The organism is Pseudomonas sp. Os17 (assembly GCF_001547895.1).
Taxonomy (GTDB): domain Bacteria; phylum Pseudomonadota; class Gammaproteobacteria; order Pseudomonadales; family Pseudomonadaceae; genus Aquipseudomonas.
Genome location: NZ_AP014627.1, coordinates 6,842,632 through 6,885,464, shown reverse-complemented (window position 1 = coordinate 6,885,464; position 42,833 = coordinate 6,842,632). Strand labels below are relative to the sequence as shown.

The window sequence follows — 42,833 nt, the reverse complement described above, 5'->3', positions numbered from 1 at the left end:
GAATCAACGTCTTACCCCGAATAAACACGACCAGCGGTATGTGCATAAGCTCTGTGGATAACCCCACTTGAGGTCGTTGCACAACTCGGGTCGAAACGCTGTGGGTAAGTCGCCTGTGGATAACTGCTCGTTCCACGCACAGGTTTTCCGATAGCGCAGCACAGGGAGGACACCGTTTCTCAACCGTGTTGTCATTCTCTGTACAGTACGGAATAGAAGGGCTGAAGCCAGTTATCCACAGAAGGTGCCGTCCCTAGCCTTTATAAGCTTTACAGAAAAGCTTTAAATACTTTCCTTCTTTATTTTTATATCTACCTGACCCTGGCTCACAACCCCGTCCCCGGACATACATAGATAAAGGAAAAGCTGGTTGGAAATTGACCTAGAGGCTTGCTTTCTCTAGAATCGCCGATCTCTTAAAACGGGGGCCATTCCGGCCCGTTGTGGACGAACCAGGTAACACGACATGAAACGTACTTTCCAACCAAGCACTATCAAACGCGCTCGTACCCACGGTTTCCGTGCTCGCATGGCTACCAAGAACGGTCGTGCCGTCCTGTCGCGTCGTCGCGCCAAAGGTCGTGCGCGTCTGGCAGTTTGATAATCCGGCACTGGAGGTGAGTCAGGACTTCAGTCGGGAAAAGCGTCTGCTTACACCCCGGCACTTCAAGGCGGTCTTTGACTCCCCTACCGGCAAGGTTCCGGGGAAAAATCTCCTGCTCCTTGCGCGCAACAACGACCTGGATCATCCCCGTCTGGGGCTCGTGATCGGGAAAAAGAGCGTAAAGCTCTCCGTTGAGCGCAATCGCCTCAAGCGTCTGATGCGCGAATCGTTTCGTCTCCACCAGGATTCACTGGTCGGATGGGATATCGTTATCGTCGCGCGCAAAGGTTTGGGCGATGTAGAAAACCCCGAATTGATTCAGCATTTCGGCAAGCTCTGGAAACGTCTGGCACGCAACAAGCCGGAACCAGCAGTCAAATCCGAAACTGTAGGGGTAGACAGTCCTGATGCGTAAACTGGCACTCGTTCCGATCCAGTTTTACCGCTATGCCATTAGTCCTCTGATGGCCAATCACTGTCGTTTCTACCCCAGTTGTTCCTGCTACGCGTTAGAAGCCATCGAAAATCATGGCCTTCTGCGCGGTGGCTGGCTGACCTTTCGTCGTTTAGGTCGCTGTCATCCGTGGAATCCCGGTGGTTATGACCCGGTTCCACCTATCCCTACCTCCCGTTCTTCTTCGATGGCCGAGTAATCATGGATATCAAACGCACGATCCTGATCGTCGCCCTGGCAATCGTGTCCTATGTCATGGTTCTTAAATGGAACCAGGATTATGGCCAGGCTGCCCTGCCGACTCAGAATGTTGCTTCCAGCACGACCACTCCGGGCTTGCCGGACACGCCAAATGGCACTTCCGCTGCCAACGACGATATTCCGCGCGCAGCAAGCGACACCACTGCACCGGCTGAAGCGCCCGTTGCTGCAAGCAAAGATCTCATTCAGATCAAAACGGATGTGCTCGACCTGGCTGTCGATCCACAAGGTGGGGATATCGCGCAACTGCGTCTGCCACTGTATCCACGTCGTCAAGACCACCCGGAAATCCCGTTCCAGCTGTTCGATAACGGCAACGAGCGGACTTACCTGGCGCAGAGCGGCCTGATTGGCAGCAGCGGCCCGGATGCCAACCCGGCCGGTCGCCCGATCTACTCGGCAGAAAAGAAAAGTTATCAACTGGCTGACGGTCAGGACCAATTGGTGGTCGACCTGAAGTTCAGCAAGGACGGCGTCCACTACATCAAGCGTTTCACCCTGAAACGTGGCCTGTATGACATCACCGTTTCCTACCTGATCGACAACGAAAGCGCACAACCTTGGACCGGTGCAATGTTTGCCCAGCTCAAGCGTGACGCCAGTTCCGATCCATCCTCCAGCACCGCCACCGGCACCGCGACTTACCTGGGCGCCGCCCTGTGGACAAGTTCCGAGCCGTACAAAAAAGTGTCCATGAAAGACATGGACAAGGTGAACGAGGATAAAACCAAGGCCCCGATCACTGAAAATGTTCAGGGTGGCTGGGTCGCTTGGCTGCAACACTACTTCGTGACCGCCTGGATTCCACCTAAGGGCGAAAACAACCAGGTTCTGGCGCGCAAGGACAGCAAAGGCAACTACATCATCGGCTACACCGGCCCTTCGATGACCGTTGCTCCAGGCGCCAAGGCCGAAACCAGCGCCATTCTGTACGCCGGTCCGAAAAGCCAGGCCGTGCTGAAAGAGTTGTCCCCAGGTCTGGAACTGACTGTCGACTACGGCTTCCTGTGGTTCATCGCCCAGCCGATCTTCTGGCTGCTGCAACATATCCACAGCCTGGTGGGTAACTGGGGCTGGTCGATCATCTTCCTGACCATGCTGATCAAGGGGATCTTCTTCCCACTGTCGGCTGCCAGCTACAAGTCGATGGCGCGCATGCGTGCCGTGGCTCCGAAACTGGCCGCGCTGAAGGAAAAATTCGGCGACGATCGTCAGAAAATGTCCCAGGCGATGATGGAGCTGTACAAGAAAGAGAAGATCAATCCGCTGGGCGGCTGCTTGCCGATCCTGGTGCAGATGCCGGTCTTCCTGTCCTTGTACTGGGTTCTCCTGGAAAGCGTGGAAATGCGCCAGGCGCCGTTCATGCTGTGGATTACCGACCTGTCGATCAAGGATCCGTTCTTCATCCTGCCGATCATCATGGGCGCCACCATGTTCATCCAGCAGCAGTTGAACCCGACACCTCCGGATCCGATGCAGGCCAAGGTGATGAAAATGATGCCAATCATCTTCACCTTCTTCTTCCTGTGGTTCCCGGCCGGTCTGGTGCTGTACTGGGTAGTGAACAACTGCCTGTCGATCGCTCAACAGTGGTACATCACTCGTAAGATCGAAGCGGCCACCAAGAAAGCGGCTGCCTGACCTACGCTGTGGATAACCACACAAGACGCCCCCTAGTGGGGCGTTTTGCTATCTGTCACTTTTGTCTGGATGTCGGGTTATGAATGTCCCTCGTGAAACCATCGCCGCCATCGCCACCGCCCAAGGCCGCGGCGGCGTGGGTATCGTAAGGATTTCCGGCCCCCTGGCGGGCATGGCGGCCAAGGCCATCAGCGGCCGTGAACTCAAGCCGCGGTTTGCCCATTACGGTCCGTTTCTCAGTGCTGGGGAAGAAGTTCTGGACGAGGGCATCGCCCTGTATTTTCCGGGGCCGAACTCCTTCACCGGGGAAGACGTCCTGGAACTGCAGGGCCATGGCGGCCCGATTGTTCTCGACATGCTGCTGCAGCGTTGCCTGGAACTGGGCTGCCGCCTGGCCCGGCCGGGAGAATTCAGTGAACGTGCATTCCTCAACGACAAGCTCGACCTGGCCCAGGCCGAAGCCATTGCCGACCTGATCGAAGCCAGTTCGGCACAGGCTGCGCGCAACGCCTTGCGTTCGTTGCAGGGGGCTTTCTCCCAGCGTGTGCATAACTTGACCGAGCAGCTGATCGCTTTGCGGATCTATGTCGAAGCGGCGATTGATTTTCCCGAGGAGGAAATCGATTTCCTCGCCGATGGCCATGTGTTGAGCATGCTCGATGCGGTGCGCGATGAGTTATCCACAGTACTGCGTGAAGCCGGGCAGGGCGCCTTGCTGCGTGACGGCATGACCGTGGTCATCGCCGGTCGTCCCAATGCCGGCAAATCCAGCCTGCTCAATGCCCTGGCCGGACGCGAGGCGGCAATCGTCACCGATATCGCCGGCACCACCCGGGACATCCTGCGCGAACATATCCACATCGATGGCATGCCACTGCATGTGGTGGATACTGCCGGCCTGCGGGATACCGAGGACCAGGTGGAAAAGATCGGTGTCGAACGGGCACTCAAGGCCATCAGCGAGGCCGACCGGGTGTTGCTGGTGGTGGACGCCACTGCGGCGGAAGCGGCGGACCCCTTCGCCCTGTGGCCGGAGTTTCTCGAGCAGCGGCCAGACCCGGCCAAGGTCACCCTGATTCGCAACAAGGCCGATCTGACCGGAGAACCCATCGCCCTGGAAACCTGTGATGACGGCCACGTCACCATCAGCCTCAGTGCCATGGCTGCCGGTAGCGGGCTCGAGCTGCTGCGCGACCACCTGAAAGCCTGCATGGGTTATGAACAGACGTCCGAAAGCAGTTTCAGCGCACGCCGTCGGCACCTGGAGGCACTGCGCTACGCCAGTGCCGCCCTGGAACATGGCCGGGCACAGCTGACCCTGGCCGGTGCCGGCGAACTGCTGGCCGAGGACCTGCGCCAGGCTCAGCAATCGCTGGGGGAAATCACCGGTGCCTTCAGTTCCGATGACCTGCTGGGGCGAATCTTCTCCAGTTTCTGCATCGGCAAGTAGAGACCCCCGCAAAGGGCTCCGGCAGAGGTTATCCACAGCCCTGCCGGTAGCGCTCGGATTTACTCCACTGACAGGTAGATTCGTGTCTGCAGCTGTGCGGGCGGGGTGGTGCGCGGATCGTTTACGTACTCTTCGAACATCGGAAAATTCCCCGGCGTCAGGCCACTGTCCGGCAGCCACTCGGAGAACATCCAGGCATAGGCTTTGCCCATCTCGTTGTAGGGGCCAACGTAATTCAGGATGGCGTAGCGCCCTTGAGGGATTTCGAACCTTTCCAGCGTTTCACCCAGATCGGCATCAGGCGCGACACAAACTCCGGCCAAGGAACGCAATTGCTCGGTCGGAACCTGCTCGGGATCGTTGAAATACACACCGAACCCGCAGGCTGTCGGGTGCATGAGCCCCTGGCTGGCGGCCAACATGAACACACGGGCGAACACCGGACCGATTTCCTGATAGGAACCCTGATGAGGCAATGCCGCCAGGACAACGCCGGGGAAATGTTCAACGGTAATGGGGTACATAGTTGACTCCTTGGGGTCGAAAGGACGGGAACGGGTTGCGCGATAACGCCCTGGTGGCAACCCGAAAATGCCAGAGAATGCCCGGTTGAAGGCTGCTCCCGATTCGTACCCGGCACGCAAGGCCACCTCGGCCAGGTCCTCTTGGGTACCTGCCAGCGCCGCGGCGGCCAGATGCATGCGCATCCGTTGCACCGTGGCGTTCAGCGTTTCTCCCATCATCGCGCGGTAAATGCGGTGAAAGTGGTAAGCCGACATACAGGCCAGGTCCGCCAGGTGGTACAGGTCCGGATCGCTGTTTGGATGGCTTGCCAGCCAACGCAGCACCGGCTCCATGCGCTGGCCGTAATGGATTCGGGTTGCAGGTTTCATAAGGCCTCCTTGGCACTCCACTGTAGCGACGGCAGATTTGCAGATTTTGCGATTTTTACCGACTCAGGGGAGAGCGACGTTACCTTTACCCCCCTCCCGCGCGTCAGCTGACCAAGCTGCGGTCTTGAGTAACAACCCTCTTGCGAAGATGGGGCATTTTTCCTTGTTTTTCTGCAAAAAACGGTCTTTTTTCCGTTTTTTAGTGAGTTTCCCAAGTGGTACCTGATTTGCATCCTGGTGGATGGACAGGTTTGTACACCAGAGGAAACGGTCCGGCATTCAAGGAATAGAAATGGCTAACGCGAATTCTGCATTGCACCGTGGCTTGAGTACCCGGCATATCCGCTTCATTGCGTTGGGTTCTGCCATCGGCACGGGCCTGTTCTACGGTTCGGCGGCGGCGATCCAACGGGCCGGCCCTTCGGTTCTGCTGGCCTACCTGATTGGCGGAGCGGCCATCTACCTGACCATGCGCGCCCTGGGCGAAATGGCGGTGAGGACACCGGTTTCCGGCTCCTTCGGACAATACGCCAGCACCTACCTGGGGCGTTTCCCGGGTTTCCTGACCGGCTGGAGCTACGCCTTCTCGATGCTCATGGTGTGCCTGGCGGATGTCACCGCCTTTGGCGTCTACATGGGCCTGTGGTTTCCCGAAACCCCCAGGTGGATCTGGGTACTGAGCATCGTCCTGGGGATCGGCGCCTTGAACCTGTGCAGCGTCCGGGTGTTCGGCGAGCTGGAGTTCTGGCTGTCGATGCTCAAGGTGGGCGCTATCGTGGCCATGATCGTCGGCGGTTTTACCCTGCTGTTCTTCGGCATCCAGCTCGGAGGCGAACAAAGCCGTGGGGGGCTGGGCAATCTCTGGGAATACGGCGGTTTTTTCCCGAATGGCGTCGAGGGCATGATCGCCTCCTTCACCATTGTCATGTTCGCTTTTGGCGGAATCGAAGTCATAGGCATCACTGCCGGCGAGGCCAAGGATCCGCAACGCATGATTCCCAAGGCCATCAACTCGGTGCCATTGCGGATCCTGATCTTCTACGTGCTCACCTTGCTGATCCTGTTGACGCTGGCCCCCTGGTCGAGCATCGGCAGCCATGGCAGCCCGTTCGTGCAGATCTTCAGCAGCCTGGGGATAGATTCGGCGGCCACGGTGCTGAACATCGTGGTGATTTCGGCGGTGGTGTCGGCCATCAACAGCGATATCTTCAGTGCCGGCCGCATGATGTACGGCATGGCCGCCATCGGTCAGGCGCCGGCGGTATTTGCCAAAACCTCACGCTTCGGCGTGCCCTGGATGACGGTGCTGGTGATGTCGATGGCGCTGCTGCTGGGAGTGCTCCTCAATTACTGGGTGCCGGAGCGACTGTTCCTGATCTTTGCTTCCCTGGTGACGTTTTCCGTGGTCTGGGTCTGGTTGATGATCCTGCTGTCGCAGATTGCCATGCGCCGGAGCCTGACAACCCGGGAAGTCCGCGAGCTGCAGTTTCCGGTGCCCCTGGGAATCGCCGGCCAGGCCTGCGCCGTGGTTTTCATGCTGTTCATCTTTGTCGTGCTGGGGGCTTTTGCCGACACACGCCTGGCGCTGTATGTGGGAGTGGGCTGGCTGGCACTGCTGTCGCTGGCCTACTGGATCTGGATCAGACCGGTCGCTGTGCACGGGGTTGTGACCGAGCCTGGCCTTGAAACTCATCAATAGGGACATGTCCATGCGAACATTCGAGTTGCCGCCTGCCACTGTGGAAGCCTTCCAGCGTGATGGGGCGGTGTGCATTCGCCAGTTGTTCAGCGCAGATGAAGTGGCGCTGTTGGAGCGGGGTATCGAACACAATCTGGCGCAACCCAGCGAGCGGGCCAAGGTCGCCAGCCAGCCCGACGATCCCGGCTGGTTTTTCGAGGACTTCTGCAACTGGCAAGAGAATCCCGATTATCGACGCTTCATCTTCGACAGCCGGGTTGGCCATGTGGCCGCGCAGTTGATGGGTTGTCCACAGGCTCGGCTGTATCACGACCATCTGCTGGTCAAGGAACCCAATACCCGGCAGCGCACTCCCTGGCATCAGGACCAGCCCTACTACAACGTCGAGGGGCGACAGAACTGCAGCATGTGGATGCCTGTGGACCCGGTTGCGCGGGAGTCGACCCTGGAGTTTGTCGCCGGTTCGCACCTGGGGCCCTGGCTGATGCCCCGAACCTTCCTGGATAACCAGGCCAAGTGGTTCCCCGAAGGCAGCCTCGCGGATCTTCCGGACATCGAGGCCAATCGAGGCGCATGGAACATTCTTGGCTGGGACCTGCAGCCCGGGGATGCGGTGTTTTTCCACATGCTGACCTTGCATGCTGCCGGTGGTGTCGGTGGCGATCGGCGACGACGTGCCTTCTCCCTGCGCTTTCTGGGGGAGGACATGCGACACGCCCCCAGGCCCTGGCGCACGTCACCGGAGTTTCCTGGGCTGGCCTCGCAACTGCCGGCCGGGGCGCCGATGGAACATGAACTCTTTCCTTGCCTATGGACGGAGCGGTCGGGGTTTTAAGCCGTTGTGGCCCGCGGCAGAATCGGAATCAGCTGATAGGCATACAACCAAACCCCGACCAGCATGCGCGATCGCTGCCTCAAATGGATGGAAGGTGTTTATGCGCTTTTTTAGCTATCTCGCGGTACTCGGTCTGAGCCTTGTCTGCCAAGGCACCTGGGCTCAGCTTTCTTCGAATCAGGCCCCTGCGCCAGAACAGGTGGCCACGTCTGTCACCGCAGAAACTGAAGTCGCCCCTCTCGACGATGGAAGAGTGGCTGGGCCGTCTGCATCCGCCGATAGAGCAGTGGACGCGCCGGTGAGCGAAGCGACCCCAAGCGGCACCAGGCAGTATTGGGCACTGCTGGTGGTTGTGCTGCTGGGATTGAGCTGGTGGGTCCAGGGGCGCTTGGTCAAACGGCCCGAGTAATACCGCTTATCCACAGACAGGCTCCTGCGGCCTGTCTGTTTCTGCTCCCTCTCTGATAACCATTGAATGCGCTGCAAGCCAGAGCCGTGTCCAGATGACCCCGGGCACGGCTTTTTTCTGTGGATTAAGCCCTGTGAATAACTGCCCTCCAGCTCGGTTGATAACCGGGCTTCAAAACTGAGGAAAAACCGCTCTGTGGATAACCACCCCATTCATCCACAGGTTTAAACCGCTTATCCAAGGGCCTCCTGGCCACCTAACCACAGAGTTTAAAACCTCTGTACATATTGAATATGAAGGGCTGTAGCGATCTATCCACAGAAAGGCATGTGCATAAGAATAAACATAAAAACAAGGATTTAATAAATTTCTCTCTTTTAATTTCTATTGACCGTGATTCATCCACAGCTGGTTAAATTTTGTGCAAAGGGTTCTTTAGGAAGGGCTAAGTCCCTATACTTGCCGCCTTGGTCCAAAAACCAACCCGACAACTACTCCTAATTACTCCTACTTGAAGCAGGCACGAGGTGCGTGGTGGATTTCCCTTCCCGTTTTGAAGTGATCGTCATCGGCGGCGGTCATGCCGGTACCGAGGCAGCACTTGCATCAGCACGCATGGGGGCCAAAACCCTGTTGCTGACGCATAACGTGGAAACCCTCGGAGCAATGAGCTGCAACCCCGCGATTGGCGGGATCGGCAAAAGCCATCTGGTCAAGGAGATCGATGCCCTCGGCGGCGCGATGGCCATGGCTACCGATAAAGGTGGTATTCAGTTTCGTGTGTTGAACAGCCGCAAAGGCCCAGCCGTGCGCGCAACCCGCGCCCAGGCCGACCGCGTTCTGTACAAGGCCGCGGTGCGCGAGATTCTCGAGAACCAGCCCAACCTGTGGATATTTCAACAAGCCGCTGATGACCTGATCGTGGAACAGGATCAGGTGCGGGGCGTGGTCACCCAGATGGGACTGCGCTTCTTCGCCGAGTCCGTGGTACTGACCACCGGAACCTTCCTCGGCGGACTTATCCACATTGGCATGCAGAACTACTCCGGCGGCCGGGCGGGTGATCCGCCCTCTATCGCCCTCGCACAACGTCTGCGGGAGTTGCCACTGCGGGTCGGCCGCTTGAAAACCGGTACTCCGCCACGCATCGATGGCCGATCTGTGGATTTCTCGGTCATGACCGAACAGCCTGGGGATACACCGATTCCGGTGATGTCGTTCCTCGGCTCGAAAGAACAGCATCCGCAACAGGTCAGTTGCTGGATTACCCACACCAACGCCCGCACCCACGAGATCATCGCCTCGAACCTCGATCGTTCGCCGATGTACTCCGGCGTGATCGAAGGCATTGGCCCGCGTTACTGCCCGTCGATCGAAGACAAGATCCATCGTTTTGCCGACAAGGAAAGCCATCAGGTGTTTATCGAACCTGAAGGCCTGACCACTCATGAGCTGTACCCGAACGGGATATCCACATCCCTGCCGTTCGACGTGCAGTTGCAGATCGTGCAATCGATCCGCGGCATGGAAAATGCCCATATCGTGCGTCCCGGCTATGCCATCGAATACGACTACTTCGATCCCCGCGACCTCAAGTACAGCCTGGAAACCAAGGTGATCGGCGGTCTGTTCTTCGCCGGCCAGATCAACGGCACCACCGGTTATGAAGAGGCCGGTGCCCAAGGTCTGCTGGCCGGGGCCAACGCCGCCTTGCGCGCCAAGGGCAAAGACAGCTGGTGCCCGCGTCGCGATGAGGCCTACATCGGTGTGCTGGTCGATGACCTGATTACCCTGGGTACCCAGGAACCGTACCGGATGTTCACTTCCCGGGCCGAATACCGCTTGATTCTGCGGGAAGACAACGCCGATCTGCGCCTGACCGAGAAGGGCCGCGAACTGGGGCTGGTGGATGACGTGCGCTGGGCGGCGTTCTGCAAGAAACGCGAAGGCATTGCCCAGGAAGAGCAACGCCTGAAGTCCACTTGGGTCCGTCCGGGCACCGAACAGGGCGATGCGATCGCCCAGAAATTCGGCACGCCGCTGACTCATGAGTACAACCTGTTGAATCTGCTGAGCCGTCCGGAAATCGACTACGCTGGTCTGGTCGAAGTGACCGGGCAGGGCGCTGAAGATCCACAAGTGGCCGAACAGGTCGAAATCAAGACCAAGTACGCCGGCTACATCGATCGTCAGCAGGACGAAATTGCCCGTCTGCGCGCCAGTGAAGACACCAAACTGCCTGTGGATATCGATTACACCGGCATTTCCGGACTGTCGAAGGAAATCCAGAGCAAGCTCGGCGCGACCCGTCCGGAAACCCTGGGCCAGGCGTCGCGGATCCCGGGCGTTACCCCGGCGGCCATTTCCCTGTTGATGATTCACCTGAAAAAACGCGGCGCCGGCCGTCAGTTGGAGCAAAGCGCTTGAGTTCAATGGTCACCTCGCAACACGCGGACGAGTTATCCACAGGTGCACGCCAGCTCGGTGTCAATCTGAGCGCAACCCAGCACGAACTGCTGCTGGGTTACCTGGCCCTGTTGATCAAGTGGAACAAGGCTTACAACCTGACCGCGGTACGCGATCCCGACGAAATGGTCTCTCGTCACTTGCTCGATAGCCTGAGCGTGATGTCGTTCATCGAAAACGGTCGCTGGCTGGATGTCGGTAGCGGCGGCGGGATGCCCGGTATCCCTCTGGCGATCCTGTTTCCCGAGTCGCAAGTCACCTGTCTGGACAGCAACGGCAAGAAAACCCGCTTTCTGACTCAGGTCAAACTCGAACTCAAGCTGGATAACCTGCAAGTTATCCACAGCCGGGTCGAAGCCTTCACCCCTGAATTGCCGTTCAACGGGATCATTTCCCGGGCATTCAGCAGCATGGAGAACTTCACCAGCTGGACCCGCCACCTGGGCGACCGCGATACACGCTGGCTGGCAATGAAGGGCGTCCATCCCTCTGATGAGCTGTTAGCATTGCCGGCAGACTTCCACCTCGATAGCGAACACGCCTTGGCCGTACCCGGTTGCCAAGGCCAACGCCATCTGCTGATACTGCGCCGCACGGCATGATTGGGAACACAAGCAAGAATGGCTAAGGTATTCGCGATAGCGAACCAGAAAGGTGGCGTGGGCAAGACCACCACCTGCATCAACCTCGCAGCATCCCTGGTAGCGACCAAGCGCCGGGTGCTGTTGATCGATCTTGATCCACAGGGCAACGCCACCATGGGTAGCGGTGTGGATAAACATGGTTTGGAAAACTCGGTCTATGACCTGCTGATCGGCGAATGCGACCTGGCCCAGGCCATGCACTTCTCCGAGCACGGCGGTTATCAACTGCTGCCGGCCAACCGCGACCTGACCGCGGCGGAAGTGGTTCTGCTGGAAATGCAGATGAAGGAAAGCCGTCTGCGCAGCGCCCTGGCGCCGATCCGCGAGAACTACGACTACATTCTGATCGACTGCCCGCCGTCGCTGTCGATGCTAACCCTCAACGCGCTGGTGGCCGCCGATGGGGTCATTATCCCCATGCAGTGCGAGTACTACGCGCTGGAAGGCTTGAGCGACCTTGTGGATAACATCAAGCGCATCGCTGAACTGCTCAATCCGCAACTCAAGATCGAAGGCTTGCTGCGGACCATGTTCGATCCGCGGCTGAGCCTGATGAACGATGTTTCCGCACAGCTCAAGGAACACTTCGGTGATCAGCTGTACGACACCGTGATTCCGCGCAACATCCGTTTGGCCGAGGCGCCGAGCTACGGCATGCCGGCATTGGCGTACGACAAACAATCCCGTGGCGCGCTGGCCTATCTGGCCCTGGCGGGCGAGATGGTTCGCCGGCAACGTAAACAATCCCGCGCCGCAGCCGCCCAGCCAACTTAAGGAATCCCCATGGCCGTCAAGAAACGTGGTCTCGGACGTGGACTGGATGCACTGTTGAGTGGTCCGACTGTCAGCGCCCTTGAAGAACAAGCGGTGCAGGCCGACCAGCGCGAGTTGCAGCACCTGCCCCTGGACCTGATCCAGCGCGGCAAGTACCAGCCGCGCCGGGACATGGATCCTCAGGCGCTGGAAGAACTGGCGAACTCCATCAGGACCCAGGGCGTGATGCAGCCGATCGTGGTGCGCCCTATCGGTGGTGGTCGTTTCGAGATCATCGCCGGCGAACGCCGCTGGCGTGCCAGCCAGCAGGCTGGCCAGGAAACCATCCCGGCGATGGTTCGCGATGTGCCGGATGAAACCGCCATCGCCATGGCGTTGATCGAGAACATCCAGCGCGAAGACCTCAATCCCATCGAGGAAGCGGTGGCCCTGCAGCGTCTGCAGCAGGAGTTCCAACTGACCCAGCAGCAGGTCGCCGAGGCCGTGGGCAAGTCCCGCGTCAGCGTGGCCAACCTGCTGCGCCTGATTGCCTTGCCTGAGGTGATCAAGACCATGCTGTCCCACGGCGACCTGGAAATGGGTCATGCCCGGGCCTTGCTCGGATTGCCGGAAAATCAACAGGTTGAAGGGGCGCGACACGTTGTCGCACGAGGCCTCACCGTACGCCAGACCGAAGCCCTGGTTCGCCAGTGGCTGAGTGGAAAACAGGAGCCTGCTGAACCGGTCAAGCCAGACCCGGATATCGCCCGTCTCGAGCAACGCCTGGCCGAGCGCCTAGGCTCTGCGGTGCAGATCCGCCACGGAAAGAAGGGCAAGGGACAGTTGGTGATCGGCTACAACTCCCTGGACGAGCTGCAAGGTGTCCTTGCCCACATCCGCTGAAACATTTCCTTATGTAGCGTGCAGTCGGAAATCACTACCCGGCAGTTGAATAGGGGCTGAACCGCCCCTATACTCTGCGCGCATTTTGTCGGCACAAATTATGCCAAGTTATTGAATTCTGGCAGCCGACCCTTGAGGAGCAAGAGCGATGGAAACCCGCACGCCAAACCGCTTGCCGTTTCATCGCTTGGCGGTTTTTCCGGTGTTACTGGCTCAGTTGGTCATTCTACTGATAGCCGCTCTGGCGCTCTGGCAATGGCGTGGAGTCGTAGCCGGATACTCAGGCCTTTGCGGAGGACTGATAGCCTTGCTACCCAATGTGTATTTCGCTCACAGGGCATTTCGGTTTTCCGGCGCCCGAGCGGCCCAAGCCATCGTCCGGTCTTTTTATGCCGGTGAGGCGGGCAAACTGATTTTGACGGCTGTGCTGTTTGCACTGACGTTCGCAGGTGTGAAGCCATTGGCGCCGCTGGCTGTATTCGGCGTCTTCGTGCTGACCCAACTGGTCAGCTGGTTCGCTCCCCTGCTAATGAGAACAAGACTTTCGAGACCTTAGGGCGTTTGAGGCAACCATGTCAGCAGAAACAACCGCTTCGGGCTATATCCAGCACCACTTGCAGAACCTGACCTTCGGTCAGCTACCCAATGGGAGCTGGGGCTTTGCCCACTCCGCAGCAGAAGCCAAGCAAATGGGCTTCTGGGCATTCCACGTCGATACCCTCGGCTGGTCTGTCGCACTGGGTGTGATCTTCATTCTTCTGTTCCGCATGGCGGCCAAGAAGGCGACTTCCGGCGTGCCGGGCGCTTTGCAGAACTTCGTAGAAGTCATGGTTGGCTTCGTCGATGGCAGCGTGAAGGACAGTTTCCATGGTCGCAGCCCGGTGATCGCACCGCTGGCACTGACCATTTTCGTCTGGGTGTTCCTGATGAACGCCATCGACCTGGTACCGGTGGACTGGATTCCACAACTGGCCATGTTGATCTCGGGCGATCCGCACATTCCATTCCGTGCTGTGTCCACCACTGACCCGAACGCCACCCTGGGCATGGCCCTGTCGGTGTTCGCGCTGATCATTTTCTACAGCATCAAGGTCAAGGGTTTCGGCGGCTTCATCGGCGAACTGACCCTGCATCCGTTCGGCAGCAAGAACATCCTGGTTCAGGCGCTGCTGATTCCGGTGAACTTCCTGCTGGAGTTCGTGACCCTGGTAGCCAAGCCTATCTCTCTGGCACTGCGTCTGTTCGGCAACATGTATGCCGGCGAACTGGTGTTCATCCTGATCGCTGTGATGTTCGGCAGCGGCCTGCTGTGGCTCAGCGGCATGGGTGTGGTTCTGCAATGGGCGTGGGCTGTGTTCCACATCCTGATCATCACCCTGCAGGCCTTTATCTTCATGATGCTGACCATCGTCTACCTGTCGATGGCACACGAAGAGAACCATTAAGACCAGTCTCGACTAGTCTGATGTCCCTCTCGTTGCGGCGAGAGGGGGCCCTTCTCGGGCTTGATGAAACGATTTGTTTTACCGCTTTAATCTAAAAAACCTAAACCATACGACGTAAAAGTCGGGAGGAAAGATGGAAACTGTAGTTGGTCTAACCGCTATCGCTGTTGCACTGTTGATCGGCCTGGGCGCACTGGGTACCGCAATTGGTTTCGGCCTGCTGGGCGGCAAGTTCCTGGAAGGCGCTGCGCGTCAACCAGAAATGGTTCCAATGCTGCAAGTTAAAATGTTCATCGTTGCCGGTCTGCTCGACGCCGTAACCATGATCGGTGTTGGTATCGCTCTGTTCTTCACCTTCGCAAACCCCTTCGTTGGTCAACTCGCTGGCTAATCACTCGAGTATTCGAGTTGATTGGTGTGACGGACAACGAACGAGCGAGGTGTTGGCGTGAACATTAATGCAACCCTGATTGGCCAGTCCGTTGCGTTCTTAATTTTTGTATTGTTCTGCATGAAGTTCATTTGGCCTCCGGTCATTGCTGCTTTGCACGAACGTCAAAAGAAGATCGCGGATGGACTGGACGCTGCCAGCCGAGCAGCTCGTGACCTGGAACTGGCCCAAGACAAAGCGGGTCAGCAACTGCGCGAAGCTAAAGCTCAGGCAGCTGAAATCATTGAGCAAGCCAAGAAGCGCGGTTCTCAGATCGTCGACGAAGCCCGTGAACAGGCTCGTGTCGAAGCTGAACGTGTGAAGGCTCAGGCTCAGGCCGAGATCGAACAGGAACTGAACGGTGTCAAAGACGCGCTGCGTGCCCAATTGGGTAGCCTGGCAGTCAACGGCGCAGAGAAGATCCTGGGTGCCACAATCGATCAAAACGCGCACGCAGAGCTGGTTAACAAACTGGCTGCTGAAATTTAAGCGAGGGCGATCATGGCAGAACTGACCACGTTGGCCCGACCTTACGCTAAGGCGGCCTTCGAGCACGCTCAGGCCCACCAGCAGCTGGCCTCTTGGTCAGCCATGCTCGGCCTGGCTGCAGCGGTGTCACAAGATGACACCATGCAGCGCGTGCTTAAGGCCCCGCGACTGACGAGCGCAGAAAAGGCCAACACTTTTATCGAAGTGTGTGGCGACAAGTTTGATGCACAGGCACAGAATTTCATTCATGTTGCCGCCGAAAACGACCGTCTCCTGCTGTTGCCGGAGATTTCCGCTCTGTTCGACCTGTACAAGGCCGAGCAAGAGAAATCGGTGGATGTGGATGTGACCAGTGCGTTCGCATTGAACCAAGAACAGCAAGACAAACTCGCCAAGGTTCTCAGTGCACGGCTCGGCCGGGAAGTGCGACTGCACGCTGCGGAGGATGCCAGCCTTATTGGTGGTGTCGTAATCCGCGCCGGCGACCTGGTTATCGATGGCTCGATTCGCGGCAAACTCGCGAACCTTGCCGAAGCATTGAAATCTTGAGTTTGAAGGGGCAGCAGAGCAATGCAGCAACTCAATCCTTCCGAAATAAGTGAAATTATCAAGGGCCGCATCGACAAGCTCGATGTGACCTCCCAAGCCCGTAACGAAGGCACTGTCGTCAGCGTATCTGACGGCATCGTGCGGATTCACGGTCTGGCCGACGTTATGTACGGCGAGATGATCGAGTTTCCGGGCGGCGTCTACGGTATGGCCCTCAACCTTGAGCAAGATTCTGTAGGTGCCGTAGTACTGGGCGCATACACCACTCTGGCTGAAGGCATGAGCGCCAAGTGCACCGGCCGCATCCTCGAAGTTCCGGTTGGTAAGGAACTGCTGGGTCGCGTAGTCGACGCACTGGGTAACCCAGTTGACGGCAAAGGTCCGCTGAACAACACCGAGACCGACGCGGTCGAGAAAGTTGCTCCAGGCGTGATCTGGCGTAAGTCGGTAGACCAGCCTGTACAGACTGGCTACAAGGCTGTCGATGCCATGATCCCAGTCGGCCGTGGCCAGCGTGAGCTGATCATCGGTGACCGTCAGATCGGTAAGACCGCTCTGGCGATCGACGCGATCATCAACCAGAAAGACAGCGGCATTTTCTGCGTATACGTAGCGATCGGTCAGAAGCAATCGACCATCGCCAACGTGGTTCGCAAGCTGGAAGAAAACGGCGCTCTGGCCAACACCATCATCGTGGCGGCCAGTGCTTCGGAATCGGCTGCACTGCAATTCCTGGCACCGTACTCCGGTTGCACCATGGGCGAATACTTCCGCGACCGCGGTGAAGACGCGCTGATCGTTTATGACGATCTGTCCAAGCAAGCAGTGGCTTACCGCCAGATTTCCCTGCTGCTGCGCCGTCCACCAGGCCGTGAAGCCTACCCAGGTGACGTGTTCTATCTCCACTCCCGTCTGCTGGAGCGCGCATCCCGCGTTTCCGAAGAGTACGTAGAGAAGTTCACCAACGGCGCAGTGACTGGCAAGACCGGTTCCCTGACCGCTCTGCCGATCATCGAAACCCAGGCTGGCGACGTTTCCGCGTTCGTTCCGACCAACGTGATCTCCATCACCGACGGTCAGATCTTCCTGGAATCGGCCATGTTCAACTCGGGCATCCGTCCTGCTGTGAACGCCGGTGTTTCGGTATCCCGTGTGGGTGGTGCCGCTCAGACCAAGATCATCAAGAAGCTGTCCGGTGGTATCCGTACCGCTCTGGCTCAGTACCGTGAACTGGCGGCATTCGCCCAGTTCGCTTCTGACCTGGACGAAGCGACCCGTAAGCAACTTGAGCATGGTCAGCGCGTTACCGAGCTGATGAAGCAGAAGCAATATGCGCCGATGTCCATCGCCGACATGTCCTTGTCCCTGTACGCCGCTGAACGTGGCTTCCTGACGGACGTCGAGATTGCCAAAGTTGGTAGCTTCGAACAGGCCATGATTGCTTACTTCAACCGCGATCACGCCGACCTGATGGCGAAGATCAACGTGAAGGGTGACTTCAACGACGAAATCGACGCTGGCCTGAAAGCCGGTATCGAGAAGTTCAAAGCCACCCAAACCTGGTAAGCCGCAGCGGGAGCCGCAAGGCTCCCGCTTGCTAACCTGATAGGTGTTACATGGCAGGCGCAAAAGAGATTCGCAGTAAGATTGCGAGCATCAAAAGCACGCAAAAAATTACCAGCGCCATGGAAAAAGTGGCGGTCAGCAAAATGCGCAAGGCACAAATGCGCATGGCTGCTAGCCGTCCTTATGCGGAGCGCATCCGCCAGGTTATTGGTCATCTGGCCAACGCCAACCCGGAATATCGTCACCCGTTCATGATCGACCGTGCTATCAAGCGCGTCGGTTATATCGTGGTGAGCAGTGACCGTGGTCTGTGTGGTGGCTTGAACACCAACCTGTTCAAGGCCCTGGTCAAGGACATGGCGGTAAACCGCGAACAAGGCGTCGAGATCGATCTGTGTGTGGTCGGTAGCAAGGGTGCGGCCTTCTTCCGCAACTTCGGCGGTAACGTCGTTGCAGCTATCAGCCATCTGGGTGAAGAGCCGTCGATCAACGATCTGATCGGCAGCGTCAAGGTGATGCTGGATGCGTACCTGGAAGGCCGGATTGACCGCCTGTCCGTGGTATCCAACAAGTTCATCAACACCATGACTCAGCAGCCGACCGTGGAGCAGTTGATTCCACTGGAGGCAACCCCGGATCAAGAACTCAAGCACCACTGGGACTATCTCTACGAACCGGATGCCAAGGAGCTGCTGGACGGCTTGATGGTCCGTTACGTGGAGTCGCAGGTCTACCAGGCGGTGGTCGAGAACAACGCAGCTGAACAAGCCGCGCGGATGATCGCAATGAAGAACGCTACCGACAACGCCGGTGACTTGATCAGCGATTTGCAGCTGATCTACAACAAGGCGCGTCAGGCTGCGATCACCCAAGAGATCTCGGAAATCGTCGGCGGCGCTGCCGCGGTTTAACGGTTCAAATATTCAGAGGATCCAGCTATGAGTAGCGGACGTATCGTTCAAATCATCGGCGCCGTTATCGACGTGGAATTTCCACGCGACAGCGTACCGAGCATCTACGACGCCTTGAAGGTTCAAGGCGCCGAAACCACTCTGGAAGTTCAGCAACAGCTGGGCGACGGCGTGGTGCGTACCATTGCGATGGGCTCCACCGAAGGCTTGAAGCGCGGTCTGGACGTCAACAACACTGGCGCAGCCATCTCCGTACCGGTCGGTAAAGCGACCCTGGGCCGGATCATGGACGTACTGGGCAACCCAATCGACGAAGCCGGTCCTATCGGTGAAGAAGAGCGTTGGGGCATCCACCGTCCAGCTCCTTCCTTCGCAGAACAGGCAGGCGGCAACGACCTGCTGGAAACCGGGATCAAGGTAATTGACCTGGTTTGCCCGTTCGCCAAGGGCGGTAAAGTGGGTCTGTTCGGTGGTGCCGGTGTGGGCAAGACCGTAAACATGATGGAACTGATCCGTAACATCGCCATCGAGCACAGCGGTTATTCCGTGTTCGCCGGTGTGGGTGAGCGTACTCGTGAGGGTAACGACTTCTACCACGAGATGAAGGATTCCAACGTTCTGGACAAGGTTGCTCTGGTCTACGGCCAGATGAACGAGCCACCAGGAAACCGTCTGCGCGTAGCGCTGACCGGCCTGACCATGGCCGAGAAGTTCCGTGACGAAGGTAACGACGTTCTGCTGTTCGTCGACAACATCTATCGTTACACCCTGGCCGGTACCGAAGTATCCGCACTGCTGGGCCGTATGCCTTCCGCAGTAGGCTACCAGCCGACCCTGGCTGAAGAGATGGGCGTTCTGCAAGAACGTATCACTTCGACCAAGCAAGGCTCGATCACCTCGATCCAAGCGGTATACGTACCTGCGGACGACTTGACCGACCCGTCGCCAGCGACCACCTTCGCCCACTTGGACGCCACCGTCGTTCTGTCCCGTGACATCGCTTCCCTGGGTATCTACCCAGCGGTAGACCCACTGGACTCGACTTCCCGTCAGCTGGACCCGAACGTGATCGGCAACGAACACTACGAGACCGCTCGCGGCGTTCAGTACGTACTGCAGCGTTACAAAGAGCTGAAGGACATCATCGCGATCCTGGGTATGGACGAGCTGTCGGAAGCCGACAAGCAGTTGGTATCCCGTGCTCGTAAGATCCAGCGCTTCTTGTCGCAGCCGTTCTTCGTGGCTGAAGTCTTCACTGGTTCTCCAGGCAAATACGTTTCCCTGAAAGACACCATCGCTGGCTTCAAAGGCATCCTCAACGGTGACTACGACCACCTGCCAGAACAAGCGTTCTACATGGTCGGCGGCATCGAAGAAGCGATCGAGAAAGCCAAGAAACTGTAATCCCGGCGCCCGGCAACGGGCGCTAATTTAGGTTGAGGCAAGCAGATGGCTATGACAGTCCATTGCGATATCGTCAGCGCGGAAGGGGAAATCTTCTCCGGTCTGGTGGAGATGGTGGTTGCGCACGGTGAGCTGGGTGATCTTGGTATCGCTCTGGGTCACGCACCGCTGATCACCAACCTGAAGCCAGGTCCGATCCGCTTGATCAAGCAGGGCGGGGAAACCGAGGTGTTCTACATCTCCGGTGGTTTCCTCGAGGTTCAGCCGAACATGGTCAAGGTTCTTGCCGACACCGTGCAACGTGCTGCCGACCTGGACGAAGCCTCCGCTCAGGAAGCCGTCAAGGCTGCTGAGAAGGCCCTGAATGAAAAAGGCGCAGATTTCGACTACGGTTCTGCTGCTGCACGTCTGGCCGAGGCCGCAGCTCAGCTGCGTACCGTCCAGCAGATCCGCAAGAAGTTCGGCGGCTAAGTCGCAGGCTTTCTGTGTGATTGCTTAAAAAGGGTAGCCTCGGCTACCCTTTTTATTTTCCGCCATTCACCCCCCTTGGTCGCAGTCGCCGACCCCCCAGGATTGGTAGCCAGTCATGTCTCTCGAAATCGTTATCCTCGCCGCGGGTCAAGGCACTCGCATGCGTTCGGCGCTGCCCAAGGTGCTGCACCCGGTCGCCGGCAACTCCATGCTCGGGCATGTTATCCACAGCGCCCGGCAACTCGATCCACAGCGCATCCACGTGGTGATCGGCCACGGTGCGGATGCGGTGCGCGAGCGCCTGGCGGCCGATGATCTGAATTTCGTGCTGCAGGACAAGCAGCTGGGCACCGGCCACGCCGTGGCCCAGGCCGTACCGTTCATCACGGCCGACACGGTGCTGATCCTCTACGGCGATGTTCCACTGATCGAAGTCGAGACCCTGCAGCGCCTGCTCAAGCAAGCGGGGCCGGAGCAACTGGGCCTGCTCACCGTCGAGCTGGATGACCCGACCGGCTACGGGCGCATCGTCCGTGACGCCAGTGGCAAGGTCACCGCCATCGTCGAGCAGAAGGATGCCGACGAGGCCCAACGCGCGATCACCGAGGGCAACACCGGGATTCTTGCGGTCCCCGGCCAACGCCTCGGTGACTGGACCGGCCGTCTGTCCAACAACAACGCCCAGGGCGAGTACTACCTCACCGACGTGATCGCCATGGCGGTCAGCGATGGCCTGATCGTTGCCACCGAACAGCCCCACGACGCCATGGAAGTGCAGGGCGCCAACGACCGCAAGCAACTGGCCGAGCTGGAGCGCCACTATCAGCTGCGCGCCGCGCGCCGGTTGATGGCCCAGGGCGTGACCCTGCGTGACCCCGCGCGTTTCGACGTGCGTGGCGAAGTCACGGTCGGCCGCGACGTGCTGATCGATATCAACGTGATTCTCGAAGGCCGGGTGGTGATCGAGGACGACGTGGTGATCGGCCCCAACTGCGTGATCAAGGACAGCACCCTGCGCAAGGGCGTGGTGATCAAGGCCAACAGCCACCTGGATGGCGCGGTACTGGGCGAGGGCAGCGATGCCGGCCCGTTCGCTCGCCTGCGTCCCGGCACCGTGCTGGAGGCCCGTGCCCATGTGGGTAACTTCGTCGAACTGAAGAACGCTCACCTGGGCCAGGGCGCCAAGGCCGGCCACCTGACCTACCTGGGCGACGCAGTGATCGGCGCCCGCACCAACATCGGCGCCGGCACCATCACCTGCAACTACGACGGGGTGAACAAGCACAAGACGGTGCTGGGCGAAGACGTGTTCATCGGCTCCAACAACTCTCTGGTAGCGCCTGTGGATATCTTGTCCGGTGCCACCACCGCCGCCGGTTCCACCATCACCCAGAACGTGGCGCCAGCCCAGCTGGCGGTGGGTCGGGCACGACAGAAGAACATCGACGGCTGGAAACGGCCGGAGAAGATCAAGAAGGACTGAGGTTATCCACAACCGCGGCGGACCTGTTCGCCGGTCGGCCGGCTCCTACGCTCAGCGGTAGGAGCTGGCTGAATGTGGATAACTTCCCACCCGACAACTGCGATTTTTTCACTTCCTCCGCTTGACGAAGTTTCGATCATAGGTTTCTATTGCGCCTGTTATCTTTCGAATCGAAACTTAAGTCGCCATGTCGAAACGCAACACACCCCAACGCCGCCACAACATCCTCGCCTTGCTCAACGAACAGGGCGAAGTGAGTGTTGATGCCTTGGCCAAGCGTTTCGAAACCTCAGAAGTTACGATTCGAAAGGATCTGGCCGCCCTGGAAAGCAATGGCTTGCTGCTGCGTCGCTACGGTGGCGCCATCACCATGCCCCAGGAGTTGGTCAGCGACCTCGGCCAACCGGTGTCTCTCTACAAGCAGGCCATCGCGCGCGCCGCAGTGCAGCGCATCCGCGAACACGCGCGGATCATCATCGACAGCGGCAGCACCACCGCCGCGATGATCCCCGAACTGGGCCTGCAGCCGGGCCTGGTGGTGATGACCAACTCGCTGAATGTGGCCAACGCCCTGAGCGAGCTGGAGCACGAGCCGGTGCTGCTGATGACCGGCGGTACCTGGGACCCCCATTCCGAGTCGTTCCAGGGCCAGGTGGCCGAACAGGTTCTACGCTCATACGACTTCGACCAGCTGTTTATCGGTGCCGATGGCATCGACCTGGCCCGCGGCACTACGACCTTCAACGAACTGCTGGGGTTGAGCCGGGTCATGGCCGAAGTGGCTCGTGAAGTGGTGGTGATGGTCGAATCCGACAAGATCGGCCGCAAGATTCCCAATCTGGAACTGCCATGGAGCAGCGTCCATACCCTAATTACCGATGATCGCCTGCCCTTAGAGGTCCGCGACCAAATCCAGGCCCGCGGCATAACTCTGATTTGCGCGGCTGTCAGCTAGGAGAAAAACCATGTGTGGAATTGTTGGCGCCGTTGCTGAACGCAATATCACCGCCATTTTGCTGGAAGGCCTCAAGCGCCTCGAATACCGCGGCTACGACAGCGCCGGTGTCGCGGTCTACACCAACGCCGGCAAGCTCGAGCGCCTGCGCCGTCCGGGCAAGGTCAGCGAACTGGAACAGGCCCTGGCCAGCGAGCCGCTGGTGGGCCGCCTGGGCATCGCCCACACCCGCTGGGCCACCCATGGCGCGCCGTGCGAGCGTAATGCCCACCCGCATTTCTCCGGCGACCTGGCGATCGTGCACAACGGCATCATCGAGAACCACGAAGCCCTGCGCGCGCAGCTCAGTGCCCTGGGCTACACGTTCACCTCGGACACTGACACCGAAGTCATCGCCCACCTGCTGGACCACAAGCTCAAGGACCTGGGCGATCTCACCACTGCCCTCAAGGCCACGGTCAAGGAACTGCATGGCGCCTACGGCCTGGCAGTGATCAGCGCCAGCCAGCCGGATCGCCTGGTCGCTGCCCGCAGCGGCAGCCCGCTGGTGATCGGCCTGGGCCTGGGGGAAAACTTCCTCGCCTCCGACCAACTGGCCCTGCGCCAGGTCACCGACCGCTTCATGTACCTGGAAGAAGGCGACATCGCCGAGATCCGTCGTGACAGCGTGCAGATCTGGGACATCGAGGGCCAGGCCGTCGAGCGCGAAGCGGTGCAGTACCGTGACGGTGCCGAAGCGGCGGAGAAGGGCGAGTTCCGCCACTTCATGCTCAAGGAAATCCACGAGCAGCCATCCGTGGTGCAACGCACCCTGGAAGGCCGCCTGAGCGCCAATCAGGTGCTGGTCCAGGCCTTCGGTCCGCAAGCCGCCGAGCTGTTCGCCAAGGTGCGCAATGTGCAGATCGTCGCCTGTGGCACCAGCTACCACGCCGGCATGGTGGCCCGTTACTGGCTGGAAGAACTGGCCGGCATTCCGTGCCAGGTGGAAGTGGCCAGCGAGTTCCGTTACCGCAAGGTGGTGGTGCAGCCTGACACCCTGTTTGTGACCATCTCCCAGTCCGGCGAAACCGCCGACACCCTGGCGGCCCTGCGCAACGCCAAGGAGCTGGGCTTCCTCGCCAGCCTGGCGATCTGCAACGTCGGCATCAGCTCCCTGGTGCGCGAATCCGACCTGACCCTGCTGACCCAGGCCGGGCGCGAGATCGGCGTGGCTTCGACCAAGGCCTTCACCACCCAGCTGGTGGGCCTGTTGCTGCTGACCCTGTCCCTGGGCCAGGTCCGTGGCACCCTGGCCGCCGGCGTCGAAGCCGAACTGGTGGAAGAGCTGCGCCGCCTGCCGATCCGCCTGGGCGAAGCCCTGGCCATGGACGGCGTGGTGGAGAAGACCGCCGAGCTGTTCGCCGACAAGCACCACACCCTGTTCCTCGGCCGTGGCGCCCAGTACCCGGTGGCGATGGAAGGCTCGCTCAAGCTCAAGGAGATTTCCTACATCCACGCCGAAGCCTACCCGGCCGGTGAGCTCAAGCACGGCCCGCTGGCCCTTGTGGATAACGACATGCCGGTGGTCACCGTGGCGCCGAACAACGAGCTGTTGGAGAAACTCAAATCCAACCTGCAGGAAGTGCGTGCCCGTGGCGGCGAGCTGATCGTGTTTGCCGACGAACAAGCCGGCATGACCAATGGCGAAGGCACCCACGTGATCCAGATGCCGCACATCCACGACATCCTTTCGCCGATCCTCTACACCATCCCGCTGCAGCTGCTGTCCTACTACGTTGCCGTACTCAAGGGCACCGACGTCGACCAGCCGCGTAACCTGGCCAAGTCAGTCACCGTGGAGTGAGTTATCCACAGTCGGGCAGTGCCTGGCTTTGGATAACCGCAACTGCAAACAAAAAGGGGAGCCTGTCCAGGCTCCCCTTTTGCCATGCGCCTTGACCTTCCGGCTGCGCTTGTCGTGTCCGGCAGCCTGGCTGGCGGACGGCATGGCCTTCAGCGCGAATGCTGTACCGAAACAATGTCGCCAGTCGATGCGTCGATATCCACCCTGAACATCGCCTGGTCACGCTGACGGCTGAACATGCAGGTAAAGATGCTGGGCGAATCGTGCGCAAACTGTTCGAACCAGCTGTAGACACCTGCCTCGAGCTGGCCATTGATCAGCAACTGGTCGGCAATTCTGATCTGTTGCTGGCGGTCGCCGGAAACCACGTAAAGCGTCGCCGCCACCCCGGAGTCATCATCGTTCCACAGGATGGCGAGGTGCTGCCGATCCGGCACCACGATCGCCAGCAGGCCGCGGCTGTTGACCACGCTCAGGGGCTGATCCTGCCAGCGCCAGCAAGCTTCGACGACTCGGCAGGGACCCCAGCCCAGAGCGATCATCTGGTCCACTGTCATGTGTTCGTCGATGACTTTGCCGTCTTCGCGGATTCGCTCGAAATCACTAATCACAACTTTCACTCCACAGGCAGCAAACTAGGCGTGCCGACAATTTTCAGATTCCTGTCACCGACGAACTCCACCTGCTGCACGCCGCCCTTGTAGTTCTCCAGCGGACCGGTGAGGCCACTGTGAATCTTTTGCGGTGCCGTGGTTTCGACGGTGATCACATGGGACACATCTGTCTTGAACCGATCGAGGATCACCAGTTTATCCCGCGCATAGGCCTGGCTGGGAATCGGCTCCGGAGCGGCGAAGCCACCGAAGGCCGGCTTGCCCTGCATGATGGCCTCGGCCTGGCCTTTGGCGACAACCATCTGGTATTGCCGTCCCGGCGGCACTATCTCGGTCTTGACCTGGGTGCCTTCCAACCACGCCGGCAAGTTGCCCTCGGCGATCATCGCCTCGTTGACCTGCGCGGCCGTTCGCACCTCTAGCACTTGCGACTGGTTGGCCAGTCGCGCCGCATTGCGTTCGGCGCTTACCTTGGCCATTTTCGGCCCGGCGCCGAGCAGCGCCAGGCCGGCCATGCCTTGCAGCAGGTCACGGTAGCCCGGGCCGAGCCGGTCGCCGAGCTGCCCAAGCAATTCCATGCCGCCATAGATCGCGGCGCCCACCGCCACTGTGGTCAGCAGGGCCGCCAGGCCGGCCATGGCGGCCAGCACCAGTGCACCGGCGGCGGCGACCAGGCCCAGCGCCTCAAGGCCGGTGTGCAGCCAGCCCTCGATATCCAGCACGAACTCCACCTGCAGCGTCGGACCGCCGATGAAGGTGTTATGGCTGCCGGACTTGATATGCGCACCGCAAGTCATCTTGCTGCTCAGTCGCGCCGCCGGCTTGCCGTTGATGTACACCGTGGCGCTGCCTTCGGCGATGGTGACCGGGAAGGGCCATGGCGGATGCGCGACGGGAAAGCCGCTGCAGGAACTGGACACGTCTTCGCCGGCCCGCATGGCATTGCGCAGATTGACTAAGACGTTGGGACTGCCCCTTATGAGTTCACCGGTGGCGGGTTCGGGCAGATCGAAAATGGTCGACAGTCCCTTCACCAACTGGAACATCGACAGGCCACCGGCGGCGACCGAACCCGCCAGGACCACAGCCGCCAGGCCACCCGTTGCCGCGGTCGCGGCGATGATGGCCGCGCCAATGAGAGCGCCTGCCACCGCACCGGCGAGCATGGCTGCAACTCCGAATCCATGAGCGATTTCGTCGCCCAAACGTGCCGCGGCCTGTACATCCATGCTGAGATTGAGCCTCCGATACGACAAGCATCTTCCCTGGGGCCAGTGGTTGGCCCGGGGCGCGGATTATCAAAGAGTCGCCAGGGAAGGGGCAAGGCCCAAAAAGGCAGTCTGCAGCGAAGGAGGGCGGGAGCTTCACGCGCAAGGTTATTTTTGTGCGACAGTTTTGCATGCTCCGAGTCCGCGGCGAATGTCAGTGGACGGCCCGAGGAATCCCAACCTGTGCGCAGGCCTGGATTTTTATCCCGCTAATGGAAAACCAATGAAACTTCGCCTGATTCATGGATGGATGCTCCTGCTGATGCTGGCTGTCCTGATGCTGGGAGCCCTGACCCCAGTGCTGTCCAACAGCCTCTTGCTGTTGATGGATAGGGCCAACTTCATTCCCGCCGAATCGTCCATCTGGACCTTCGAGCCAACACGGATCAACCAGGGCTCTTCTTCCTATTGGCTGTACGGGGAAGATCGGCACTACTACTTCTATTTTTCTTACACCGAAGATCAGCCTTACCGGCTGATTGCCAAGAACAACCCGTGCCCGGGATTCGATAGGCACGATGTTGGCACCTGGTGTATCCCCTGAAGCCCGGGCCCTGGATTATGCTGCGGGCTCGCGGCGCCCACCGGGCAGGCGCCGGCAGCTGAGGTGGGGCATGGACAGGTTCCAGGAAATGCAGGTATTCGTGTGCGTCGCTCAGGAGCAGGGTTTCGCCGCTGCGGCCCGGCGCCTGAACTTGTCGGCCGCCAGCGTGACCCGGGCCGTTGCCGCGCTTGAGCAGCGCATCGGCACTCAGCTGTTGCTGCGCACCACCCGCCGTGTGCACCTGAGCGATGCCGGGCAACGCTACCTGGAGGATTGCCGACGCATTCTGGCCGAGGTCCAGGATGCCGAGGCCTCGGCCGCCGGCGTCCATGCCCAGCCCCGGGGCCAGTTGACCCTGACGGCGCCGGTGCTGTTCGGCGATCTGTTCGTCACGCCTTTGCTGGTGCGCTACCTGCAACGTTATCCACAGGTGAGCGTCAACGCCCTGCTGCTGGACCGGGTGGCGAACATGGTGGAGGAGGGCATCGATGTGGCGGTGCGCATCGGCGAGCTGGCCGACAGCGGTCAGCACAGTGTCCGTGTCGGCGAGGTGCGCCGGGTGGTGTGCGCCGCGCCGCAGTTCCTGGCGGCCCATGGGCGTCCGCAACACCCCGATGAGCTGCGCCAGGCACCGGTGATCGCGCCCTCGTCCATTGGTCAGACGCGCAACTGGCAGTTCAATGACAACGGCCGGGTACTGAGCGTGCGCCCCGAACCGCGGTTGCTGGTCAGCGCCAATCAGGCGGCCATCAGTGCCGCCTGCCTGGGCTTGGGGCTGACCCGGGTGCTGTCCTATCAGGTCGCCGACAAGGTGGCGGCGGGGCAGTTGGAAATCGTACTCGAGGCCTTCGAGCTGGCGCCCTTGCCGATTCACGTGGTGTACCAGGGCGGGCGCAAGGCGCCGGCGCGGGTGCGCAGCTTTGTCGACTTCGCCGTGCAGACCCTGCGGCAACACCCCTCGCTCAATCCCTGATCGGCTTTATTGCGCTGGATGAAATGATGGATTGCGATTCCTGGTGATTCTGTTGTTTTTCTCCGGGGATCAAGATAGGGCTCCCAGCGCGGCACTTCGACCGCGCCTCGTTAGCGGAGTCGACCATGTCTCAGCCACCTATCAAGTTCTACAACTTTCCCCGTTCCGGGCATGCCCATCGGGTCGAACTGATGCTGTCCCTGTTGAACCTGCCCAGCGAAACCATCTTTGTCGACCTGGCCAAGGGCGCTCATAAGCAGGCGGACTTCCTCGCCCTCAACGTCTTTGGCCAGGTGCCGGTGATCGATGATCAGGGCGTGGTGCTGGCCGATTCCAACGCCATCCTGGTGTATCTGGCCCAGCGTTATGGCCAGGGCCGCTGGTTGCCCAGCGACCCCGTGGGCGCGGCCCAGGTGCAGCGCTGGCTGTCGGTGGCGGCGGGGCAGATCGCCTTTGGACCGGCGGCGGCGCGGCTGATCACGGTGTTTGGCGCCTCGTTCAATGCCGAGGAAGTCATCGCCCGGGCCCATGCCCTGCTCAAGATCATGGACCAGGAGCTGGCGAGCCGGCCCTTCCTGGTTGGACAGGAGGCAACCATTGCCGATGTCGCGGGCTACAGCTACATCGCCCACGCCCCGGAAGGCAACGTGTCACTGGAGCCTTACCCCCATGTACGGGCCTGGCTGGCGCGGATCGAGGCGCTGCCCGGTTTTGTCCCCATGCCGTCCACTGCGGCGGGTTTGAAAAGCGCCTGACGGCGGATCCGGCGGAGGCTTGCCCATGAACACCCAATCACCCTGGCATGCCGGCGAACGGCAGCTTCAGACCCTGACCGGGGTGGCCGAGCGCATGCAAGCCTTCGGCGCCAAGGTCATCCGTCCGGCAATGCCCGACCAGCACCGGCAGTTCTACCAGCAACTGCCGTTCATCCTGGTGGGGGCGGTGGATGACCAGGGCCATCCCTGGGCGAGCGTGCTGGAAGGTCCACCCGGCTTCGCTCAGGCGCCCCAGGCCGATCTGTTGCGCCTGGACAGCCTGCCCGCCGCCGACGATCCGCTGGTCTTGAGCGAGGGGGCGGCGGTGGGCTTGCTGGGGATCGAGCTGCATACCCGGCGGCGCAACCGTCTCAATGGCCGGATCGGCAACCTGGACCGCGACGGTTTCAGCGTGAACGTGGAGCAGTCCTTCGGCAATTGCCCGCAGTACATCCAGCTGCGCGAGCTGCAGCAGGTGGCCCTGAGCGACCCCGCCAGCCGCCCGGCCCAGCGTCGCCAGGACCTGGACCCGGCGGCCCGGGCACTGATCGCCGCTGCCGACACCTTCTTCGTGGCCAGCTACGTCGACCTGGATGGCCAGCGCTCGGTGGACGTGTCGCACCGTGGCGGGCAGGCGGGGTTTGTCCGGGTCGAGGGCAACTGCCTGACCATTCCCGACTTTGCCGGCAACCTGCACTTCAACACCCTGGGCAACCTGCTGCTCAATCCGCGGGCGGGCTTGTTGTTCATCGATTTTCGCAGCGGCGAGCTGTTGCAGCTCAGCGGGCGCACCGAGCTGATTCTCGACGGGCCGCTGATCGCCGCCTTTCAGGGCGCCGAACGGGTGTGGCGTTTTTACCCGGAACAGATGATCCGCCGACCGGGCGCCCTGTCCCTGCGCGGCGAGCTGCAGGCCTTCTCCCCCAACAGCCTGCTGACCGGCAATTGGCCCCAGGCCGAGGCCCGGCTGCGGGCGGCGGCCCTGGGTCAGCAATGGCGACCCCTGCGGGTGACGCGCATCGAGGACGAAAGCCGCAGCATCCGTTCGTTCTACCTGGAGCCGGCCGACACTGCCGGAGCGCCGGGCTTCCTGGCGGGCCAGCACCTGCCGTTGCGGTTGACGATCGACGGCCAGCCGCTGATCCGTACCTACAGCCTGTCCAGTGCGCCTTCCGACGCTTTCCTGCGGATCAGCGTCAAGCGTGAAGGGCGCTTCTCCAGCCATATGCACCGCCAGCTCAAGGTGGGCGATCTGCTGGAGGCGCGGTCGCCCCAGGGCCGCTTCAGCGCCGATCCGCTGGCAACGCGGCCGCTGGTGCTGCTGGCGGCCGGGGTTGGTATCACTCCCTTACTATCGATGCTGCGGGAGGTGGTGTACCAGGGCCTGCGCACTCGCCGCAGCCGGCCTTGCTGGCTGATCCAGAGTTCGCGCAGTCTCGCCGAGCAACCCTTTGCCGCCGAGCTGCAAGCCCTGCAAGCGCAGGCCGGGGGAGCGTTGCGGGTGCTGCGCCTGCTCAGCCAGCCGGAAGCGCAGGCACGGCCGGGCGTCGACTTCGATCTGGTTGGCCGCCTGCACGTTCAACGGCTACTGGCACAGCCGGATCTGGACGTCGACAGTGCCGACTTCGTGCTCTGCGGTCCCGGCGCCTTTACTCAGGATCTGTACGACAGCCTGCGGGACCTGGACATCAACGATGAGCAGATCCACGCCGAAACCTTCGGCCCCTCGACCCTGCGCCGCCGGCCCGATCCCCTGGCGCCGGCCTTCGACCAGCCGCCGGCGGCCACCGCCGCTGTGCCGGTGCGTTTCCAGCAGGCGGCCAGAGCGCTGAGCTGGCAGCCCGCCAGCGGCAGCCTGCTGCAACTGGCGGAAAGCGCCGGCCTGCACCCGGAGTTCAGTTGCCGTGGCGGTTCCTGTGGCACCTGCCAGACCCGGCTGATCAGCGGCCTGGTCAGTTATCCACAGGTGCCGGCGTACAAGCCCGAACCCGGTCAGGTGCTGATTTGCTGCGCCGTTCCGGCGGCTGTGGATAACGACGCCGCGCCGTTGATCCTCGACCTGTAGCAGGGCAAAAAAAACTCCTCGCCAGCGATTGCCGCCGGCCCCGGCCCTGCGTAGGCTGGCGCGATCTCAAGGCCGGGCATTGGCCTCGCACCCGGCACTCCAGGGTCTTTTTCGCGTTAAAGGGAATCAACGATTCATGCTCCCCCGGGCCGTTCTCCGTTTCTTTGCCCTGTGGCTCAGTGCCTTGCTGCTCAACGCCTGCGGCAATGACCCTCAGCCGGCGCTGGACCAGCAACTCTACATCTGGCAACGCCAGTGGACCCCGGCCCACGCCGACGCCCTGGCAGGCTCGCGGGCCGACTTTTCCACAGTCCGGGTCCTGGCCCTGCAGGCTTTTCCACAGGCCGGCTGGAGCCGTGCCCGGATCGACGCCGCCTTGCTCAAGGAGGATGGGCGGCCGTTGATCGCGGTGGTGCGTCTCGACGGTCAACTGCCGTCCCTGGACCAGGACGAGATCATCCGTCAGGTCCAGCAACTGCTGGTGGACTGGCAGGAGCAGGGCCTGACTCCGGCCGGGGTCGAGATCGACCACGATGCCGGCAGCGCGCGATTGCCTGCCTACGCCAAGCTGCTTGAGCGCTTGCGGGCTGTACTGCCGAGCCAACTGCCCCTGAGCATCACCGCCTTGCCGGCCTGGCTCGACAGTCGCGAGTTGCCGGGCCTGCTGGCCAAGGTCGACAGCAGCGTGCTGCAGGTGCACGCCGTGAGCGATCCACGGCGCGGCCTGTTCGATCCACGGCAAGCCGAGCAATGGGCCCGGCGTTGGGCGCGGATCAGCGCCAAACCCTTCTATCTGGCCTTGCCCGCCTACGGTGTCGCGTTGCTCCCCGGGGCCGAAGGCGCGCCCCTGGTGGAAAGCGAGGCGCCGCTGCGGCGGGCTGGAGAGCGTCAGGAACTGATGGCCGACCCCGAGCAACTGAGCCAGCTGGGCCGCGCCCTGCGTGCCGATCCGCCGCCCCATCTGGCCGGTCTGATCTGGTTTCGCCTGCCGCTCAAGGGCGATGTGCGGGCCTGGAGCCTGGAAACCCTGCGGGCGGTGGCCCGGGGCGATGCCCTGAGCGCTGAGCTGGGTATCCGCCTGGAGGAACAACAGGGCGGCCTGTTCGACATCCGCTTGAGCAACGCGGGCAACCTCGACCGGCCGCTGCCTGAACAACTGACCCTGGCCGTTGCCCAATGCGACGGATTCGACGGGCTGGGCGGCTATTCCGCACAGCTGCGCGACGGCCAGCTGCTGTTGACCCGGCAACGCAGCGGCCGTCTGGCCGCAGGCGCCAGCCGCGCCGTGGGCTGGGCCCGCTGTACAAAAATTGACCAAGGAGCTGCGCATGTTCGTCCCTAGATCCCGTCACCTGCTGTGCCTGAGCCTGTGCCTGCCCCTGGCTCCGGCCCTGGCCTGCGGGCCGACTTTCCCCATGCGCCTGCTGGACGACCGTCCACAGACGCTGGCGCAGCTGCCCGAAGGCAGTTTCCAGTTCGAGATCAGCCGCCTGGGTCAGCCCATCGTCGGGCTCATGCCGGTCGCCAACAACGGCTTCAGTGTCGATTACAGCCTGCCTGAGAGCTACGCGGTGCAAGAGCGCAACTGGGCCGAACGGCAAGGGCTGGATCAGGCTCAGCAAACCCTGGTGGCCCAGCTGCGCAAGCTCAATGACGCACGGGTGGCGGAGCAACAAGGGGCCGGCTTGCCGCTGGAGATCAAGCTCTACACCGCTGGCGCCGTGGCCTTCAGCGCCGGGGATCATGAGCTGGCGGCGGAGTATTTCCGCAAGGTGCTGGCGCTGCCCGCCGAGCAGCGCGCCCTGCGCAGTACCTGGGCCGCCTATTCCCTGGGGCGGGCCCTGTCCTTTATCAGCGAGCAAGCCAACGAACTGGACGATCAGGGCCGGCGCGACATGCGCCAGTCGGCGCGCCAGGCCTTCGCCCAGACCCGGCAGCTGAGTATCGACGCCTTCAGCGACCCCCTGAGCCTGGGCGTCGCCAGCCTGGGGGAGGAGGCCCGCCTCCTCAAGGATCAGAACGACTGGAGCCAGGCCATCGACTTGTATGCCGTGCAGAACCAGTTGGGTTCGGAGGTCGGCTACAGCTCCCTGAAACAGGTGGTGGGCGAACTGAGCGGCCTGCCGGACGCGCAATTGCTGGAGCAGCTCAAGCATCCTTCCGTAGCCCGCTTGCTCACCGCTTCGTTGATCTCCCATCAGGGCTGGTCGTTCGGCGAGCGGCCGGAGTCGGAGATGAAACTGATCAAGCTGCTGAGCCAGGGCACCGCCGGCAGCTTCGACAATGCCGACCGGCTGGCGGCGCTGAATTATCAGAATGGCGATTTCGCCACCACCCGGCAGTTGCTGGAACAGGCCGGCGACGGCGGCCTGGCCTGGTGGCTGCGGGCCAAGATGGCCCTGCGTGATGGCGACAAGGTGGCTGCCGCCGCGGCTTACGCCAAGGCCGCCGCGGCCTTCCCCCGCGACGAGAGCTGGGGCTTTCGCGGCGATTACGACGGCAATTACGAAGACCTCAAGCCCGGGTGCCGGGTCGAAGGCGAAAGCGCCGTGCTGGCCCTGGATCGGGGCGACTACGTGCAAGCCTTCGAGCTGCTCTACCGCAGCGGCGACATCTACTGGCACGACGCGGCCACGGTGGCGGAGCGGGTGCTGACCCTGGATGAACTCAAGCAGTTCGTCGATGCCCGGGTTCCGGCGCCAGCGCCGACTCCCAAGCAGCCGGATGCCTATTACGAAACCCTGCCGATTGCCGCCCAGATACGCGAACTGCTTGGCCGACGCCTGTTGCGTGAAGGACGTTACGAAGAAGGCTGGGGCTATTTCGACAGCCCGGAACGCCAGGCCATCGCCAAGGCCTACGGCGAGTATCGACGCCGTGCCGAGTCGGCCTGGCTGCCCACGCGCCGGGCCGAGGCCTATTACCAGGCCGGCAAGCTGGCCCGGGCCTCGGGGATGGAGATCCTGGGGTACGAAATGGGCCCGGATTTTCACAGCCTCTGGGGCAGCTACAGCCTGGAGATCCCGCCGGTGCAGGCCGGGCCCTTTGTCAGCGCCGATGAAGTGCAGCGCCAGCAAGCCACCACCGCCGAGCCCGACGTGCGCTACCACTACCGCTACGTGGCCGGGGAACTGGGCAACCGGGCGGCGGATTTCCTGCCTCACACCAGCCAGGCCTATGCCGCGGTGCTGTGCAAGGCGGCGCGCTGGACCCGCGGCAGCGATGTCGAGATCGACTACTACCGGCGCTACGTGGAAAACGGACCCTATGTGGAATGGGCCGGCAATTTCGGCATGAACTGCCAGGAGCCGGATTTCGGCAGCGCCAACAAGCGCTACCTGACCCAGTGGCTGGACGCATCCCGTTCCGCGGTGGCCGAGCACAGGCTGGTTGCCGGCGCCGGTGCCGGCGTGCTGCTGTTGGGGGCGGCCTACCTGTTCCGACGCCGCCGCGCGGTGTCCTCGCACAAGGCGACATAAAGGCGTGCCCCGCCTGTAGCCGCTGCCGCAGGCGGCGTACGAGCTGGACGGCACTCCGACGCAGCGGTCGCGGCGATCTCTGGGGCGCACATTGTGTCGAGGGATCGCCAGGCAAGGTCCTGCGGACCTTCGCGCAGCTTCGCCGAGGCTCAGCAGCGGCTACAGAGCCGTGCCGGTCGGCTTTTTGTAGCCGCTGCCGCAGGCTGCGTACGAGCTGGGCGGCACTCCGACGCAGCGGTCGCGGCGATCTCTGGGGCGCACATTGTGTCTAGGGATCGCCGGGCAAGGTCCTGCGGACCTTCGCGCAGCTTCGCCGAGGCTCAGCAGCGGCTACAGAGCCGTCAGGCCTGCTGGACGAAGGTCAGGCGCAAGGCAAAGCCGATCAGCAGGCTGCCGAACAGCCATTGCTGCACGCGCTGGGCCGAAGGGCTGCGCTGCATCCAGCGGCCCAGCCCGGCACCGGCCAGGGCGTAGCAGCAGTCGAACAAACCGCCCACCGCTACCAGCAGCACCCCCAGGGTGACGAACTGCGGGACCACCGCCCCGGCCTGGGGATCGATGAACTGCGGCAACAGCACCGAGCAGAACAACAGTGCCTTGGGGTTCAGCAGGTTGGTCAGCAGGCCGCGCTGGATCGCCTGGCGCCAGCGCAGGGGCGTGGCTGCCGCGCCGGCGCTGTCGAGATTGGGCAGCAGGTTGGCGCGCAGGCACTGGATGCCGATCCACAGCAGGTAGGCGGCGCCCGCCAGGCGTACCACGTCGAAGGTCCAGGGCGCGGCCTTGAACAGCGCCGCCAGGCCCAGGGCGGCCAGGGCCACGTGGCAGCCGCGGGAGATCGCCAGCCCCAGGGCCGTGGCCAGCGCCTGGGCCTTGCCCTGGCGGGCACCGGTCTGCAGCAGCAGGATCATGTCGGGACCGGGCAGCAGGTAGACCACCGCCAGAGCCAGGAAATACATCCACAATTGCGCCACCTTGCACCCCATTCGTTGTCGAGTCGGTGCGCCCAGTTTAGGGCCACAGGGGTCGGCAGGTGCTTGCGTAATCCGCCAGCAAAACGGCGAAAATTGGCATAACCTTCCAGCTTTTACTGCGATGACCATCCGGATATGCCAAACATGAAACTCGACGCCTACGACCGCAAGATTCTCGCCGCGCTGCAGCGCGATGGCCGCCTGAGCAACGTGCAACTGGCCGAGGAGATCGGCCTGTCGCCGTCACCCTGCCTGCGCCGGGTGCGCATGCTGGAAGAGGCCGGGGTGATCCGCGGTTATCAGGCGACCCTGGACCGCGACGAAGTGGGGCTGGGGCTGACGGTGTTCGTCGGGGTCAAGGTGGAGCGGCACAACGACGCCGAGGCCGAAGCGTTCCGCCAGGCGGTGTTGCAGTTGCCGGAGGTGATCTCGGCGTTCCTGGTGTCCGGCGAGTCGGACTTCCTGCTGCAGGTGGTGGTCCCGGACCTGCGCGGTTACGACCGGTTTCTCACCGGCTGCCTGCTGAAGATCCCCGGGGTCAGCGACATCCGCAACAACTTCGCCATTCACACGGTGAAAACCCCGGGGCCCTTGCCATTGGGGCACTTGCCCGGCTGATGATCCTGGCCAGCCGGGGCAGCGCTCAAGCTACTGTGGCGAGGGAGCTTGCTCCCGCTCGGTCGCGCAGCGGCCGCAGAATCTGGCTACGCGGGGTGTCAGGTGCTTTGCGTTGGCCGGGCCTGGGGCCGCGTTGCAGCCCAGCGCGAGCAAGCTCGCTCGCCACAGGGGCTCAGGTCCACCAGTAGCGCACCAGGTGGAAGAAGATCGGCGCGGCGAAGCACACCGAATCCAGGCGATCGAGCATGCCGCCGTGGCCTTCGATCATGTGGCCCCAGTCCTTGACCCCGCGGTCGCGCTTGATCGCCGACATGACGATGCCGCCGGCAAAGCCCAGCAGGTTGATCAGCAGGGCGATGAGGAACGACTGCCAGACATTGAACGGGGTGATCCAGAACAGCGCGCCGCCGATCAAGGACGCCAGCAGGATGCCACCGACAAAGCCCTCGACGGTCTTGGACGGCGACAGGTTGGGGGCGATCTTGCGCTTGCCGAAGAGTTTTCCACAGACGTACTGCAGCACATCCGAGAGCTGCACCACGATCACCAGATAGGCGATCAGCAGCAGGTTGCGGCCCTCGTAGCCGGCGATGTCCAGGGTCAGCAGGGCCGGCACGAAGGACACGCAGAACACCGCGATCATCAGGCCCCACTGGACCTTGGAGGCGCGTTCCAGGAAGTGCGTGCTGTCACCGCCCAGGGACGCCAGGATCGGCAGCAGCAGGAACACGTAGACCGGGATGAAGATCGAGAACAATCCGTACCAGTCGGAGTAGATCAGCAGGTACTGCAGGGGCAGGGCCAGATAGAAGGCCGCCACCAGGGCCGGGTAATCGCTGCGCCGGGTCGGGGTCAGGGTGAGGAACTCGCGCAGGGCGTAGAACGACACCGCGTAGAACAGCAGGATCACCGCTGCGGTGCCGAGCCAGAAGGCGATGCCGATCACCAGCACCATCACCCACCAGGCGTTGATCCGCGCGTTGAGGTTGTCGATCACCGGGTTGGGCGTGCCGCGGGTGCGCCACTGGAGGATGAAACCGATCAGCGAGGCCAGCACCAGAATGGCGCCAATGCCGCCGAACAACATCAGGGTCTGCTTATCCATGTCAGCTGTGCTCCGGAGCCAGGGCCAGCAGCGCGGCGCGGCTGCGTTCGAGGAAGTGTTCCTTGGTTTCGTCTTCTTCCAGGCTCAGCGGCGCACCGAAGCTGGTGGTGCACAGCAGGGGCAGGGGCAGGAAGCGGCCCTTGGGCATGACCCGGTTGAGGTTGGCGATCCACACCGGAATCACCTCCACCTGTGGATAACGTTTGGCCAGGTGGTAGATCCCGCTCTTGAACGGCAGCAGGCCGTCTTCCAGGTTGCGCGTGCCCTCCGGAAAGATGATCAGCGAGTCACCCTGGTCCAGGGCATCGAGCATCGGCTGCATGGGGTTGTTATCCACAGCCTCCTTGCGCTCGCGGTCGATCAGCACGCCGTTGAACACCCGGTTGATGATGTAGCGGCGCAGGGGGCTTTTCTGCCAGTAGTCGGCACCGGCCACGGGCCGGGTCAGCTTGCGCAGGGCCGGCGGCAGCGAGGCCCAGAGCAGCACGAAGTCACCGTGGCTGCTGTGGTTGGCGAAGTAGATCCGCTGCACCGGCTGCGGCGCGGAGCCGAGCCACAGGCTGCGGGCCCCGGTGATGCTGCGGGCGGCGGAGGTGATGAGGTTGGCAACCAGGGGTTCGAACATGGGCATTCCTTATCCGGCGAAGGTCAGCCAGGGGCTGGCCAGGATCAAGCTCAACAGCACCAGCACTTGTGCCGCCAGCAGCAACGCCTGGCGGCGCAGCAGGCCAAGGGCTCCGCGGCTGCGTTGGTCCCAGGGCCGGCCGCCTTTTTCCACAGGCTGCAGGCCGAGGGCGCCCAGGGCCTGATCCAGGGCCTGGGTGCTGTGTTCGAGGGACGCGGGGCTATCGGCCACGCGTTGAAACAGGTCGGCGTCGAAGGCCACGCGCAGCGCCAGGTACTTTTCCACCAGCCCCAGCAGCACCAGGGCCAGGCTGAGGATCAGCCCACCCAGCGTGACGCTGGCCAGCAGGTACTGGCCCAGGCCATAGAGCGCACCGAGCAGGGTCAGGCCTGTGGATAACTGATCCAGGGCCCGGCCCCGGCGCAGCAGGCTGGCGACGCTGTAGAGCTGCATCTCACTGGACATGAGCCGGTCTCTTGGTACTGATCAGGGTTTCCAGCGCCTGCCGCTGGGCTGCTTGCAGGACGATCTGCGGGCGTGCCCGCTGGATCTGCACCACGGCCGCGTCCACCGTGGCGGCGCGGCCACTGTGCAGCAGCCAGGCGGCAATCGCCGTGGCGCTGCGCGAATAACCCAGGGCGCAGCACACCAGCAGCGGGCCTTGCTGACGCAGGCGTTCAACAGCTTGCGCCGCAGCCAGGCATTGCTCGGGGCTGAGGGCGCACAGGTCCAGTACCGGCAGGCTCTGGTAGGCCTGCAAGCCGCGACTGTCCAGGGACAGCTCCGCGCACAGGTCGAGCACCGCGACAAAGGGGCTGTCCTTGAGCTCCGCCGGAGTCGGCAGGCGGCCGAGCCAGAGGTTATCCACAACCTGATCCGGCTGTGGATGTTTTTTTGTCCACAGCCGCGAGTTGATCCAGGCCGCTGCCAGGTAGGGCGCCAGCAGCCAGCGGGCGGCCGGACTCAGCCTGCCGTCCTGGCGCTTCTGGAACCCTGCGGCGCCGAGCAGGGCGTAGTTCAGGGCCACCAGCAACAGCGCCACGGCGGGCCAGATCAACCACAGCCCGGTGCCGCCCCAGGTGAAGGCGACCACCGCCAATAGCGCCGCACCCAGGCCGTAGCGCCAGGCCAGCTGGCGCCGCCGCGGGTCGCGGGCCGGTTGTGCGCTGAACAGCGGGCTGGGGCGATCCAGCGGCCACAGCCAGACGCACAGCCAGCCGGCCAGGGCGCCGGTGGGCACATCGACAAAGTGGTGTTGATAAGTGGTCAGCACCGACACCCCGATCAAGCCGAACCAGCCATGCACCAGCCAGCGCCAGAAGCCCTGGCTATGCCGGGCGTAGCAGACCCACAGCACCACCAGCAGGGCGATGTGCAGCGACGGTGCCTGGTTGAAGGGTTTGTCGAAGCCGGCCAGCACCTCGAACAGCCAGCCGAACACCCCGTCCAGCTCCGGCCGGGGGAAGGTGAAGCGCAGCGGCCAGAGCAGGAAGCAACTGACCGCGATCAGTTGCGCGGTGAGCAGGCGCAGGGCGTGGCGCTTGAGCTCCACCCGGCTGCGCGGCAGCAGCAGGGAGAAGCCGTAGAGCAGGTCGATGGACCAGTAGGGCACGATGGTCCAGGCCCAGAACGGCATGTGCCGCTCCCAGTCGAAGACCAGGCTGCCGACGTCGTCGCGCTGGGCCGTGACCCAGGTGGCGAAGCCGTAGGTGCTGAAGAACAGCGGTGCCAAGAGCAGCAGCCAGAGCACCGCCGGTTTCAGCAGGCCCGGCTCCCGCGCCGGCAAGGCGCCCGTGCTCATCATTGCACCCGTTGCGCCAGGGACACGCTGAAGATCCCCCATTCATCCACGCGCATGGTGATCTTGCGAAAGCCCGCGGCCTCCACCAACTGGTCCATTTCCGCCTGGGTACGGCGGCGCATCACCCAGGCCTGGCCCTCGCGGTGGCTGGTCAGGGCACGGGCGATCAGTTCCAGCTGCGGGTGCCACGGCTGACCGGTGTACACCAGGTAGCCGCCGGGTTCCACGGCGCTGGCCAGGCCGGCCAGGGAGCCGCCGACCATCTGGTTGTCGGCGAACAGTTCATAGAGCCCGGAGACCACCGCCAGGGTCGGCTTGGGATCGAGGGCCGCCAGGTCCTCGCGATCGAAGGCGTTGCCTTTGACGAAGCGGGCGATCTCGCCCAGGCCCTTTTCCTGGATCAATGCGCTGCCGTCGCGCACGTTGATGTCGCTGTAGTCGCGCAGCAGGATCGATTCCGGCAGCGGGCTGACCCCTTGCAGGGCTTCGAGGATGTAGCGGCCGTGGCCGGCGGCGATGTCGACGATGCGCACTTCGCTGTCCTGCTCACGGAGCTTTTCCATGGCCAGGCGCAGCAGCTCCTCCACGTGCAGCTTGCGCTGGCGAATGCCGCGCCAGCCGATGGAGTTCAGGTAGTTCTGGTCGATCAGCCGGCCCAGGGCGGAATGCCCGGTGGGTTGGTTGCGGTAGACGTAGTCCAGGGTGCTGCCGGAGTCGAAGCCGGTGTCGAAGCCCAGCTTGACCCCCGCCGACAGCTGGCTGCCCAGGCGCATGCTGGCGCGGGTGGCGCGCCAGTACAGGTCGCGCAGGGAGTTGTGCGGCAGCGGCGCGGCCAGGGCCTCGGACTCGGCGCAGGTAACGCCCAGGCGGTCGGCGTCCAGCAGGGCAGGGCGGTTCAGCGGGCGCGCGAAGTTCTGCAGGATGAAGCGGCGGATGCTGGCCATGGCCGGCGCGCGGTTCTTTTCCCCCAGGGTGTCGTGGAAGAAGCCGGGGAGGATGTGCTTTTCCTTGTGCAGGCTGCCCAGGCGTTCGAAGAACTGCTCCTGGGGCTTGCGGTGCACCACGAAGTCCGAGCCGGAGATCAGCACTTGGGTCGGCACCTGGATCGCCTGGGCGTCGGCCACCACCCGGTCGGCCGCTTCATACAGGCCCAGCAGCACGTTGACCGAGATCGCCTTGGTGATCAGCGGGTCGGCATCGTAGCTGCGCACCCGTTCCGGGTCGTGGCTCAGGAAGCGCGCCTTGACGTAGCTGTTGACGAAGAAGTTGCCGCGAAAACGCCGCATCAGCGCCAGGCCGGGACGGGCGAAGGGCACGTAGAGCTTGACCTTGAACGCCGGCGAGGCCAGCACCAGGGAGCGGATGCGCGGCGCGTAGTCGTGGACCCAGGTGGAGGCGATCACCGCACCGACGCTCTGAGCCACCACGGCGATGTGTTCTTCATCGATGCCGTGGGCGCTGCCCAGGTGGTCACAGAAGGTCTGCACGTCACGCACGCTGGTGGCGAAGCTCGGGCTGTCGCCGCGGGCACCCGGGGATTGGCCGTGGCCGCGGGCGTCCCAGGCGAAGAAGTCGAACTGCGGCAGGTTCAACTCGTCCACCAAGTGGGCAATGCGCCCGGAGTGTTCGTGCCCGCGATGGAACAGCATCACCGCCTGCCGCGGTTCGCCGGGGGCCACTTCAGTGGCCGGCCAGTGGCGGTAAAACAGTTCGACGCCGTCATGGGTCCGGAACGTCTGGTGTTGAGCGTCGCGCATTGCCATTTCCTTATGCAGAGGGAGCGTTGTGCTGAACTTCTTTGAGGCCCTGGCGGACCCGATTGATCAGGGTGTAGACCAGCAAAGCGGCAACCAGTGCCAGCACTCCGTTGATCCACAGGGCGCCGAGCCAGCCCAGGGCGATGCCGGTGGCCAGCACGCCAAGAATGAAGGCGCGGTCGCTCTTGCCCATGGGGCCGTCGTAGCGCCGTGACGCGCCGACCATCGGCCCGAGCACCCCGGCGTATTCGCTGAACAGCGCCAGCAGGGTCACGGCCAGCACCAGTAGCAGGCTGACACCCGGGAGCAGGGCGAAGGGCAGGATCAGCGCGCTGTCGGCGACCACGTCGCACAGTTCGTTGAGGTAGGCGCCCAGGCGCGACTGCTGGCCGAACTCCCGGGCCAGCATGCCGTCGATGGCATTGAGCGCCATGCGCAGGATCATCCACAGCGGAATCAGGGCGAAGAGCCAGGCGTGGCTGGCGAACAGGGCGATGACGGTGCCGACCAGGAGTGAGATCACGGCGGCCAGGACAGTGATCTGGTTGGCCGTGGTGCCGTTGTCGTACAGGCGCTGCACCAACGGCCGCAGCAGGTTCTGAAAGCGCGGTTTGAGCTGGTAAATCGAGAGCATGATGGGACGGTTCCTTGTCGCACGCGGTGAGCAGGGCTGGATTATTGCCACAAATGCCAGGGGGCTGACATCAGAAGTTTCTGCACAGGCAAATGGCTGCCAGTTGTGTCTTCGACGCACGCCATAGATGAAAAGGCATGGCGTGCGACAAAAATTTCACCCGATGGGTTATACAGTAACGAATTGTTTCAACTTTTTTCGGCCCGGGACTTATCCACAGGGCCGGGCCAGAGCGGCGGGGTGGTATGCAAGTCGATCTTCAGACACAGGGCGCCGAAGTGGCCGCCTTGCCACGGTTTCAGCGGGCGGCGGTTCACGCCGGGCGCTTGCAGCGTTGGGGCACGGGCCTGCTCGGGCTGGCGGTGCTGGGGTTGGTGTCGGCGGTGTTCGTCGACCTGTTCGCCGCGCAGACGATCTGGCCGGCGCTGCTGGTGAACCTGTCCTGCGCCTTGCTGGTGGCGGTGGCGGGTTTGCAGTCGGCCTGTTGGCTCAGTCGCTGGCGGGAGCAGGCGATCAACCCTGCGCCGGCGGCGCCGCAGATGCCCGAGGAGCCGCCGCGTACCGGCTTCTCGGCGACCCTGGCGCTGCGCTGGCGACGCCTGTTGCGGCAGATCGGCGCCCCGACCTTGTGGCTCGCCGGCTGGTCGCTGCTGATCCTGTATAGCCTGTCGCAGGTGTTCAACCTGAGCTTGCCCGCCACGGCCCTGGGCCTGAGTGCCAGTGTCGCCGCGGTGCTGGCACTGCTGCTGGCCTTCGCCCTGCTGGTGCTGGAGCGCCAACTGGCCCAGGAACCGGCCCTGGAGTGGCCGGAGGCCGGCGCCCTGGCGCAACTGTTGCGGGTGTCGATCCTGTGCCTGCTGGTCAGTGCCCTGTGCCTGTTGTTCAGCAGCGACACGGCGCTGTGGCCGGTGCGCCTGGCGGTGCTGACCGGGCTGCTGCCGGCGCTGGTGGCGGGGGAGTTGCTGCTGCGGGCGCTGTTGTCGCTGTTCAGTCCGCAACGTGAACAGCTTGAACCGCGCTTGCTGGCCCACAGCGTGATCGCCGACATGCTGCGCTGGCCGCCGCA

At 62.3% G+C, this 42,833-nt stretch carries 41 protein-coding genes (1 of these 41 running past the window's edge); 31 read left to right on the top strand and 10 right to left on the bottom strand.

The window, feature by feature from the left end; genetic code table 11:
• The first annotated feature begins 466 nt into the window (after nucleotides 1-466).
• The 5 genes from rpmH to mnmE all read left to right on the top strand — a co-directional run bounded on the left by rpmH (nucleotide 467) and on the right by mnmE (nucleotide 4,410).
• Entirely contained in the window at nucleotides 467-601 is a 135-nt protein-coding gene (gene rpmH / locus POS17_RS31420) for a 50S ribosomal protein L34 (protein ID WP_003213577.1), read from the top strand.
• Nucleotides 602-617: 16 nt separating this feature from the next.
• The gene (rnpA, locus tag POS17_RS31415) at nucleotides 618-1,019 is read left to right on the top strand and encodes a ribonuclease P protein component (RefSeq protein WP_197662869.1); all 402 of its coding nucleotides are present in this window, start codon (nucleotides 618-620) and stop codon (nucleotides 1,017-1,019) included.
• Complete coding sequence (gene yidD / locus POS17_RS31410) at nucleotides 1,012-1,257, top strand: membrane protein insertion efficiency factor YidD (protein ID WP_003213574.1); 246 nt, start codon at nucleotides 1,012-1,014, stop codon at nucleotides 1,255-1,257. The genes rnpA and yidD overlap by 8 nt, the downstream gene beginning before the upstream one ends.
• 2 nt (nucleotides 1,258-1,259) lie before the next feature.
• Nucleotides 1,260-2,960 carry a membrane protein insertase YidC gene (gene yidC / locus POS17_RS30630; protein WP_060841853.1) on the top strand — a complete coding sequence of 567 codons (1,701 nt, stop codon included), beginning with the start codon at nucleotides 1,260-1,262 and terminating at the stop codon, nucleotides 2,958-2,960.
• Between the two features lie 79 nt (nucleotides 2,961-3,039).
• The gene (mnmE, locus tag POS17_RS30625) at nucleotides 3,040-4,410 is read left to right on the top strand and encodes a tRNA uridine-5-carboxymethylaminomethyl(34) synthesis GTPase MnmE (RefSeq protein WP_060841852.1); all 1,371 of its coding nucleotides are present in this window, start codon (nucleotides 3,040-3,042) and stop codon (nucleotides 4,408-4,410) included.
• A gap of 59 nt (nucleotides 4,411-4,469) precedes the next feature.
• Here mnmE and POS17_RS30620 read toward each other — a convergent pair whose 3' ends face one another.
• Complete coding sequence (locus POS17_RS30620) at nucleotides 4,470-5,303, bottom strand: AraC family transcriptional regulator (protein ID WP_060841851.1); 834 nt, start codon at nucleotides 5,301-5,303, stop codon at nucleotides 4,470-4,472.
• Between the two features lie 292 nt (nucleotides 5,304-5,595).
• Here POS17_RS30620 and POS17_RS30615 point away from each other — a divergent pair, with 292 nt between their 5' ends.
• From POS17_RS30615 to glmS, 18 genes are all read left to right on the top strand, one after another.
• Nucleotides 5,596-7,002, top strand: coding sequence for an amino acid permease (locus POS17_RS30615; RefSeq protein WP_060841850.1), 1,407 nt, complete (start codon nucleotides 5,596-5,598; stop codon nucleotides 7,000-7,002).
• A gap of 10 nt (nucleotides 7,003-7,012) precedes the next feature.
• Nucleotides 7,013-7,837 carry a phytanoyl-CoA dioxygenase family protein gene (locus tag POS17_RS30610; RefSeq protein ID WP_060841849.1) on the top strand — a complete coding sequence of 275 codons (825 nt, stop codon included), beginning with the start codon at nucleotides 7,013-7,015 and terminating at the stop codon, nucleotides 7,835-7,837.
• Between the two features lie 943 nt (nucleotides 7,838-8,780).
• On the top strand, nucleotides 8,781-10,673 hold the full coding sequence (mnmG, locus tag POS17_RS30600; RefSeq protein ID WP_060841847.1) for a tRNA uridine-5-carboxymethylaminomethyl(34) synthesis enzyme MnmG: 1,893 nt from the start codon (nucleotides 8,781-8,783) through the stop codon (nucleotides 10,671-10,673).
• 5 nt (nucleotides 10,674-10,678) lie between these two features.
• Nucleotides 10,679-11,314, top strand: coding sequence for a 16S rRNA (guanine(527)-N(7))-methyltransferase RsmG (gene rsmG / locus POS17_RS30595; protein ID WP_173655969.1), 636 nt, complete (start codon nucleotides 10,679-10,681; stop codon nucleotides 11,312-11,314).
• Between the two features lie 18 nt (nucleotides 11,315-11,332).
• On the top strand, nucleotides 11,333-12,130 hold the full coding sequence (locus POS17_RS30590; protein WP_060841845.1) for a ParA family protein: 798 nt from the start codon (nucleotides 11,333-11,335) through the stop codon (nucleotides 12,128-12,130).
• 9 nt (nucleotides 12,131-12,139) lie between these two features.
• Nucleotides 12,140-13,012: a ParB/RepB/Spo0J family partition protein gene (locus POS17_RS30585; RefSeq protein WP_047306723.1), complete on the top strand. Its 873-nt coding sequence runs from the start codon at nucleotides 12,140-12,142 to the stop codon at nucleotides 13,010-13,012.
• A gap of 148 nt (nucleotides 13,013-13,160) precedes the next feature.
• Entirely contained in the window at nucleotides 13,161-13,568 is a 408-nt protein-coding gene (locus POS17_RS30580) for a F0F1 ATP synthase subunit I (RefSeq protein ID WP_016964883.1), read from the top strand.
• A gap of 16 nt (nucleotides 13,569-13,584) precedes the next feature.
• Complete coding sequence (gene atpB / locus POS17_RS30575; protein ID WP_060841844.1) at nucleotides 13,585-14,457, top strand: F0F1 ATP synthase subunit A; 873 nt, start codon at nucleotides 13,585-13,587, stop codon at nucleotides 14,455-14,457.
• Nucleotides 14,458-14,590: 133 nt separating this feature from the next.
• Nucleotides 14,591-14,848, top strand: coding sequence for a F0F1 ATP synthase subunit C (gene atpE, locus POS17_RS31405; RefSeq protein WP_002555987.1), 258 nt, complete (start codon nucleotides 14,591-14,593; stop codon nucleotides 14,846-14,848).
• Between the two features lie 57 nt (nucleotides 14,849-14,905).
• Complete coding sequence (locus POS17_RS30565; protein WP_011064385.1) at nucleotides 14,906-15,376, top strand: F0F1 ATP synthase subunit B; 471 nt, start codon at nucleotides 14,906-14,908, stop codon at nucleotides 15,374-15,376.
• 12 nt (nucleotides 15,377-15,388) lie between these two features.
• A complete protein-coding gene (locus tag POS17_RS30560) occupies nucleotides 15,389-15,925 on the top strand; it encodes a F0F1 ATP synthase subunit delta (RefSeq protein WP_016964878.1) in 537 nt (178 codons plus the stop codon).
• A 21-nt stretch (nucleotides 15,926-15,946) separates the two neighbouring features.
• Entirely contained in the window at nucleotides 15,947-17,491 is a 1,545-nt protein-coding gene (gene atpA, locus POS17_RS30555) for a F0F1 ATP synthase subunit alpha (RefSeq protein ID WP_016964879.1), read from the top strand.
• Between the two features lie 50 nt (nucleotides 17,492-17,541).
• On the top strand, nucleotides 17,542-18,402 hold the full coding sequence (atpG, locus tag POS17_RS30550; RefSeq protein ID WP_016964880.1) for a F0F1 ATP synthase subunit gamma: 861 nt from the start codon (nucleotides 17,542-17,544) through the stop codon (nucleotides 18,400-18,402).
• Between the two features lie 27 nt (nucleotides 18,403-18,429).
• The gene (gene atpD, locus POS17_RS30545) at nucleotides 18,430-19,806 is read left to right on the top strand and encodes a F0F1 ATP synthase subunit beta (RefSeq protein ID WP_007924510.1); all 1,377 of its coding nucleotides are present in this window, start codon (nucleotides 18,430-18,432) and stop codon (nucleotides 19,804-19,806) included.
• Nucleotides 19,807-19,851: 45 nt separating this feature from the next.
• Nucleotides 19,852-20,277 (top strand): F0F1 ATP synthase subunit epsilon, encoded by a 426-nt coding sequence (locus tag POS17_RS30540; protein WP_058438442.1) that lies wholly within the window; start codon nucleotides 19,852-19,854, stop codon nucleotides 20,275-20,277.
• 115 nt (nucleotides 20,278-20,392) lie between these two features.
• Complete coding sequence (gene glmU / locus POS17_RS30535) at nucleotides 20,393-21,760, top strand: bifunctional UDP-N-acetylglucosamine diphosphorylase/glucosamine-1-phosphate N-acetyltransferase GlmU (protein ID WP_060841843.1); 1,368 nt, start codon at nucleotides 20,393-20,395, stop codon at nucleotides 21,758-21,760.
• Nucleotides 21,761-21,947: 187 nt separating this feature from the next.
• The gene (locus tag POS17_RS30530; protein ID WP_047306719.1) at nucleotides 21,948-22,715 is read left to right on the top strand and encodes a DeoR/GlpR family DNA-binding transcription regulator; all 768 of its coding nucleotides are present in this window, start codon (nucleotides 21,948-21,950) and stop codon (nucleotides 22,713-22,715) included.
• 10 nt (nucleotides 22,716-22,725) lie between these two features.
• Nucleotides 22,726-24,558, top strand: coding sequence for a glutamine--fructose-6-phosphate transaminase (isomerizing) (gene glmS, locus POS17_RS30525; protein WP_060841842.1), 1,833 nt, complete (start codon nucleotides 22,726-22,728; stop codon nucleotides 24,556-24,558).
• A 149-nt stretch (nucleotides 24,559-24,707) separates the two neighbouring features.
• Here the strand turns inward: glmS and POS17_RS30520 are convergent, their stop codons facing one another.
• Nucleotides 24,708-25,169, bottom strand: coding sequence for a hypothetical protein (locus POS17_RS30520; protein WP_060841841.1), 462 nt, complete (start codon nucleotides 25,167-25,169; stop codon nucleotides 24,708-24,710).
• Between the two features lie 5 nt (nucleotides 25,170-25,174).
• A complete protein-coding gene (locus POS17_RS32480; protein ID WP_060841840.1) occupies nucleotides 25,175-26,401 on the bottom strand; it encodes a PAAR domain-containing protein in 1,227 nt (408 codons plus the stop codon).
• Between the two features lie 262 nt (nucleotides 26,402-26,663).
• Between POS17_RS32480 and POS17_RS30510 the strand changes: the two genes are divergently transcribed.
• The 6 genes from POS17_RS30510 to POS17_RS30485 all read left to right on the top strand — a co-directional run bounded on the left by POS17_RS30510 (nucleotide 26,664) and on the right by POS17_RS30485 (nucleotide 34,256).
• Nucleotides 26,664-26,984, top strand: a complete 321-nt coding sequence (locus tag POS17_RS30510) for a hypothetical protein (RefSeq protein ID WP_060841839.1) — start codon at nucleotides 26,664-26,666, stop codon at nucleotides 26,982-26,984.
• 70 nt (nucleotides 26,985-27,054) lie between these two features.
• The gene (locus POS17_RS30505; protein ID WP_060841838.1) at nucleotides 27,055-27,957 is read left to right on the top strand and encodes a LysR family transcriptional regulator; all 903 of its coding nucleotides are present in this window, start codon (nucleotides 27,055-27,057) and stop codon (nucleotides 27,955-27,957) included.
• A 125-nt stretch (nucleotides 27,958-28,082) separates the two neighbouring features.
• Nucleotides 28,083-28,712 carry a glutathione S-transferase family protein gene (locus tag POS17_RS30500; protein ID WP_060841837.1) on the top strand — a complete coding sequence of 210 codons (630 nt, stop codon included), beginning with the start codon at nucleotides 28,083-28,085 and terminating at the stop codon, nucleotides 28,710-28,712.
• Between the two features lie 25 nt (nucleotides 28,713-28,737).
• The gene (locus tag POS17_RS30495) at nucleotides 28,738-30,777 is read left to right on the top strand and encodes an FAD-binding oxidoreductase (protein ID WP_060841836.1); all 2,040 of its coding nucleotides are present in this window, start codon (nucleotides 28,738-28,740) and stop codon (nucleotides 30,775-30,777) included.
• Nucleotides 30,778-30,913: 136 nt separating this feature from the next.
• On the top strand, nucleotides 30,914-32,119 hold the full coding sequence (locus POS17_RS30490; protein ID WP_060841835.1) for a DUF3142 domain-containing protein: 1,206 nt from the start codon (nucleotides 30,914-30,916) through the stop codon (nucleotides 32,117-32,119).
• Complete coding sequence (locus POS17_RS30485) at nucleotides 32,106-34,256, top strand: hypothetical protein (protein ID WP_060841834.1); 2,151 nt, start codon at nucleotides 32,106-32,108, stop codon at nucleotides 34,254-34,256. The genes POS17_RS30490 and POS17_RS30485 overlap by 14 nt, the downstream gene beginning before the upstream one ends.
• Nucleotides 34,257-34,597: 341 nt before the next feature.
• On the opposite strand, the gene POS17_RS30480 is transcribed toward POS17_RS30485, so the two are convergent.
• On the bottom strand, nucleotides 34,598-35,239 hold the full coding sequence (locus tag POS17_RS30480) for a LysE family translocator (protein ID WP_430523218.1): 642 nt from the start codon (nucleotides 35,237-35,239) through the stop codon (nucleotides 34,598-34,600).
• Nucleotides 35,240-35,371: 132 nt separating this feature from the next.
• Here POS17_RS30480 and POS17_RS30475 point away from each other — a divergent pair, with 132 nt between their 5' ends.
• Complete coding sequence (locus POS17_RS30475) at nucleotides 35,372-35,845, top strand: Lrp/AsnC family transcriptional regulator (RefSeq protein WP_060841833.1); 474 nt, start codon at nucleotides 35,372-35,374, stop codon at nucleotides 35,843-35,845.
• 172 nt (nucleotides 35,846-36,017) lie between these two features.
• Here POS17_RS30475 and POS17_RS30470 read toward each other — a convergent pair whose 3' ends face one another.
• From POS17_RS30470 to POS17_RS30445, 6 genes are read right to left on the bottom strand one after another with little or no spacing between them, the layout of a single operon-like run.
• Nucleotides 36,018-36,950, bottom strand: a complete 933-nt coding sequence (locus POS17_RS30470) for a phosphatidate cytidylyltransferase (RefSeq protein WP_047290136.1) — start codon at nucleotides 36,948-36,950, stop codon at nucleotides 36,018-36,020.
• A 1-nt stretch (nucleotide 36,951) separates the two neighbouring features.
• On the bottom strand, nucleotides 36,952-37,575 hold the full coding sequence (locus tag POS17_RS30465; RefSeq protein WP_060841832.1) for a lysophospholipid acyltransferase family protein: 624 nt from the start codon (nucleotides 37,573-37,575) through the stop codon (nucleotides 36,952-36,954).
• A 9-nt stretch (nucleotides 37,576-37,584) separates the two neighbouring features.
• A complete protein-coding gene (locus POS17_RS30460; protein WP_060841831.1) occupies nucleotides 37,585-38,040 on the bottom strand; it encodes a hypothetical protein in 456 nt (151 codons plus the stop codon).
• Complete coding sequence (locus POS17_RS30455; RefSeq protein WP_060842035.1) at nucleotides 38,030-39,376, bottom strand: phosphatase PAP2/dual specificity phosphatase family protein; 1,347 nt, start codon at nucleotides 39,374-39,376, stop codon at nucleotides 38,030-38,032. Before POS17_RS30455 ends, POS17_RS30460 begins: the two co-directional genes overlap by 11 nt.
• Complete coding sequence (locus POS17_RS30450) at nucleotides 39,376-41,133, bottom strand: bifunctional alpha/beta hydrolase/class I SAM-dependent methyltransferase (RefSeq protein ID WP_060841830.1); 1,758 nt, start codon at nucleotides 41,131-41,133, stop codon at nucleotides 39,376-39,378. The genes POS17_RS30455 and POS17_RS30450 overlap by 1 nt, the downstream gene beginning before the upstream one ends.
• 10 nt (nucleotides 41,134-41,143) lie before the next feature.
• A complete protein-coding gene (locus POS17_RS30445; protein WP_016966252.1) occupies nucleotides 41,144-41,767 on the bottom strand; it encodes a CDP-alcohol phosphatidyltransferase family protein in 624 nt (207 codons plus the stop codon).
• A gap of 245 nt (nucleotides 41,768-42,012) precedes the next feature.
• Between POS17_RS30445 and hflK the strand changes: the two genes are divergently transcribed.
• On the top strand, nucleotides 42,013-42,833 hold the 5' end (the start) of the coding sequence (gene hflK, locus POS17_RS30440) for a protease modulator HflK (RefSeq protein WP_060841829.1). The gene runs 1,123 nt beyond the window's last position; 821 of the gene's 1,944 nt are visible here — the first part of the coding sequence; the start codon lies at nucleotides 42,013-42,015; the stop codon falls past the right edge of the window.

Bases quoted from the DNA above. Each gene is read 5' to 3' on its own strand.
- rpmH (WP_003213577.1), top strand. From the start codon at position 467: ATGAAACGTACTTTCCAACCAAGCACTATCAAACGCGCTCGTACCCAC.
- yidD (WP_003213574.1), top strand. From the start codon at position 1,012: ATGCGTAAACTGGCACTCGTTCCGATCCAGTTTTACCGCTATGCCATT.
- yidC (WP_060841853.1), top strand. From the start codon at position 1,260: ATGGATATCAAACGCACGATCCTGATCGTCGCCCTGGCAATCGTGTCC.
- mnmE (WP_060841852.1), top strand. From the start codon at position 3,040: ATGAATGTCCCTCGTGAAACCATCGCCGCCATCGCCACCGCCCAAGGC.
- POS17_RS30620 (WP_060841851.1), bottom strand. From the start codon at position 5,303: ATGAAACCTGCAACCCGAATCCATTACGGCCAGCGCATGGAGCCGGTG.
- POS17_RS30615 (WP_060841850.1), top strand. From the start codon at position 5,596: ATGGCTAACGCGAATTCTGCATTGCACCGTGGCTTGAGTACCCGGCAT.
- POS17_RS30610 (WP_060841849.1), top strand. From the start codon at position 7,013: ATGCGAACATTCGAGTTGCCGCCTGCCACTGTGGAAGCCTTCCAGCGT.
- rsmG (WP_173655969.1), top strand. From the start codon at position 10,679: ATGGTCACCTCGCAACACGCGGACGAGTTATCCACAGGTGCACGCCAG.
- POS17_RS30590 (WP_060841845.1), top strand. From the start codon at position 11,333: ATGGCTAAGGTATTCGCGATAGCGAACCAGAAAGGTGGCGTGGGCAAG.
- POS17_RS30585 (WP_047306723.1), top strand. From the start codon at position 12,140: ATGGCCGTCAAGAAACGTGGTCTCGGACGTGGACTGGATGCACTGTTG.
- POS17_RS30580 (WP_016964883.1), top strand. From the start codon at position 13,161: ATGGAAACCCGCACGCCAAACCGCTTGCCGTTTCATCGCTTGGCGGTT.
- atpB (WP_060841844.1), top strand. From the start codon at position 13,585: ATGTCAGCAGAAACAACCGCTTCGGGCTATATCCAGCACCACTTGCAG.
- atpE (WP_002555987.1), top strand. From the start codon at position 14,591: ATGGAAACTGTAGTTGGTCTAACCGCTATCGCTGTTGCACTGTTGATC.
- POS17_RS30560 (WP_016964878.1), top strand. From the start codon at position 15,389: ATGGCAGAACTGACCACGTTGGCCCGACCTTACGCTAAGGCGGCCTTC.
- atpA (WP_016964879.1), top strand. From the start codon at position 15,947: ATGCAGCAACTCAATCCTTCCGAAATAAGTGAAATTATCAAGGGCCGC.
- atpG (WP_016964880.1), top strand. From the start codon at position 17,542: ATGGCAGGCGCAAAAGAGATTCGCAGTAAGATTGCGAGCATCAAAAGC.
- atpD (WP_007924510.1), top strand. From the start codon at position 18,430: ATGAGTAGCGGACGTATCGTTCAAATCATCGGCGCCGTTATCGACGTG.
- POS17_RS30540 (WP_058438442.1), top strand. From the start codon at position 19,852: ATGGCTATGACAGTCCATTGCGATATCGTCAGCGCGGAAGGGGAAATC.
- glmU (WP_060841843.1), top strand. From the start codon at position 20,393: ATGTCTCTCGAAATCGTTATCCTCGCCGCGGGTCAAGGCACTCGCATG.
- POS17_RS30530 (WP_047306719.1), top strand. From the start codon at position 21,948: ATGTCGAAACGCAACACACCCCAACGCCGCCACAACATCCTCGCCTTG.
- glmS (WP_060841842.1), top strand. From the start codon at position 22,726: ATGTGTGGAATTGTTGGCGCCGTTGCTGAACGCAATATCACCGCCATT.
- POS17_RS32480 (WP_060841840.1), bottom strand. From the start codon at position 26,401: ATGGATGTACAGGCCGCGGCACGTTTGGGCGACGAAATCGCTCATGGA.
- POS17_RS30510 (WP_060841839.1), top strand. From the start codon at position 26,664: ATGAAACTTCGCCTGATTCATGGATGGATGCTCCTGCTGATGCTGGCT.
- POS17_RS30505 (WP_060841838.1), top strand. From the start codon at position 27,055: ATGGACAGGTTCCAGGAAATGCAGGTATTCGTGTGCGTCGCTCAGGAG.
- POS17_RS30500 (WP_060841837.1), top strand. From the start codon at position 28,083: ATGTCTCAGCCACCTATCAAGTTCTACAACTTTCCCCGTTCCGGGCAT.
- POS17_RS30495 (WP_060841836.1), top strand. From the start codon at position 28,738: ATGAACACCCAATCACCCTGGCATGCCGGCGAACGGCAGCTTCAGACC.
- POS17_RS30490 (WP_060841835.1), top strand. From the start codon at position 30,914: ATGCTCCCCCGGGCCGTTCTCCGTTTCTTTGCCCTGTGGCTCAGTGCC.
- POS17_RS30485 (WP_060841834.1), top strand. From the start codon at position 32,106: ATGTTCGTCCCTAGATCCCGTCACCTGCTGTGCCTGAGCCTGTGCCTG.
- POS17_RS30480 (WP_430523218.1), bottom strand. From the start codon at position 35,239: ATGGGGTGCAAGGTGGCGCAATTGTGGATGTATTTCCTGGCTCTGGCG.
- POS17_RS30475 (WP_060841833.1), top strand. From the start codon at position 35,372: ATGAAACTCGACGCCTACGACCGCAAGATTCTCGCCGCGCTGCAGCGC.
- POS17_RS30470 (WP_047290136.1), bottom strand. From the start codon at position 36,950: ATGGATAAGCAGACCCTGATGTTGTTCGGCGGCATTGGCGCCATTCTG.
- POS17_RS30465 (WP_060841832.1), bottom strand. From the start codon at position 37,575: ATGTTCGAACCCCTGGTTGCCAACCTCATCACCTCCGCCGCCCGCAGC.
- POS17_RS30460 (WP_060841831.1), bottom strand. From the start codon at position 38,040: ATGTCCAGTGAGATGCAGCTCTACAGCGTCGCCAGCCTGCTGCGCCGG.
- POS17_RS30455 (WP_060842035.1), bottom strand. From the start codon at position 39,376: ATGAGCACGGGCGCCTTGCCGGCGCGGGAGCCGGGCCTGCTGAAACCG.
- POS17_RS30450 (WP_060841830.1), bottom strand. From the start codon at position 41,133: ATGCGCGACGCTCAACACCAGACGTTCCGGACCCATGACGGCGTCGAA.
- POS17_RS30445 (WP_016966252.1), bottom strand. From the start codon at position 41,767: ATGCTCTCGATTTACCAGCTCAAACCGCGCTTTCAGAACCTGCTGCGG.